Raw genomic sequence first — 57,671 nt, forward strand, 5'->3', positions numbered from 1 at the left:
GGTCATCACTTTATCTACCTGGGCGAATTTCTCATAAAAACTTTGCAGTTTTTCTAGGGCAATACCCGTCCGTTCAGCCACCTCTATCAATACGGCTTCATCTTCACTGGCAAGCAAAGCCTGCTCTAAGCCTTGAGTATGGGTGTCAATAAAATCTTGATCGGCATATCCGTGTTTAAACAGATACTGCAATAGGCCATTAAACAGCCGGACATCTTGACCCGGCAAAATTGGCAGATGCAAATCGGCGGCTTCACAGGTATTGGTAAAGCGTGGGTCAATCACCACCACGAACAAATCACGTTCTGCTTTGGCCTGCATAATGCGCTGATAGAGTACCGGATGACACCACGCAGTATTCGATCCGACCAACACCACCATATCGGTCTGTTCAAAATCCTCATAACTGGCCGGAACAATATCCTCCCCAAAGGCACGTTTATGTGCTGCTACTGCCGAGGACATGCATAAACGTGAATTGGTATCAATATTGGCTGTGCCTAGATAACCTTTTATAAACTTGTTCACAACATAATAGTCTTCGGTCAGTAATTGCCCCGATACGTAAAAGGCAATACTGTCTCTTCCATACTGATCAATGCAGTGCCGAAATTGATCCGAAATCGTGGCAATTGCAGTTTCCCAATCGACAGGTTGGCGATGGGCTTGCCGTCCAAGCATGGGCTGCAATACACGCGTTTCCAGTCCTAGAGTATCTGCTAGATTGCTGCCTTTAATACATAATTTTCCGTAATTAGAAGGATGCTGCGCATCTCCCCGAACATTAATTTTTTCGCCCAAAGCTGTTTGAGTCACCTCTACGGTCACACCACAGCCCACGCCACAATAAGGACAGGTGGTATGTGTAGTTTTACTGGAATTTTCTGTGGAGCTATTGAGATCCACCATGGAAATACTGTTCATTTAAGCTCCTGATTTGGGATAAGGTTCTGCACATGGCAAAAGGTGACTAAAGCACCTATCCTGCATTTTTTAATGCGAAATCCCGGCCAAACAGCAACTTACTGCGGATATTGGCAATCGGCGTTTGATTGGCAATCAGCTCCGCATACCATGTACCATCTTCGGTATCGCCAAACAGTACGGCACCGATGACTTTGTCTTTCTGGATGATAATGCGTTTATAAATTTTCCGTTTTTCATCATTCAGGATAATGTCTTCATAATCTTCCTGCGGTTCAAAGTTCCCTGCGGAAAAGACATCACAGCCACTCACTTTTAATTGGGTCGGTACGGTCGGTGTTTTAAATGTCAGGCTGCCACGTTCGGCCAGATGTGATGCACAAATAAAGGCTTGCCCCCACAAGGGTTCAACCAGACCAAAAGTTTGGCTGCGGTGTTCAATACACTCTCCAACCGCATAAATGCTTGGATCAAAGCTTTGCATGATGTCATTGACCAGTACACCACGCTGACAGCGCAAGCCGGCACGTTGTGCCAGTTCAATATTCGGACGAATCCCCACAGCAAATACCACCAGATCAGCGTCCAGTAAGGTGCCGTCTTTCAGGCGCAGCTGGATGACATGACCATCTTGCCCAATCAGTTCTTCAGTATTGGCCTCAGTTAAGATTTGGATGCCTTTGGCTTCAATACTCTGTTTCAGCAAGTCACTTGCTCGTGCATCCAGTTGGCGATTCATAATGCGATCCAGCAAATGTACAACGGTCACATTCATTCCGCGCTGTTTCAAGCCATAAGCTGCTTCCAGTCCCAACAATCCCGCACCAATCACCACGGCATTTTTCTTGTGCTTGCAGTACTCCAGCATGATGTTGACATCATGAATATCACGGAAACTGATCACACCCTGCAGATCGCTACCCTTAATTGGTGGAATAAAGGGTTTGGAACCTGTCGCCAGAATTAAACGGTCATAAGCCACGACTTCACCATGTTTTGTGTAGACCTGCTTACGTGCACGGTCAATATTTACAGCAGGATCACCAGCGATAAAACGAATGCCTTTATCTGCATACCAGGCATGTGAATGCAGCATGATGTCATCCATGTGCTTTTCTCCGGAGAGTACTGGAGATAGCATGATACGGTTATAGTTCCCCCAAGGTTCCTCTCCAATGACAGTAATGTCATAACGATCGGGTACCATGTCCAGCAAGTCTTCCAGACAGCGCATGCCGGCCAGGCCATTGCCGATCAGCACCAGTTTCATTTTTTCGCTGGAAGTTCCAGGGTTGGTAATATACGTCTTCTGTGGAATTGGACTGATCAGCACCTTGCCATTTTCAATCTTGCTTGGAAACACCAGAAGTCTCTGGTCTTTATCTTCCAGACAGCGCCCTGTAGCCAAACTGAAATGCTGCTTATAAATCGGAGAAGCCACTACCCGTTCGCCCTGCAAATCTCCCAAAATACCGCGCGACATCACAAAGGCTTTGCTGAACGGATCTTGATTACTGAGTGCATAGACCCGTTTTTCATGACCTACCCGGAAAATCGCAATTTGCTGTCCTTGCAGCAGAGCGCCCACGCCAGTATTCGGTGTGATGTCCTCTAGGCTGCACACTTCAATCCAATCCAACTCGTTCATTTTTTTTAAAATTGTCATTTTCATTCTCCTTTATTTTTCAATCTGCTTAGGCTTCGGCCATAGCGATGCGCGTTGCATCACGTTCTACTTCAGTCTTTGGCCGGATTTGTCCGCGAACTTCAGCAAATTGAATATGCGGGTCTTGCTGCTGTTCAGCTTTAGCATTGATAAAGGTTTTAAAGCGCTTACGCACTTCTGGATCTTCCACCGCCGTACGCCATTCATCCTGATAGGTTCCCACTACATGGCTCATACGGCGTTCCAATTCAGCAGCTAGCCCCAGAGAATCATTCACCACGACATCTTTCAGATAATCCAGCCCACCTTCCATGTTGTCACGCCATACCGAGGTACGTTGCAAGCGGTCTGCCGTCTGGATATAGAACATAAAGAAGCGGTCGATATAACGGATCAAGGTGTGGGTATCGAGATCAGAAGCCAGTAATTCGGCATGGCGTGGTTTCATGCCGCCATTGCCACAAACATAAAGATTCCAGCCTTTTTCAGTGGCAATGACGCCGACGTCCTTACTTTGTGCTTCGGCACATTCACGGGTGCAACCTGATACGGCCATTTTCAGCTTATGGGGTGAACGCAGACCTTTGTAACGGTTTTCCAGGAAGATGGCCAAACCGACGGAATCATCTACTCCATAACGGCACCACGTGCTGCCGACACAGGATTTCACCGTACGCAGCGATTTACCATAAGCATGGCCGGATTCGAAACCGGCTTTGATGAGTTTTTCCCAGATTTCAGGCAACTGATGCACTTGCGCACCAAACATATCGACACGCTGACCACCAGTTAATTTGGTATACAAACCATATTCTTTTGCAATCTGACCAACCGCAATTAAGCCATCGGGTGTCACTTCACCACCGGCCATACGTGGTACGACTGAATACGAACCATCTTTTTGAATATTACCGAGATAATAGTCATTACTGTCTTGCAGTCCGGCATGACTTGGCTTCAATACGAAGTCATTCCAGCAGGAAGCCAAGATATTTGCCACCGTCGGTTTACAGATATCACAGCCCAAACCGTGGCCATGCTGCTGAATCAGATCATCAAAGGTTTTGATTTCATTCACACGTACCAGGTGATACAGCTCTTGGCGTGAATAGGCAAAGTGTTCGCATAGATGGTTATTCACCATAACACCTTGACGTTGTAGTTCAGCCTTCAACACCTGAGTCACTAACGGTGTACAGCCGCCACAAGCAGTTGCAGCTTTTGTGCATTTTTTTAGTGCGCCCAGCGAGGTTGAACCCTCCGCAATTGCACTGCAGAGATCTGCTTTAGAAACATTGTTACATGAACAGATAGTTGCACTGTCTGGCAGCAAATCAACCCCGCTTCCCCCAGTTTTTGCCGTGGATTGCGCATAACCCGGCATGATGAGACTTTCCGGATTTTCCGGCAGCGACAACCCATTCAGCATCATTTGCAGTAAGTCATTATATTCTTTGGCACATCCGACCAGCACTGCACCCAGCAATTTCGTTTTCTCAGCATTGACCACAATCTTTTTATAGATTTGCGCAGCTTCATCGGCATAGAAATAGCTCAGTGCATTCGGTGTCACGGCATGTGCATCTCCGACAGAAGCCACATCCACGCCCATCAGTTTCAGCTTGGTGCTCATATCTGCACCAGCAAACGGGCTGCATGCCTGTTCCATTACATGCTTGGCGGCAATCCGGGCCATGTCATAACCGGGGGCTACCAACCCGTAAATTTTGTTATTCCAAAGTGCACATTCACCAATGGCATAAATATCGGGGTTGGATGTTTGGCAATAATCATTAATCATGATTCCGCCGCGCTCCCCAATAGCAAGCCCGCTCTGACGCGCCAATTCATCCCGTGGACGGATACCCGCAGAGAATAGAATAATGTCCGTTTCCAGTTCCGAACCATCCGCAAACTTCATTACGTGAGTACTAGAAATTCCGGCTTCAATTGATGATGTTGCCTTTTGGGTATGAACACTCACTCCCAAATTCTCGATTTTTGCCCGTAAAACTTTACCGCCCAGATCATCAATTTGTACTGTCATAAGGCGCGGAGCAAATTCCACCACATGGGTGTCCAGATTCAAATCACACAGTGCCTTCGCCGCCTCCAAGCCGAGTAAGCCACCGCCAATGACCGCACCGGTTTTTGCAGTTAAGCTGGCAGCACGAATCGCATCCAGATCTTCAATGGTGCGGTAAACAAAGCAGTTCTCACGGTCATTGCCCGGAATAGGAGGAACAAAAGCGTATGAACCGGTTGCCAACACCAATTTATCAAAACTCAGAACATCTCCATGATGAGTGGTGACCGTTTTATGCAAGGGGTCAATCGCCACAGCTTTGGTGTCCAAGCGTAAATCGATGCCATACGCATCGGCAAAATCCGCACGGCACAAGGTCAAATCTTTGGCAGATTTTCCGCTGAAATATTCAGTCAAATGCACCCGGTCATACGCCAAACGTGATTCTTCGGCCAAAATGGTGATTTCCACTTCGTCACCGGCATGTTCCAAAACAGATTCGATAAATTTGTGGCCAACCATGCCATGACCGATCATAATAATTTTCATATGTTTTCTCCGGATTCTTACAATTTCTTAGATTTAATTTTGAGCTTCAGCCATGTTGCGTTCATGCACAGCTTGTTCAAATAAACGCTGTTCTTTTTCTTTATGCTCAACCGAGAAACGGATCATCAGGACACAGCTGGCAGCAATCACCACCAAACCGCCAAGCACCATTAAGGTCGTTTGAATGTCTAACATGCCCTTGAGTAAGAAACCTGCTGCTACAGCTCCGACATTACCACCTGCACCAATAATGCCTGCTACGCCGCCCAAAGCATCACGGTCAATAAAGGGCACCAAAGCATAGGTTGCACCACACGCCATATGGGTGAATAGAGCGAACACCGTCATAGTTAAAATCGCCAGCATCGCACTGTTCATTTGCGAGAACACGATCAGAAACAGACCTTCCATGAGAATCATGCTGAACAGTACCTTGGTACGGCCATCCAGACCTTTTTTCAGCGCGACTTTGTCTGAAACAATTCCGCCTAGCGCACGGGCAAACAGCGCCAGCAAACCAAAAATACCTGCAGCTAAACCCGCTTCTTTCAAACCGAAGCTAAAGTGTTCGACGTAGTACATCGCGACGATGTTATGAATAAAGATTTCGATGCCAAAACACGCTGCATAGGCACCAAAAAGAATCCAGACGCGATAGTTACGTGCCGCATGCATCAGAATAGCCATGCCGCCTTTTTTATCACTGCCGACCTGGATGCCTTGTGCACGTAATTCTTTAAAATTCCCTTGTGGGCAGTCTTGGGTCAGTTTCCAGTACATGACGCCTACGATCAGCATCAACACACCTGGAACAATCAAAGCAACTCTCCAGCCCATAGCCTGTTCAACACCAAACATAACCAAGGCGGAAAGTAGTAAAGGCATTATTGCTTGTGTTGCGCCACCACCTGCATTGCCCCATCCTGCTGAAGCTGCATTGGCAGTTCCGACCACATTAGAGGCAAACATGATGCTAGTGTGATATTGGGTGATCACAAAACTTGCACCGATTGCACCAATTAATAACCGGAAAAACAGGAAGGATTCATAACTGTTGGCAGCAGCTACGCCAAACACAGGAATACTGCCGATAATGAGCAAAGCCGTATAGGTTTTACGTGGGCCGTATTTATCACATAATGGACCAACAATCAGTCGAACCAAAATCGTGATGGCGACTGCAGCAATGTTGATATTGGCAATTTGATCTTTGGTTAAATCGAATTCACCGGCAATCACCGGCATTAACGGCGCACAGGCAAACCAGGCAAAGAAACAGACAAAAAAAGCCAGCCAACTCATATGGAAGGCTCTCATCGCTGCGCTGCTGAAGTTCAATAAACTTATTTTTGTCGCTTTTTTAGCATTGATATTGAAAGACATAGCCATCTCTCCAGAACTGAACCTATTGAGTGATCTGTCATACAGATTGCTGTAGAACAGACTCCATCAGAGCGGACGTCATTGGCCGTCTTACAAAATTATATGAGTCATCTTTGACTCAACTGAGATAATGCAAAGCCTGTGCCAAAGTAATATAAGTCGATCTAAGCTACTATTTTTATTTGTTTTAACGATGGGATTTTGAAGGATATCTAGCTTTTTTCCAGTTTGAGAAACTGAGAGATCAGGACAAATCTGAGTTGCGTGCGCTGTTGTAATACGCCGTGCCTTAACAAGGTGCAACCCTGAACATTCGGTATGCTTTTTCAGGATTCAAGAGCCGATGAAAATGTGCTGCTCGAATTTGGCATTTTAATTGCTTCTGATTGGAAACGACGTTTCTTTCAGGTTATTCCTGATGATAGTAGCCTTATGCCAAAACTCAAAATCGCACTGATTGATGATGATCAAGCACGTGCCAACCACATCAAAGCTTCGTTAATCCAGCATGATTTCGAGGTGGTGGCCTGTCTCATCTTTGATCATTTAAACCTGCTGCGTCTGGAGCAGTTACAGGCGGACATCATTTTACTGGACATGGATCACCCACAGCGTGACCTGATTGAAAGTTGTGTCAGCCAGTTTAATCTTCCCACCGTTTTGTTCACCAAAAACAGCCAGAAAGACATGATCAAAAATGCCATAGAGGCAGGTGTCACTGCCTATATTGTGGATGGCATTGATCCCAGCAGGCTTGAAAGTATTCTGCACATTTCCATTGAGCAATTTAAAAAACATAAAAAATTGCTCTCGGACCTTGAAAGCGCCAAAAATAAATTGGCGGATCGAAAAGATATCGAAAAAGCCAAAGCCTTAATGATGCAATTACATGGCCTGACTGAAGATCAGGCCTTCCAGCTGCTACGTAAAAATGCCATGAGCCACCGCATGACCATTGGAGAAATGGCTCGCCGTTTACTGGATGCACAACAACTTTTACAGAACCATTTGAAGGATTAAACGATGTATGATTTAGAAAAAACACAAATCCAGATCGGTTATCTTCCTTTACTGGATACTGTAGCAATTCTTTGGGCGAAACAGCGTGGGTTTTTTGCAGAACTAGGTTTGGATGTCAGCCTGGTACAAGAAGCATCCTGGGCCAGCCTGCGAGACCGGCTGGCTTTTGGTTTTATCGATGCCGCACACTGCCTATCTGCAATGCTCCCTGCCGCTGCATTAGGTGAAGATCCGCTGGGTATTCCCTTACAAACCGCACTGATTTTAAGTTATAACAGGGCATTCATCAGTCTGCATCAGGAGTTATGCTATGAACTCGGGATTACTGCAGATGATAGCGCACAAGCATCGGCAGAAAAAATCGTGGCAGCCCTACGGCAACAACGCTCCATTCACTTGGCACATGTCTTTAAGCAATCCATTCATCATTACTGCTTAAGAGAATGGTTAGCCCTTGCTAACCCAAAGGTAGCACGAGAAATTCAACTGTTAACCCTTCCTCCAGCTTATATGGTAGAAGCCTTAACAAAACATCATATTAATGGTTGTTGTGTTGGAGAACCCTGGAATACTCAAGGGGAAATGTTAAGTATTAGTCAAATCGTCGCTTCGAGTCAGGAGATTATGCCTAAAGTGGCAGATAAAGTTCTGGCAGTGACTGCCGATTGGGCAATGCAACATCCAAACACTCATCAGGCAATGATTATCGCCATTCAGAAAGCACAGCAAGAGTTAAAAAATCTGGAAAATTACACGGCAGTTTGGCAAATGCTGACTGATTTCAATATCATTCAGTTTCAATCTCTGGTCACACTGCATAGCCAGAGGTTTCATGCCATTGAACAAATGATTCGCAATTTGGTGGAGGGCTCTTCACAACCGAAGGTAAAAGATTTTGAGTGGTTGATTTCACAAATGGCCAAATGGGATCAAATAAAAATTGATGAAAACTTAAAAGCAAAAATCATACGCTCATGTATTTTAAATTAGCCAATAACTTAGAACGTATAGGGTCAGAAATCTTTATCTTTTCACCAGACTGAATTAAAAATAAGGATGTATTATGGTAAAAAATCTGATTGATATTTAAATGAATCAATCAAAGGGATATATTGGCTCTGATTTAAATTATCATTTAATCAATAACATAGCTTTATTTAATTATGTGACATCAACACCTAGCTTTAAAGCAACGTGAAATGGAAACTAGTATTTTAGAGGTGCTTATGCTTATTTCTGACATGGAAATACCCCATCTTGCCGTACTAAAAAACGTTCTAGATCAAGATATTCCAGAATAAAAAGCGAGTCATACTGACTCGCTTTTTTAACCTAAATGCTGAATAAAGCTTCATTCTATTCAGATTGCAGGAATGTAAACGTTTCCTTCCATTAACACCCGTGCACTACGGCTCATAATGGCTTTTTTGACTATCCATTGGCCATTACTCAATTCAGCCTGAGCACCGACACGTAATGTTCCCGAAGGATGTCCAAAACGCACAGCTTCACGCTCTCCACCACCGGCAGCCAAGTTCACCAAAGTCCCTGGAATCGCTGCAGCTGTACCAATGGCGACTGCGGCTGTCCCCATCATGGCATGGTGCAGTTTACCCATCGATAATGCACGTACCAGCAAGTCAACATCACTGTCTTTAACTGTCTTGCCACTCGATGCCGAATAGGTTTTTGGCTTAGACACAAAGGCAATTTTTGGCGTATGCTGGCGTGCCGCTGCTTCCGAAATATCCTGAATCAAACCCATCTGTACGGCGCCATAGGCACGGATTTTTTCAAAACGTGCCAAAGCCGCTGCATCATTATTGATATGGTCTTGCAGTTCAGTGCCTTCATAGCCTAGATCTTCCGCATTCAGGAAAATGGTTGGGATACCGGCATTAATAAAAGTTGCCTGAAAACTCCCAATCTCCGGTACCTTAAGCTGATCGACCACATTTCCGGTTGGGAACATGGCACCACCGTCTTCCCCATCATCAGCCGGATCTAAAAACTCGATCTGAACTTCAGCTGCAGGAAAAGTTACCCCATCCAGCTCAAAATCACCAATTTCTTGAACTTGACCATTGCTCATCGGAACATGCGCAATAATGGTTTTTTGAATGTTTTTTTGCCAGATCCTCACAGTACAAATACCATTTTCTGGAATCCGATCTGCATCAACCAAACCATTTGAAATGGCAAAGGATCCAACAGCTGCGGTTAAATTGCCGCAGTTGCCACTCCAGTCCACAAAAGGCTGATCAATTGCAACCTGACCAAACAAATAGTCAACATCATGTTCCGGCTGATTGCTTTTAGCCAGAATGACGGTTTTGCTGGTACTGGATGTGGCACCGCCCATACCATCAATTTGTTTTCCATAAGGATCTGGACTGCCCATCACACGCAGCAAGATTTGATCTCTTGCTGAACCTGCGACTTGGGCTTGCTCCGGCAAATCATCCAGTTTAAAGAACACGCCTTTACTGGTTCCACCACGCATGTAGGTTGCAGGAATTTTTACTTGTGGTTCATAAGACATTCAGTATTGTCCTCAAAATGATTTTGCTCATTCATTACTACAGATTTCTTAGCTCGCTTTCGCGGCCAAAAAGTCCTGAGCAAAACGTTGTAATACCCCACCAGCTTCATAGACAGACACTTCTTCTTCAGTGTCCAGACGGCAAGTCACAGGCACTTCAAGGATTTCTTCTTTGCCTTCAGCCGTTGCACGTTCAATCACCAGAACCAGGTCAGAACGTGGTGCAATATTGCCGATCACGCTATACAGCTCGGTACCATCCAGTTTTAAGGTATTACGGTTGACACCCGGTTTAAACTCCAGCGGCAACACGCCCATACCAACCAGATTGGTGCGGTGAATACGCTCAAAGCCTTCCGCTACAATCGCTTCTACACCTGCTAAACGTACACCTTTCGCCGCCCAGTCACGGCTTGAGCCTTGGCCATAATCCGCACCGGCAATAATAATCAGCGGCTGTTTGCGGTTCATGTAGGTTTCAATCGCTTCCCACATACGCATCACTTCACCTTCTGGCTCCACACGCGCTTTTGAACCTTGCTTAACCGTACCGTCAGAACGGCGAACCATTTCGTTAAACAGTTTCGGGTTGGCAAAAGTGGCACGTTGCGCAGTCAAGTGGTCACCACGGTGCGTTGCGTAGGAGTTGAAGTCTTCTTCAGGCACGCCCATTTTGTGCAAGTATTCACCCGCTGCAGAGTCCATCAAAATCGCATTGGACGGCGACAAGTGGTCGGTGGTGATATTGTCACCCAAAATCGCCAGAGGACGCATATTGCTTAAGGTGCGAGGTGCTGCCAAAGCCCCTTCCCAATATGGCGGACGGCGAATATAGGTACTTTGCGGACGCCAGTGATACAGTGGACTTTCAGCTTGTTCCACTTCGCCCAAATCAAACATTGGAATGTAAACTTTACGGAACTGTTCAGGCTTCACGGCTTCTTTAACTAAAGCATCAATTTCTGCATCAGATGGCCAGATATCTTTGAGATAAATCGGGTTGCCGTCTTTATCGTGGCCTAAGGCATCTTTCTCAATGTCGAAACGGATAGTTCCGGCAATCGCATAGGCTACAACCAACGGTGGAGATGCCAAGAATGCCTGTTTTGCGTATGGATGGATACGGCCATCGAAGTTACGGTTACCGGAAAGTACCGCCGTCGCGTATAAATCACGGTCGATGATTTCTTGCTGAATCTTCGGATCCAAAGCACCCGACATCCCGTTACAGGTGGTGCAGGCATAAGCCACGATACCAAAGCCCAGTTTTTCTAAATCATGCAATACGCCGGCTTCTTCCAAATACAACGCAGCAGCTTTTGAACCGGGTGCAAATGATGATTTCACCCAAGGTTTACGGGTTAAACCCAGTTCATTCGCCTTACGTGCCAATAAACCTGCTGCTACGGTGTTACGTGGGTTCGAAGTGTTGGTACAAGAAGTAATCGCCGCGATGATGATGGCACCATCTGGCATTAAACCATCGGTACGCTGCTCAACAACACCTGCAATGCCTTTCGCTTTCAGGTCACTTGTTGATACACGTGCATGCGGGTTTGATGGACCAGCAATGTTGCGGGTCACAGTGGACAAGTCAAAACGAAGTACACGTGGATACTCCGCTTTGCTCATATCGGATGCCCAAAGACCAATTTCTTTGGCATATTGTTCCACCAGTGCCACTTGGGCATCTTCACGGCCTGTTAGGCGCAGGTAATCAAGGGTGTTATGGTCGATGTAGAACATCGCAGCCGTTGCACCATACTCCGGTGTCATGTTCGAGATGGTTGCACGGTCACCGACCGACATAGAGTCTGCACCTTCACCGAAGAACTCAAGATATGCGCCCACCACACGTTCTTTACGCAAGAATTCAGTTAACGCCAGTACAATATCCGTTGCAGTAATGCCGGCTTGACGCTGCCCGACCAGCTCTACGCCAATAATGTCGGGTAAACGCATCCAGGAGGCACGGCCCAACATCACATTTTCGGCTTCCAGACCACCTACACCGACAGAAATGACGCCTAAAGCATCGGTATGTGGAGTGTGTGAGTCTGTCCCCACACACGTGTCTGGGAAGGCGACCCCATCACGCACCTGAATCACCGGAGACATTTTTTCCAGGTTAATCTGATGCATGATGCCGTTTCCGGCTGGAATCACATCGACATTTTTAAAGGCAGTTTTGGTCCATTCAATAAAGTGGAAGCGGTCTTCATTACGACGGTCTTCAACTGCACGGTTTTTTTCAAAAGCATCCGGATCAAAGCCACCGTATTCCACGGCCAAAGAGTGATCGACAATCAGCTGGGTTGGCACCACAGGATTGACTTGAGAAGGGTCACCACCCTTTTCAGCAATCGCATCACGCAAACCAGCCAGATCAACCAAAGCGGTTTGACCTAAAATATCGTGACATACGACACGGGCTGGATACCACGGAAAGTCCATGTCCTGACGGCGTTCAATGAGCTGTTTTAAATATTCAGTCAGATTTCCTGCATCGGCACGGCGTACCAATTGCTCGGCCAAGACTTTAGATGTGTATGGCAGCTTTTCGTATGCACCAGGCTGAATATCTTCCACGGCTTGACGCACGTCATAATATTCCAGCTGAGTGCCTGCTAATGGTTTACGGTATTGGGTATTCATTAACCACGCTCCGCCAATGGTTTAAATTCAAGGTTTTCAGGACCGGTGTAGTTCGCGCTTGGACGAATGATTTTGCCATCTTGACGCTGTTCAATGACGTGCGCTGACCATCCTGCGGTACGTGCAATCACGAACAATGGCGTAAACATGGCTGTTGGAACGCCCATCAAGTGGTAGCTCACTGCACTGAACCAATCAAGGTTCGGGAACATGTTCTTCACTTCTTTCATCACTGCTTCTAAACGCTCAGCGATTAAGTACATTTTTGTGTTCTCTTGTGCATTCGCCAAGTCACGTGCCACTTTCTTGATCACTTCATTACGTGGATCTGCAATGGTATAGACCGGGTGACCAAAGCCAATCACCACTTCTTTATTTTCGACACGTTTGCGAATGTCAGCTTCAGCCTCATCGGCATTGTCATAACGTTGTTGAATCACAAAGGCAACTTCGTTAGCACCACCGTGTTTAGGTCCACGAAGTGCACCAATACCACCGGTAATGGCTGAGTACATGTCCGAACCTGTACCTGCCACCACACGTGAGGTAAAGGTAGAAGCGTTAAATTCATGCTCAGCATACAAAATTAATGAAGTATGCATGGCTTGAACCCATTCTTCAGATGGCGCTTCACCATGCAGTAAATGCAAGAAATGCGCTGCGATGGATTCATCGTCGGTTTCAACTTCAATACGGCGGCCGTTGTTGCTGAAGTGATACCAGTACAGCAGCATTGAGCCTAAGCTCGCCATCAATTTATCCGCAATGTCTTTTGCACCAGCTTCGTTGTGATCTTCATGTTCTGGCGTTAAGCAGCCTAAAACAGAAACCCCGGTACGCATCACATCCATCGGGTGTGCAGAAGGCGGTAACTGCTCTAGTGCAGTTTTCAGTGCTGCTGGTAAACCGCGGAGTGCTTTTAATTTGGCTTTATAAGCTTTGAGTTCTGCTTTATTCGGTAATTTACCATGGACCAGCAAGTGAGCCACTTCTTCAAACTCGCTGCCGATGGCAAGATCAAGAATGTCATAACCACGGTAGTGCAAGTCGTTACCGCTACGGCCTACGGTACACAATGCGGTATTGCCTGCTACTTGTCCACTCAATGCAACTGATTTTTTTGGCTTGAAGCCTGTTGTTGTTTCATTTGTGCTCATAAGATTGTCCTTTCCTATTGATTTAAATTATTTAGGGAACACGGCGGCCTTCGCCGTGTTGACGTATTATTTCTTTTTGGCAAATGCATTGTCTAAATAGTCTTCAAACGCATAGTAGTTGATGCGTTCATATAACTCTTTACGCGTTTGCATCATATCGATCACATTTTTTTGTGTGCCTTCTTTGCGCAAGGTTTCATACACTGTTTCTGCAGCTTTGTTCATCGCACGGAAAGCAGACAGTGGGTAAAGCGCGAGGCTGACATCAGCAGAGGCCAATTCTTCAGTGGTAAAGAGTGGCGTAGAACCGAACTCGGTGATATTCGCCAGAATTGGAACGCCAGTGGTCTGAGCAAACTGCTTATACATTGCAAGCTCGGTGATGGCTTCCGGGAAGAGCATGTCTGCACCGGCTTCAATATAGGCGCCAGCACGGTCAATCGCGGCCTGCAAGCCTTCAACCGCCAAGGCATCGGTACGTGCCATAATCACAAAGCTGTCGTCAGTACGGGCATCTACTGCGGCTTTAATACGATCGACCATTTCTTCTTGAGTCACAATGGCTTTGTTTGGACGGTGGCCGCAACGTTTGGCACCGACCTGATCTTCAATATGCATGGCGCCTGCACCAAACTTGATTAAAGATTTCACGGTACGTGCGATGTTAAATGCTGAAGCACCAAAACCCGTGTCAGCATCAACCAATAATGGAAGATCACATACATCAGTAATACGGCGTACATCGGTCAACACATCATCCAGGTTACTGATCCCTAAATCCGGTAAACCTAAAGAACCCGCTGCTACACCACCACCGGATAAGTAAATCGCTTTGTAACCAGCACGTTTGGCTAAAAGTGCATGATTGGCATTGATGGTTCCAACCACTTGTAATGGTTTTTCCTGGGCCACGGCATCGCGAAATAGCTGACCTGCGGATTGATTAGACATTGTTTATTCTCCTTGTGCTTGTAGCAGAGCCTGCTCAATAATTTTGTAAGACGCATTGATATGTCGAAGCATTAGCAGTTCGGCGAGTTCACCATCACCTTCTGCAATTGCATCCAAGATACGAATATGTTCATCGAACGCTTTATGCGGACGATCTGGTGTGTTGGAAAACTGAATTCGGTACATACGGATGAGGTGATACAACTCATCACACAGCATTTTTTCTAAGGTTTTATTGCCACTGCTTTTGATAATGCAGTAATGAAAGTCGTCTTGGCCTTCTTGCAGGTAATAGCCCTTGCCTGCTTTAAAATTTTCATCTTCCGCATGCACACGCAAGACATCACGCAGCGCCAGAATCTGCTTTTTATCAATATGCTGTGCAGCAAGCTTGCAGGCTAGACCCTCCAAGGAAGCACGAATCTGATATAGCTCTTTAAACTGTTGCAATGACAGTGAAACCACACGTGCACCCACATGAGCCGTCCGATCAACCAGCTTTTGTCCTTCCAGACGGTGGATCGCTTCACGTAACGGGCCTCGGCTAATGCCATAGGTTCGCGCTAGCTCAGGTTCAGATATTTTGCTTCCTGCCGGAATTTGACCTAAAACGATGGCTGTCTGTATTTGTTTGAATACATGGTCGGTTAGCGTTCTACCCTGACTTTCAGACAGCTCTGTTTTAAAGCTCACATCTTGCATATTGTTGACAATCTTTGATGGTTTATCGATTTTATAGCCATATTCCGGCATTAAATCAATTTTATTGTTAACAATAATAAATAGTCTTTAGTCTAATATTTGTAATTATTTTTTATATTCAATAACTTAGTTATTAAAAACTGAAGACTGAAATAAGCAGTTAGAGTTCATACGCTTTTTCATTAAAAAATGCTGTAAAAAGAAAATCCGCCAAGTGCAAACTTTTTTCCCATACAGATCAACAGGTAAGGATTTAGATAGAGAGATGAAGTTTAGGAAAGCATTCCCTCTTTTAATTGAGTTAAAATCATTCATCTGATTTGCAATTCTTTTTATTACCACTCGTGAATCTTCAGCAAAAATTAAATCGACCTTTGCAGTTTATCCAGACAGCTTTAGCCTTAATGTGGATTTATCAGGGGCTTGTTCCCAAACTGTTACTACGTTCGCCTTCTGAACTTCAAATCTGGCAATTCGTTGGTTTTGATTTAGCGAGCGCGCAAATTGGAGTCATGGTGTCTGGCGTATTGGAAATTTTATTTGGCTGTGTATTCTTGATGTGGAGGAAAGCGATTCTTCCACATCAGCTTAATATTCTCGGGTTGGGCACCCTCTTGTTGTTGGTGATGGTTGTGGATCCCTTACAGTTAACCAATGCTTTCAACCCGGTCATCATGAATGTTGCCATGATGGTGTTGTCAATCGTGGCGATCCAGCTTTTACAAAGAATTAAAAATCGCCATTCAGCTTAAGATTTTCAAAAAGTTCACAATAAAATTATGAAATTACTTATTCAATCTTTGTTTATAGAACCGCACATGCAAAGAGAATTTGGGAAATGCTGAGTTTTTATGGCAATTCACTAAATAAATCAAAAATGACTTTTCTCAGCCACTGGTTACTGCTTTGGTGATGGCAAGAGGTATGCCAATACTGACGAACCGGATAGGTTGGGAAATCTAACGGTGCCTGTAATATTTTCAGATTACCCCGTGAAAGTAAAACCTCACTGAGATAATAAGGAATTGTTGCAATCGCATCGGTTTCTTGTACCACCAGACCGACGCCGAGATAACTCGGTAAAGTCATCAGGATATTACGTTTCAGTCCCCTTTTGATCAGTTCATTTTCAATATGGTAATGACCGATACTGGTATCCACATCGACATGAGACTCTTGAATGTAGGTTTCAATATCCAGATATTCGGACTGAATCCGCGGATGATCCTTACGGCTAATCACGACATAATATTGAGAAAAGAGTTGCTGCTGGTAAAAACCCTGCTCGAATTCAGGTAAAAATCCCACCGCCAGATCAATCTCACCATTTGACATCTGATAGCTGGTTTCCCGGCTGATCGGACGCACTTTCAAACGAATAGACGGCGCATGCTGTTTGAGGTATTTGGTAAGCTTCGGTAGTAAAACCAGATGCGAAACATCGGTCATCGCGATGGTAAACAGCTGCTCTGAATGACTCGGATCAAAATCCACCTTGAAATTATTGACGATTTCCAGTTTACCAATGATCTCACTGATGGGTGAAAACAACTGTTTGGCCAACTCAGTAGGCACCATTTCATTGCCGACCCGCAAAAACAGCGGGTCATTAAAATGCGTTCTGATTTTATTTAGACAGTTACTCACCGCCGGCTGACTCATCCCCAAAGTTTCAGCCGCTGCCGAGACATTCTTATATTTGTAAATATAATAAAAAATCTCAAGGAGTTTACTGTCTAGTTTAAACATCGCAATCATTCCCTAATTACAATATGTTTGATGCAAAGTTCACGATACAAGCCAAGATAATGGGCTTGTATCCATAAGAATGTTGGGTCAAGGCCAAGGAATGAACTGGTCTTTCTAACTCCTCTTATTTAAACATAATTCCATTGTTTATGGAGCAAGTTTCAAGCGTTGATTGCGGTAATCTGGCTATTTCCAGTATTTCAGTTTCGAGGTTTGGCCAATCCCGACATTGAAACTGTTGGTGGGATCAAGTTTCTGGTAATGCTGCTTGAGCGCGGGTTTAGCCACATATAAATGTCCTACATTATGCTCAGCCGGATATTCTGCACCCCGATCATCCAGCAAATGCCACATCTGATGTTCCATTTCCAAAGGGTCTACCCCTTTTTTCACGATATAGTCTTGATGGAACACATGACAGAGGAAATGACCATAATACAGTTTGTGAATGATCTGCTGGTTCATCTCAGGCGGTAGACACTCCACCCACTGGCGGTCATTACGGCGTAGCGCAATGTCCAAAGCCACGATATCTTCCACTTCACCGCGGTGGGTATCACGATAACGAATCGCTGCGCCAGCCACCGCAAAGCGGTGCAAAAAGGCCTTGCGTCCTTCATCTTCACTGCACAGGAAGTGTTGACCCGTCGGATGCTGCTTAAAATAACTCGCCAAGAACTGATTCACCTGCTCAACATCCTGATGTTCGATTCGCAGAATAAGGTGATGCTCATATAAATCCCGAAATTCATTCATGCGTTTCGGTAAATGGTTCGGTAGCAGTTTGGTGACAATTTGCAGAAGCTTGTCAGACAGGCCTTTCATGCCAAATTTTTCCAGGTAACCATCGACCTTGTCTTTCATGGCAAAGGCCGCGGGAACCCGTGCCGTACCGAATTTTTCAATAAACATGAAGGTGTCTTTGCCATATTCGGCACCAATGTCATAGGCTACACGATGGATATACTCTCCAGCGATCGGCAATCGTGGTAAATCGGCGAGCAAAAAACGGCGGATTTCAGTGAGATCATCCTGCGCGTTGGTACCAATGTAAAAGACCTGGCTCGGGATTTTTTCAAAAGTATCCAGACGCACGGCAAAGACACAGATTTTTCCAGCGGAACCGGATGCTTCATACAGACGTGATGGATCAGCATTAAAGCGGGCGGGTGTGTTGGCATCGACCTGTTTTACATCCTGGGCATAACGCTGATCGGATGCACAACAGTTGTGGTCAAAGCGGATATCCGTCGCCTGATACTGCTGCTGCTCCAATCTGGATAGAATCTCTTCTGGCGAATTGCCCAAATCAATACCGAGATGGTTGACCAGTTCAAGCTGTCCTTGATCATTCACCCGTGCATACAGTGCCAGTTCGGTATAGGCGGGACCACGACGGACCAGAGCGCCACCCGAGTTGTTGCACACGCCACCCAATACTGAAGCGCCGATACAGGATGAACCAATCACCGAATGCGGTTCACGCTGATACGGCGCCAGCTGTTTTTCCAGAGTATCGAGTGTTGCACCGGGCAAGCAGATCACCTGTCTGGCCTCATCAATCAGTTGAATGCCTGCCAACCGGCGTGTACTGATTAAAATCACCGGACGGTCGTAATCCTCCCCATACGGTGTTGAGCCACCGGTGAGGCCGGTATTGGCAGCCTGCATAATCACGATACAGTCCGCATCAACCGCCACCTGCAAGACCTGCCATTGTTCAAGTAAAGAACCCGGTGCAACCACGGCCAGTACCTTGCCTTCACCAAAACGACGTCCCTGACGGTACAGGCGTGTATCGGCATCCTCCGTCAGGACATGGGTTTTACCCACAATCTCTGTTAGCTGTTTTAAAACTTTTTGCTCATCAAATGCAGCGGGCGTTTGAGAATAGTCCTGCATGGCACTTCACTCCTAGTCTCGCAATTCACGATCAAGCTTGACCAGACAGTCGGAAGTAATGTCTGCAATGGTTTTCGCGCCGGTCAGGGTCATGGCCACACGCATTTCCTTATCGATCAGGTTCAGCAAGTTACTCACACCCTCACCACCCGCAGCACCCAAGGCATAGACAAAAGCGCGTCCCAGCATACAGGTGTCTGCACCCATCGCCAGCATACGCACCACGTCCAGACCATTACGGATACCGGAATCCACCAGAATTTTCAGATCACCTTTCACCGCATCGGCAATCGGGGGCAAGGCACGTGTCGTCGAAAGCACCCCATCCAGCTGACGACCGCCGTGATTGGAGACCACAATGCCATCGGCACCAAAACGTACTGCATCTTTGGCATCTTCAGGATCCAAAATACCTTTGATGACCATCGGGCCATCCCAGAATTCACGGATCCATTCCAGATCTTTCCATGAAATGGAGGGGTCAAAGTTGCTTCCCAACCAGCCAATATAATCTTCCAGCCCGGTCGGTTTACCCAGATATTTCGAGATATTGCCCAAGTCATGTGGACGCCCCATCAGCCCGACATTCCAGGCCCAGTGCGGGTGCATGCAGGACTGTAAATAACGGCGCATGGCGGCATTTGGACCACTCATGCCGGAATGGGCATCGCGGTAACGTGCACCCGGCACCGGCATATCCACGGTAAACACCAGGGTTGAACAACCCGCAGCTTTAGCACGCTCAAGGGCATTTTTCATAAAGCCGCGATCACGCAATACGTAGAGCTGAAACCACATCGGACGTTGAATAGCCGGCGCGACTTCTTCAATCGGGCAGACTGAAACCGTCGATAAAGTAAATGGAATACCTTTCTTGTCGGCAGCCACGGCAGCCTGTACCTCGCCACGGCGGGCATACATGCCGGTCAAACCGACCGGCGAAAGTGCGACCGGCATCGACAGAGTTTCATCAAATAACTTGGTTTCCAGACTTAATTCAGACATGTCATTGAGCACACGCTGTCTTAACGCGATTTTGGATAGATCTTCTACATTACGCTTCAGGGTATATTCGGCATAAGCACCGCCATCGATATAGTGAAACAAGAATGGGGGTAAACGGCGTTTTGCCGCTTCGCGATAGTCATTCGCAGAAGAAATAATCATGCTTATATCCTGTTTAATCGACTCGCACGCTGACGACGGGCATCTTCCTCATCAATCATACGTACTTGTTGAACGACAAATTCAATATGACCACAAACGGCTGCACGTGCCGCCTCCGGGTCCTGCTGTTCAATCGCCTCCATCACCTGCTGGTGCTGGTCACGCAATTGATCATAACGGTGTGCTTCCGAGTAGACTTTGCGTCGACCGAGAACCACGTTGTATTGCAACAGATCAAACAGCCCGCGCATCATCTGGATCAGCACCAGATTGTGCGAAGCCTCGGCAATCGCCAGATGAAATTTGGCATCGGCAATCGCGGCCTGATCATCATCACCCATCGACTGAAAATGCGAGATCTGTTGATAATAATGACGAATCTTGCTCACATCCTCCGGTGTCGCGCGTTGCGCGGCATACCAGGCAGTTCCACCTTCCAGAATGATACGGGCTTCCTGTACATCAAAACGGTAGGCTGGATCTTCATCAATCAGGTTGCTCAGCGGCTGTACAATCTGATGCTGCGACCAGTTGGTCGGCAATTGCTGTAAATAAGTTCCCGCTCCAACTTTACTGACCAGCATGCCCTGACTGGTCAATTGTTGAATGGCCTCACGTAAAGAAGAGCGGGAAACACCGAGTTGTTCAGCGAGTTTGCGTTCGGCAGGCAAACGGTCTCCGACCTGCATATTGCTTTGTTCAATTAACATGCGAAGGTTTTGTACTACTTTGTCGGAAACTTTCATCCTGCCGTCCTCAATTGCGTGTTATGGAATCATCCACGGGAACACATAAGCCTGTAAGGTAATCATAATACCCATCATAATCGTGAACGTTATACTGTGTTTAACAGTGAAACGGAACAGATCAGATTCTTTACCCACCAGACCCACCGCCGCACAGGCAATCGCAATTGACTGTGGAGAAATCATCTTGCCGGTGACACCACCACTGGTATTGGCTGCCACCAGAAGTACCTCCGGCACCCCAATCTGCTGAGCCGTGGTGGCTTGTAACGCGGCAAACAAGGCATTCGCGGATGTATCCGATCCGGTCAGGAATACCCCGATCCAGCCCAGAAATGGCGAGAAGAAGGTAAAAGCATCGCCAGTATGTGCCAAGGCTAGCGCCAAGGTCGCCGACATGCCTGAATAGTTTGCGATAAAGGCAAAAGCCAATACCATGCCGATGGAATAAATCGGGGTTTTTAACTCATTCAGGGTTTCACCGAAGGTTTTCACCGCCTCAAGCGGCTTCATTTTCAGGAAAATAATGGTGATGATCGCCGCAATAATGATCGCCGTACCGGTGGCAGAGAACCAGTCAAACTTATAGATCGCGTCATAATCTTTCACTTGTGGCACGACCGGTGGCATTTTCTGAACCAGTTGATGCAGATAAGGCACCTTGATCGCAATCACCATGTCATGCAGTGCTCCATCTTTGGCGAATAGATCTTTAAACGGCTTGATACTCCAGATGGTGACCATCACGGTTAAGATCATGAATGGAGACCAGGCTTTGGCAATTTGAGCCAAGCTATATTTGGTCTGCTTTTGCGCTGCAAGGTTGGCATCGACATTGGCATCTTGATCACTGAAGCGGAAGATGTGTTTTGGCTGCCAGAATTTAAACAGGATGGTTAAGCTCACTAGTGAAGCAATCGCGGCAGTAATATCTGGTAGTTCAGGCCCTACAAAGTTAGAGGTGAGATATTGTGCAATCGCGAAAGCACCACCACCGACCAGCACCGCAGGCCAGGTTTCTTTCACCCCACGCCAGCCATCCATGATCGCCATAATCCAGAACAAGACAATTGGCACCATAAACGGTAACTGACGGCCGACCATCTGGCTGATTTCCATGGTCTCCACACCGGACACCTGCCCCGCCACAATAATCGGAATCCCCATGGCACCAAAGGCCACCGGTGCGGTATTCACAATCAGGCATAGACCTGCTGCATACAGCGGTTTAAAGCCTAAACCAACCAACAATGCGGCGGTAATCGCCACCGGTGCACCAAAACCCGCCGCGCCTTCCAAAAATGTTCCGAAAGCAAAACCCACCAACAGCATTTGCAAACGTTGGTCTTCGGTAATCGATAAAATCGAGGAACGGATAATGTCAAACTGTCCGGTTTTTACCGAAATCTTGTAGAGAAATACCGCACCGATAATGATCCAGGCGATTGGCCATAGCCCATAAAAGAAGCCATAGATCAGGGAAGCAAAGGCCATCATGGATGGCATCTGGTAAGCAAAGAGTGAAACCAGTAAGGCCAGTACCACGGTAATCGTCCCTGCCACGCTGCCTTTTAAGCGAAAAACGGCCAGCGCCAGAAAGAAAAAGATAATCGGAATCAGGGCGACCAAACTGGAAATCCAGATATTGCCCATCGGATCATAAATCTGCTGCCAATGTTGAAGCATTGTCATCTCCTTGAAATGCTCACTAAGACGTTGATAGTGGTCTGCGCCTTCATAGAAATCGCAATTTTGGTCAGACCAATATAAGTTTTAATTTGAATTAAACTTGTTAAAAACGTTTTTATAGTAGGATTAGCCAAATAAAAGATCAATATTGGTCTGATTAATTTATTATTGGTCGTACCAATTATCAAGAAATTACTCATATAAAATCTTGCAGCAGTCGAAAAACCTTGAAAATTAATTCTTGTTTTTATTTGTTTTTTTCGCTGATCAATCTTCATAGATCGATAAACTACAACTTTAGTCGAATAAACCTCAGTATTCGATCTTTTCAGATCAACCTTTGTGAAATTAAGTCCTAAACATTCCTTCTAGCAATTGTGCTTATGTGAGTGAATTCTCATTTCGAGTGACTGGTTTTCTTCTTTTTATTTGAGTTTCATAAGCCGATCTGGATTTCAGCGTATACTTGGCACCCCCACAAATCGTGCCTTTGAATGGCACACTATCCTTTGTGGCTTCGACTGTTCGTTTGCTTGAGAATTACTATGCTCATCCGTTTTGCACTTAAACTCAGCCTGGCTACGCTGATTTGTCTCTCCGCTGAACTATTTGCAAATACGACGGTCAATCAGGCAACACTCAGCAGTTATGACTATGACAATGAGATTTTCCATCCGGTTCGGGCGCAAAATGGCATGGTGGCCTCCGAACATGCTATTGCCAGCCAGGTCGGTCTGGACATTCTGAAACGCGGTGGCAATGCAGTCGATGCCGCCGTTGCCGTTGGATTTGCCCTGGCAGTGGTCTTACCGCATGCCGGTAATCTGGGCGGTGGCGGTTTTCTGGTGCTGCATGATAGCCAGTCGGGTCAAAATATTGCGCTGGATTTTCGTGAAATGGCTCCGCGTCATGCGTCACGGAATATGTTTCTCGATGAAAATGGCAACATTATTGCCGGAAAATCGCTGTATTCACATGATGCCATTGGTGTACCTGGTACAGTCGCGGGTCTGGAATATGCCCTGAAAAAATGGGGCAGCCTGCCCCTCTCGGAAGTGATCGCCCCCGCAATTCAACTGGCAGAACATGGCATTCCGGTCAGCCATTCTTTGGCCAAAATGCTGAATGCAGCTCAAGAGAAATTAGGCAAATGGCCTAGTTCACGCGCTATTTTCTTTCAAGAGGATCGGCCTTTACGCTATGGCGAGCGTTTGGTTCAGCAGGATTTGGCGCATTCACTGCGTTTAATCAGTCAACAGGGTAGCCGCATGTTTTATCGCGGAGAAATTGGCGGAAAAATCATTGGACAAATCCAAGACCATCAGGGCATCATGCAAAAAAGTGATCTGCGCGCCTATAAAGTTGTCGAACGTCAGCCCATCATGGGCAATTATAAAGGCTATCAGATTGTCACCATGCCGCCGCCAAGTTCCGGCGGTGTACATCTGGTGCAGATGCTGAACATTCTGGAACAGTTTCCGCTACAGCAATGGGGAGCAAATAGTGCCCAGACCCTGCATTATCTGACCGAAAGCATGAAACTGGCCTATGCCGACCGGTCTCAATATCTGGGAGACCCTGATTTTGTGCATGTGCCTGTGAAGGGCCTCAGTTCAAAGCGCTATGCCCAGACTTTAGCGAAACGCATTTCAGCTGAACATGCCACACCATCGAGTCACATTCACCCGGCCAATCCTCTGCCTTATGAAAGTGACCAAACCACACATTATTCTGTGGTCGATCAACACGGCAATGCGGTTTCAGTGACTTATACCCTGAATTTTAATTTTGGCAGTGGCATTGTTGCGGCCGGTACCGGCATTTTACTCAACAATGAAATGGATGATTTTTCAGCCAAAAATGGTGAGCCAAATGCCTTTGGCCTGATTGGTGGAGATGCCAATGCGATTGTCCCCAGAAAACGTCCACTATCCTCAATGACCCCCACCATCGTGTTAAAAGACCAGAAAGCCTGGCTGGTCACCGGCAGTCCGGGAGGCTCCCGAATTATCAGTACCGTGCTACTAACCCTGATCAATACCATCGATTTTCAGATGAATCCGGCTGAAGCGGCGGCGGCACCACGGATTCATCACCAGTGGTTACCGGATGAAACTCGTGTAGAAAAAGGCATCAGTGCCGACACCCTCGAATTATTAAAACAAAAAGGTCATAAGATTGTGCAGAAGTCCACCATGGGCAGAACCCAGACCATCCAAATTCTGCCAGATGGCATCTATGGCTATTCTGATCCGCGTAATCCGGATGGAGCAACGGTCGGATATTAAGGCTGAACAGTAACAAACCTCATTGGTTTGTTCTGAGCCAAAAATATATTCACAGAAATTTGACTGCTCCCTTTCTAAGATGCAAACCTGCATAAAAAATGGAAGGGTTAGATCATCATGCGCTTTGGTTTAATTCTCGGTGATCAACTCAGTCATCAACTGGCGACTTTAAAACATCTGGACCGCAGTCAGGATGTGATTTTAATGGCCGAGGTGCTGGAAGAAGCGAGTTACGTGCCACACCATCCGCAAAAAATCGCGCTGATTTTTAGTGCCATGCGCCATTTTGCCAAGGAACTCAGAGCACAAGGCTGGAAAATCCGTTATCAGGTCTTTAACCGAGAAAGTCCTATCCAAAGCCTGCTGGATTTTGTCCAGCATCAACAGCAACGCTATGCCGCTGATGCCTTGCTGATCACCCAGAGCGGAGAATACCGTTTACAACAACAGATCGAACAGCACTGGAGCAAGACTTTAGGCATTCCGGTGCACTGCCTAGAAGATGATCGTTTCTTTTGCAGCTTGCAACAATTCCGAATTTGGGCCAGCAAATATAAAAGCCTGCGCATGGAATACTTTTACCGTGAGATGCGCAAGCAGAGCGGCTATCTGATGCAGGATGGCCAGCCGATCGGAGGAAAATGGAACTATGATAGTGAAAATCGCAAACGCTGGTCGGGTCAACCCGCTCTCCCACCATCACTGACCTTTATACAAGACCAGATTGATCGTGACGTGATGAAGCTGGTCAAGACAGAATTTGCCCATCATCCGGGGCAGATCGAAACCTTTCGTTGGGCCACCACGCGTGAACAGGCGTTGCAGGCACTGGCGCATTTTATTCAACATGCTTTACCTTCTTTTGGTGATCATCAGGATGCCATGGTTTACGGTGAGGATGATCTGTTCCATAGTCGCCTTTCGCCTTATCTGAATTGTGGTCTGCTCACCCCACGTGAAGTCTGTGATGCTGCTGAGACAGCGTATTTGCAGGGGCATGCACCGTTAAATGCGGTTGAAGGTTTTATCCGGCAAATTTTAGGTTGGCGTGAATATGTGCGTGGCATTTACTGGCTGAAAATGCCGGAATACGCCCAGCTCAACGCTTTACAGTCTTTGCGGCCTTTGCCTGGCTATTATTGGACTGGAAAAACCAAAATGGCCTGCATGGCAGAGGCTATACGCAATACCTTGCAGCATGCCTATGCTCACCATATCCAGCGGCTGATGGTGACAGGTAATTTTGCCTTGCTCAGTGGATTGGATCCCGAAGAAGTCTGTCAATGGTATCTGTCTGTGTATGCCGATGCTTATGAATGGGTCGAGCTACCGAATACTTTAGGCATGGTGCTCTATGCTGATGCAGGCTTGATGGCCAGTAAACCTTATGCTGCTTCTGGCAATTACATTCATAAAATGTCGGATTATTGCCGACATTGTCATTACAATGTGAAGACAAAGACAGCACAAGACAGTTGTCCTTTTAACAGCTTGTACTGGCATTTTCTGAACCCCCATGCCGCACAACTGAATTCAAATCCGCGCATGCGCATGATTTACCAAGGTTTCGAGCGAATGCCACCCGAGGAAAAACAGGCCATTTTGCAGCATGCCGAACAGCTTTTAGCAAATATTGAAGATTTATAGGCGACCACATTGCTTCCGGCATAAAAATGCCACCCAAAAAGGTGGCATATGATCTATTCTTTACCCATACGGTGCGCTAGGCTTTCACCGCCATAAAACCCTGATAGTTCATCACCTGCATATACGGCTGCACCCGATCAAATCCGGCTTCACTAAGCTGCGCAGCATATTCTGCTGAAGAGACCAGCGCAAAATCATCTTCCAGACGTTCCAGCATTTTGCTGGTTTGTGCACTGGTTAAACCATTATGCTGACACAGTAACTGCAAGGCACGTAACTGGTCTTGATGCTCTACCTCAGTCAGATCATAGGTCATCAGCAGCGCATTTTTTTTCAGAGTTTTGGCAATATCCTGAAAAAATTTCGGCTTTTCTTGATGCGGAACAAAATGTGCGACCAGAATGGCAATCGCGGCGTCAAACTGCATGCCTTCGTGTAGCACGGAGGTATCGCCATGCAGAAAACGCACATGCTTCAGTTCATGCTGTTTGGCGATATCGTGTTTGGCTTTTTCCAGCATAGTGAGCGAAGGATCAATCGCAGTGAAACGCCAGCAAGGATGCTTTTGCAGCAAATACTGCAATTCATAACCGGTCCCACAGCCCACCACTAAAATATGCGGATGCATTTTATCTTCAAGGCGACTTTCCAAAATCGCGTTGACCTGCTGGTGAATCAGTTCATAGCCTGGGATCAGTTTACGGATATGCTCATCATAGCTGTCCACCACTTTAGGATTCACAAAATCTTTTGCCATTTTTTATTGCTCTATTGCCTAGATATTTTTAGATAAGTGATTAAAAAATAATATCTTGTATCTAAGCCATGGCGTCAACAGCAAGCTGAGAAATGGTCGTTCTAGCTTTTTCTACTTGCAATCCTAATTTTTTGAATAATTGCTGGTCCTGGCCTGCACCACTATTCGGTGTGGTCAGAAGCTTTTCACCCGAAAACAGCGAATTGGCACCGGCCATAAATGCCAGGGCCTGATCTGAATCACTCAATGATTCACGCCCAGCAGAGAGGCGGATATAACTTTGTGGCATCAGGATGCGTGCCACTGCAATGGTGCGGATCCATTCTGTAACATCGAGTTTCTCTACCTCGGCCAGTGGTGTACCTTCAATCGGCACCAACATGTTAATCGGCACAGATTCCGGATGAATCGGCAGTGTGGCTAGTTCATGTAACAGACCAATGCGGTCCTGACGGTTTTCACCCAAGCCGACAATGCCGCCACTACAAACTTTCAGTCCAGCCTGACGCACATGATCTAAAGTATTGAGGCGGTCATCAAAACTGCGGGTACTGATGATATGAGAATAATACTCACGCGAAGTATCCAGATTATGGTTGTAATAATCCAGTCCGGCATCTTTCAGGCGTTCCGCCTGTGACGCATTCAACATGCCCAAAGTCATACAGGTTTCCAGTCCGAGGGCTTTGACTTCTTTCACCATTTCCAGCACATACGGCATATCGCGTTCATGCGGATTACGCCAGGCTGCACCCATACAAAAGCGTGATGAACCGGAAGCTTTGGCGGCCAGGGCTTCCTGAATGACTTTTTCTACCGCAATGCGTTTTTCAGCTTCTAGCTTGGAATCATAATGCGCAGATTGCGAACAGTACTTGCAATCTTCCGGGCATTTTCCGGTTTTAATAGAAAGCAAGGTGCTGACCTGAATCTGATTCGGCTGGAAATGTTCTCGATGCACCTGTTGTGCCTGAAACAGCAGATCCAGAAAAGGCTGTTCATAAAGCTGTTGGATTTCTTCACGTGTCCAGTCGTTACGTGTTCCGTTATTTTGGCGCTGCATATTCATTCCTTGAATCTCTATTGTTATCTATACTTGGACTCCCCCTTTATTCCCCGTAGCGGTGACTACAGAAATAAAGGGATCGTTCAAGAACGCTGGAGGCTGAGTTATGCCACCTCTTCCAGGTTCAGTTCCTTGCGCATCAATTCACGTAACTTGAATTTTTGTGCCTTGCCGGAAGTGGTCATTGGAAACTCGGTAAAGAAGCGTACATAACGTGGTACCTTATTGTGTGAGATATGCTCGGCACAATAACGGCGGATGCTTTCTTCAGTGCAGTTATGATGTTCATGCAAGATAATGCAGGCACAGAGTTCTTCTCCATAACGTGCATCTGGTACACCGATGACCTGTACATCACTGACATCCGGATGGGTATAGAGGAAATCTTCAATTTCTTTCGGGAACAGGTTTTCACCGCCACGAATCACAATATCCTTGATCCGGCCCTTGATTTTGACAAAACCCTGTTCATCCATTTCGGCGATATCACCGGTATGCATCCATTTCGCCACGTCGATAACTTCTTTGGTTTTGTCTTCGTCTTCCCAGTAACCCAGCATCACCGAATAGCCACGTACACAGAGTTCACCGAGTGTGCCACGTGGCACCACTTTACCCTGCTCATCCACAATCTTGATTTCCAGATGCGGATGCACGCGTCCGACCGTACCGACACGACATTCTACTGAATCATCGATATGTGTCTGTGCACTCACTGGCGCGGTTTCAGTCATGCCATAGCAGATAGTAATTTCTGACATATGCATGCGTTCCATCACGCGTTGCATGATTTCACGTGGGCATGGGCTACCGGCCATAATACCGGTACGCAAGCTGGACAGATCGAACTCGTCAAAGCGTTCCTGCTCCAAAATGGCAATAAACATGGTCGGAACGCCATAGGCCGCCGTACATTTTTCTTGCTGAATAGTTTTCAGGGTTTCCAGCGGATTAAACACTGCCGCCGGATAAACCATGGTGGAACCATGCGTCAAACAGGCCAGGTTGCCCATCACCATACCAAAGCAATGGAATAGCGGCACAGAAATACAGACACGATCCTGTGGGCTAAGATGAATGGCTTCACCGACAAAATAACCATTATTCAAAATGTTATTGTGGGTGAGCATGGTACCTTTCGGGTTGCCCGTGGTGCCGGAAGTGAACTGGATATTGATGGTTTCATCAAATTGTAGTTCATTGGCAATACTGGCCAGCTCATCAAGCTGCTTCTGGTTTGGGGTGACCAGCAGGTCATCAAAGCGATGGATACCTGGATGTTCCTGCTGGTCAATCTTGATCACATGTTTGAGATGCGGAAGGCGTTCTGAAAACAGTACTTTATTAGCTGCATGTGGCAACTCGGGTGCCAGTTTGGTCAGAATCGCCTGGTAATCGGTGCTTTTAAATTGCGAATCAATGACCAGTCCTTTACACGACACTTTGTTCAGCACATATTCCAGCTCATTGCTTTTATAAGCAGGATTTAAGTTGACCAAAATAATACCGGCTTTGAAAGCCGCAAACTGGGTAATTGTCCATTCCACACAATTGGGAGACCAAATCGCCAGACGGTCTCCTTTACGTAGTCCTAATTTGAGCAGACTACAAGCAAAGGCATTCACCTGTGCCTGCAACTCCTGATAGGTCAAACGCTTATTCTGGTGCACACTGACCACTGCATCGTTTTGCGCGTACTGCTGACAAGCCTGATCGAACTTCTCACCAATGGTCATACCCAATAAAGGCTGACTGCTTGCACCGTAGGCGTAACTTAAGCGTAATTGTGTCATTGAATCACTCTCCTTGATTCTTTGTAATTCTGTTTTTTTACTGCACTTTAATTTTTTTGTTGTCGTGACTATCTTCCAAACAGTCGCAAATCCCTTTTGTGCTGGTTAAATCGAATTTTCCTCCTGTACGCTGACTGCATTTACACAAAAATCGGCGATCTGTTTTACAAAATAATCCCTGTAAGACGGATCAAACATGACATTACGAGAAGGATTCAAAGGTTCAATCACCACAAAAGTCATGGCACCGACCACGCATAAAGCTGCGGTGTTTAAATCCTCAAATCCGAACTCACCGGTCACTTTCCCTTCGGCAAGAATCTCTTTAATGCTCTGCTTAATGATCTGCTTACTACGAAAACGCTCATGCTCAATTGCCGGATCAACTGGCTCGAACATGAGTGAATACGATAGTTGAGGGCTATTCAATGCACGTTTCACAAACGCCGTTACTGCCTTGTGCAATTTTTGTTTCGGTGCCAGCGGCCCCGTCGCGATGGCATTAATAATCTGCACCTCGAGGGTAATCGCATCCGATAACACTTCAATCAGCACTTGGCTTTTGTTTTCAAAGTAACGGTATACCAAACCACTGGAGACACCAGCACGTTCAGCAATCGCTTGGATCTGTGCATCCTTGAATCCTCCTTGAGCAATCAATTCACGCGCAGACTGCAAAATAGCTTTGCGATTCTGCTCCATTCTTTCTTGCATCAATGACGATCGTTTATAGCTGCTCATAGCTTATTCTCAACTAGCTAAAATGAATTGTAAATCATTTTGTGAATTTTAGTTCACTTTTTCAAAAAAAATATGTATTGTAAAAATCAAGCACAACAAAAATGCTTATGGACAACAAATATAACCCCCAGGATGAATCAAGAAATGAATCTAAAAAGCTTAAATTTCGGTCTCGATGAAACATTAATCGCGCTTCGTGATTCGGTTTCTGCTTTCTGCGCAAAGGAAATTGCACCGATCGCCCGCCAAGTGGATCATGACAACCTGTTCCCGGCTCACCTCTGGAAAAAATTTGGCGACATGGGATTACTCGGTATGACCGTCAGCGAAGAGTATGGCGGCACCAACCTTGGTTATTTGGCCCATATTATTGTGATGCAGGAAATTTCCCGTGCATCTGCTGCGATTGCCTTGTCTTACGGTGCGCATTCTAACCTATGTGTGAACCAAATTAACCGAAATGGTAATGAAGAACAGAAACAACGTTTCCTGCCGAAACTGGTTTCTGGTGAATACGTGGGTGCACTTGCGATGTCTGAACCGAATGCCGGTTCAGATGTGGTCAGCATGAAACTGCGTGCCGAGCAAAAAGGCGACAAATTTATCCTCAATGGCTCAAAAATGTGGATCACCAATGGTGGTGATGCCGATGTGCTGGTGGTGTATGCCAAAACCGACATCAATGCGGGTCCGAAAGGCATTACCGCGTTCCTGATTGAAAAAGACATGCCGGGCTTTAGTCATGGTTCACACCTCGACAAACTTGGCATGCGTGGTTCGAATACCTATCCCCTGTTCTTCGATAATGTTGAAGTGCCAATGGAAAATGTCCTTGGTGGCATCGGCAATGGCGTTAAAGTCCTGATGAGTGGCCTGGATTATGAACGTGCCGTATTAAGTGCAGGTCCACTGGGCATCATGGATGCCTGTATGGATGAAGTGATTCCGTACATTCACGACCGCAAACAGTTTGGTCAAGCCCTCGGTGAATTCCAGTTAATGCAAGGCAAGATTGCCGACATGTACTCGACCTGGTTGGCCTGTAAAGCTTTGGTTTATGCGGTGGGTGCAGCCTGTGACCAGGTCGATCATGACCGTGGTCTGCGTAAAGATGCGGCCAGTGCCATCTTGTATGCAGCTGAAAAAGCTACCTGGATGGCAGGTGAAGCGATTCAGACCTTGGGCGGTAATGGGTATATCAATGAATACAATACCGGCCGTCTCTGGCGTGATGCCAAACTGTACGAAATTGGCGCCGGTACTTCCGAGATTCGTCGTATGCTGATTGGCCGTGAAATTTTCAATGAAACTGCTTAATTCCAGATAACAACGAACATAACAAGGAAGTTTCTCTATGAATCAATTACAAAGCAAAATCAATATTCGAAGCGAAGACTTCAAAACCAACCAGCAGGCCATGCAGATGCTGGTGGATGACCTGAAAAATGTCGCGCAGAAAGTCGCTTTAGGTGGTGGCGAAGTCGCGCGTGAAAAACATCTGGCACGTGGCAAACTGTTACCGCGTGAGCGTATTGATCATTTGATCGACCCAGGCACGGCATTTCTGGAAATTGGTCAGCTGGCGGCTTATAAAGTGTATCAGGATGATGTGCCTGCTGCTGGCGTAATTGCCGGCGTGGGTCAGGTGCATGGCATCACCTGCATGATCGTAGCCAATGATGCTACGGTCAAAGGCGGTACTTACTATCCAATGACCGTGAAAAAACATTTACGTGCGCAGGAAATTGCCGAACAAAACCATCTGCCATGTATTTATCTGGTCGATTCAGGCGGTGCTTACCTGCCGCTGCAGGATGAAGTGTTCCCGGATCGTGATCATTTCGGCCGCATTTTCTACAATCAGGCGCGCATGTCAAGCCAGGGCATCGCCCAGATCGCCGTGGTGATGGGCAGCTGTACCGCGGGTGGCGCTTATGTACCTGCCATGTCGGACGAAACCATTATTGTGCGCAATCAGGGCACCATTTTCCTCGGTGGCCCGCCTTTGGTAAAAGCCGCGACCGGTGAAGTGGTCAGCAGTGAAGATCTCGGTGGTGGTGATGTGCACACCCGTCTCTCCGGTGTAGCGGATTATCTGGCGGAAAATGACCAGCATGCGATTGCGATTGCGCGTAATGTGGTGGCCAATCTGAATAAGAAACGTCAGCAGCTGGATGAAAACATCGAAGCACCACTCTACGATGCCAAAGAATTGTATGGTGTGGTGCCAAGCGATGCCCGTAAACCGTTTGATGTACGTGAAGTGATTGCACGCATTGTGGATGGTTCACGTTTTGACGAATTCAAGGCACGCTTTGGCTCAACCCTAGTGACTGGCTTTGCCTCTTTATATGGCATGCCGGTGGGGATTATTGCCAACAATGGCATCCTGTTTGCGGAATCGGCACTAAAAGGCGCGCATTTTATTGAACTGTGTACCCAGCGCAATATTCCATTGCTGTTCATTCAGAACATTACCGGCTTTATGGTTGGTCGTCAGTATGAAAATGAAGGCATTGCCAAGCATGGTGCCAAACTGGTGATGGCCGTCGCTAATGCTAATGTGCCAAAGCTGACCCTGATCATTGGTGGTTCGTTTGGTGCCGGAAACTATGGCATGTGCGGTCGCGCCTACTCGCCACGTTTCTTGTGGACCTGGCCAAACTCGCGTATTTCGGTGATGGGGGGCGAACAGGCGGCGAGCGTACTGTCCACCTTAAAACGCGATCAGATCGAACAGCGCGGTGAAAGCTGGTCAGCAGAACAGGAAGACCAGTTTAAACAACCGTTCCGTGACCAGTTTGAAAAACAAGGCCATCCGTATTATGCCTCTGCCCGCCTGTGGGATGACGGCGTGATCGACCCGGCACAAACCCGTCAGGTACTCGGTTTAAGTCTGGCAGCAGCCTTGAATGCGCCAATCCAGCCAACCAAATTCGGCGTGTTCCGCATGTAAGAGGTGCAAGATGAGCTATCAATTTTTACAACTCGAACAGCGCGACCAAGTGGTCTATGTCTGGCTGAACCGTCCGGAACTGCACAATGCCTTCAATACTCAGGTGATTGAAGAACTGTATGACTGTTTTACCCAGTTGAATGAGCGTGAGGATGTGCGTGTGGTGATTCTGGCGGGTCGTGGTAAAAGTTTCTCTGCTGGCGCTGATCTAAACTGGATGAAACAAGCCGGCCAAGCCTCACAGGCAGAAAATGAAGCGGATGCCTTGAAACTGGCCAATATGCTGCATAGTTTGGCGACCCTGAAACAACCAACCATCGCCCGCGTACAAGGCATCGCGTTTGGTGGGGGCATGGGCTTGGCATCTGCCTGTGATATCTGTATCGCCAGCACCGATGCCAAATTTGCCACTTCCGAGGTACGTTTAGGTTTGGCGCCTTCAACCATCAGCCCGTATGTAATTCGTGCCATTGGTGCCCGTCAGGCATCGCGTTACTTCCTGACTGCGGAACACATTTCAGCACAACAGGCGCTGAATATCGGTTTAGCCCACGAAATCGCAGCAGCGGAAGAACTGGATCTAAAAGTTGATGAAATGGTACAAGCTCTCCTGCTGGGTGGTCCGGATGCTCAGGCGGCCTCGAAACAGCTGATTCAATTGGTCGATCAGAAAGCGCTGACGCCAGAACTGCGGTTACAGACAGCACAGCATATTGCCCATGTACGCCAAGGATCTGAGGCGAAAGATGGCTTGAATGCCTTTTTAAACAAACACAGCCCGGCGTGGATTCGCCCATCGGCATAACAACAATAAGGAATAAGGATATGTTTGAGAAAATTTTAATTGCCAACCGTGGTGAAATCGCCTGCCGTGTCATCCGTACCGCGAAAAAGCTCGGCATTGCTACGGTGGCCGTCTATTCTGATGCCGATGCGCAATCACAACATGTCAAACTGGCCGATGAAGCCGTGCATATTGGACAGGCACCGGCTGCACAAAGTTACCTGCAAATGGAGCGCATCATTCAGGCCGCACTGGATACCGGTGCCCAAGCGATCCATCCGGGTTACGGCTTTCTGTCTGAAAATGACCAGTTCGCTTTGGCTTGTGAAAAGAACAACATTGTCTTTATTGGCCCACCTGTAGAAGCCATTTTGGCGATGGGCCTGAAAGCCACCTCCAAAGCCTTGATGGAAAAAGCCGGTGTACCTTTAACACCCGGCTATCACGGGGAAAATCAGGATACCGCTTTCCTGAAAGAACAGGCAGATCGTATCGGCTATCCGGTACTGATCAAAGCCAGTGCCGGTGGTGGTGGTAAAGGCATGCGTCTGGTGGAACGTGCTGAAGATTTTCTCAGTTCCCTGTCCTCTTGTAAGAGTGAAGCAAAATCCAGCTTTGGTAATGATGACGTATTAATTGAACGTTATGTGATTCAGCCACGCCATATTGAAGTACAGGTGTTTGGCGACATCCACGGCAACTATGTGCATCTGTTTGAACGTGATTGTTCTGTGCAGCGCCGTCACCAGAAAGTGCTGGAAGAAGCCCCTGCACCACAAATGCCCGCGCATAAACTAGACGCCATGCGTCAGGCCGCGATTGATGCTGCGCGTGCGGTGAATTATGTCGGTGCCGGTACGGTCGAATTTATTGTCGAGCAAGATGGCACTGCTTATTTCATGGAAATGAATACCCGCTTGCAAGTCGAGCATCCAGTGACTGAAATGATCACTGGTGAGGATTTGGTAGAGTGGCAATTGCGTGTGGCCTTTGGTGAACCACTACCAAAACAGCAGGATGAATTGCAAATTCACGGCCATGCTATTGAAGCACGTGTTTATGCCGAAGAACCGGAAAAAGGTTTCTTGCCTGCGATTGGCAAAATCAGTTATCTGCACTATCCGGCTCAGAATGCTGCGGTACGTGTCGATAGCGGCATTGTCGAAGGTGATGAAATCAGCACCTATTATGACCCGATGATTGCCAAGCTGATTGTCTGGGGCAAAAACCGTGAAGCTGCACTGGTTCAGATGCACCATGCGCTAGGCCAGTTCCATGTCGAAGGTTTGGGCAATAACATTGCGTTTCTGGATCGTCTGGTGCTTTGCGATTCATTCAAGCAAGCCAAATTGGATACCAATCTGATCCAGCGTGAACATGATTTCCTGTTCCAGAGCGAACAGCAGCTGGATGCCAAACTGGTGGTGTCTGCGGCGTTTATCGAACTGTTAACCCTGCTTGAGAAAAATACCCAGCAAGTTTCCGCGGTCTGGCAAGCACAGCCGTTATGGCGCCTGAATATTCGCAGCCAGTACAGCATCGAGCTGAAATATGGCACTGAACTGCTGAAGGTACAGTTCACCGCTGAAGAACACGGGTTTACTGCCCAGTATCAGGAAAAGACCTATCGTGTTGCAGGCGAGTTGCTGGATCAAAATACCGCACATGTCCATCTGGATGTGCAGCAGCAGAAACTGGCCTTCAGCCAGCAGCAACAGCGCATTACCCTGTTCCAATCCGGTCAGAGCTACAAGTTTGACTATATCGATCCAGACTACGCGCAGGAAGACAGCAGCGCTGCCGACAGCAACCTGAAAGCGCCAATGCCGGGCGTGATTACCCAGGTGCTATTTGCGCCAAACGCCCAAGTGAAAAAAGATGAAGTCTTGATGACCCTGGAAGCGATGAAAATCGAATACTCGATTCGTGCACCGAGTGACGGCATCATCGCTTCTTCTTACTTCCAGGCCGGTGACCAGGTCAAAGCCGGTGATGAACTGGTGGAATTCCAGCCTTTTGAGGAGGCGGTGGCATGAGTGAATTTGTCAAAATTGTCGAAGTCGGGCCACGTGATGGCCTGCAAAATGAAAAACAGCCGTTGACCATCGGCCAGCGCCGTGACCTGATTCTGGACTTGATGAAAACCGGTCTGCGTTCCATTGAAGTCGGCTCCTGTGTCTCTGCAAAATGGGTACCACAGATGGCACACAGTGACGAACTGTATGCCATGCTGCCGAAAGATCCAGAGATCAGCTTTAGCCTGCTCACACCGAATATCAAGGGATTTGAAGCAGCCAAGGCTGTTGGCTGTCAGGAAGTTGCAGTATTTACCGCAGCTTCCGAAAGCTTTACCCGGAAAAACATCAACTGTTCGATTGCGGAAAGTTTTGACAAGTTTGCCGATGTGTTACAGGAAGCCAAAGCCAGCAATATCCGCGTACGTGGCTATGTGTCCTGTATTGTCGACTGCCCTTATGAAGGTGCGATCGATCCTCGTCAGGTTGCACAGGTGGTGAAAAAACTCTATGAGATGGGCTGCTCTGAAGTCTCTCTCGGAGAAACCATTGGCACAGCCACCCCAGACCGGGTGAAAAAGGTCTGGCAGGCTTGTCTGGCTGAACTCGATGCGTCTGTGTTGGCCGGACATTTCCATAATACCTATGGCATGGCCATCGCCAACATTTATGAATCCTTGCAGCATGGCATCCGAGTGTTTGATTCCTCGATTGCCGGCCTGGGTGGTTGTCCATACGCCAAAGGCGCATCAGGCAATGTGTCTACCGAAGACCTGTATTACCTGCTCTCACATATGGGCTTTTCAACCGGACTGAATCTTGATGCGCTGATGCAGGCCAGCCAGAACATTAGCCAGATCCTGCAACGTGACAATCCGTCGAATTATGCGAACGTATACTGGCAAACCCGCTGTGCCTAAGCCTGATGGCTCGCTGATCAGCTCAGCTGACTCAGCAGCCGTCATAAAACATGACCAGCCTCCTGATGGAACGACAGAATAAATAGAGAGAACAGCATGTCCAATAAAGTATTTAAAAGTGCAGCCGATGCACTGCAAGACATTGTGAAAGATGGCCAAACCCTCGCCGTGGGAGGATTTGGACTCTGCGGTATTCCTGAAGCCCTGATTGCCGCCTTAAAAGACACCGGCGTCAAACAACTGACCTGTATTTCCAACAATGCCGGTGTCGATGGTTTTGGATTGGGACTGTTGCTGGAAACCAAACAGATCAAAAAAATGATCTCGTCTTATGTCGGTGAGAACAAAGAGTTTGAACGTCAATATTTAAGTGGCGAACTTGAAGTCGAACTGACACCACAAGGCACCTTGGCAGAAAAACTGCGTGCCGGCGGTGCGGGCATCCCGGCCTTTTTTACCCAAACCGGTGTAGGCACATTGATTGCCGAAGGCAAAGAAGTGCGTGAATTCGACGGCAAAGAATACATTCTGGAAAATTCTCTGACCGCTGATGTGGCATTGGTCAAAGCTTATAAAGCCGACAAGGCGGGCAATCTAGTGTTCCGTAAAACCGCACAGAATTTTAACCCGATGTGCGCGATGGCCGGCAAAGTCACGGTGGCCGAAGTCGAGCAGCTGGTCGAAATTGGTGAACTGGATCCGGATGAAATCCATTTACCGGGCATTTATGTCAATCGCATTATCGTGAATGCGCATCCTGAAAAACGTATCGAACAAATGACTTTAAAAGCGGAGGTTGTGTAATTATGGCTTGGACTCGTAATGAAATGGCGCAACGTGCCGCACAAGAACTGCAAGACGGTTTCTATGTCAATCTGGGCATTGGCCTGCCAACGCTGGTCGCGAACTATATCCCGGAAAATATCAATGTCTGGTTGCAGTCTGAAAATGGACTGCTCGGTATTGGCGAGTTCCCGACTGCGGAAACCGTGGATGCTGACCTGATCAATGCCGGCAAACAAACTGTGACGGCACGCCCGGGCGCTGCATTTTTTTCCAGTGCTGAGTCCTTCGCCATGATTCGTGGTGGCCATGTCAATATTGCTATTTTGGGTGCAATGGAAGTCTCTGAAACCGGTGATCTGGCCAACTGGATGATTCCGGGTAAAAAGGTCAAAGGCATGGGTGGCGCGATGGATCTGGTGGCTGGCGTGCAAAAAGTGGTGGTACTGATGGAGCACTGTGCCAAAGACGGTACACCAAAGATCGTCCCGCAATGCAGCCTGCCACTCACGGGTAAGGCTGTAGTGAATCGAATCATTACCGACTTGGGTGTGATGGATATTACGCCTCAAGGTGTGGAGCTGATTGAGCTGGCGGATGGTGTCAGCTTTGAACAGATTCAGCAGGTGACTGGCGTACCATTGATCAATAAATGTCATGTACAGCAAGCACATGCACAGGCTGTCTGTGTTTAAATGATTGCTGTAACAAAACATTATAAAATGCTGGAAAGTCATCTTCAGATGGCTTTTTACAGCACAACAAACAACTAAAATAATTAGGGACAGAAAATGCAGAATATTGTGATCGTTGCCGGTAGCCGTACCCCGATGGGCGGTTTTCAAGGCAGTTTATCCGACCTAACCGCCCCTGAATTGGGTGCAGTGGTGATCCGTGAAACTGTCAAACGTGCAGGTGTAGCACCTGAACAGGTCGATGAAGTGATTATGGGCTGTGTTTTACCTGCCGGCCTGAAGCAGGGCCCGGCACGCCAGGCCATGCGCCAGGCGGGTTTGCCAGATTCTACTGGGGCCGTCACCATCAACAAACTCTGCGGTTCTGCCATGAAAGCGGTGTTGCAGGCATCGGATGCCCTCAAAGCCGGCAGTGCCAAAATCGTCGTAGCCGGTGGCATGGAATCCATGAGCAATGTCCCTTACCTGTTGCCAAAAGCACGCGGTGGCTACCGCATGGGACATGGTGACATCAAGGATCATATGTTCCTCGATGGCTTGGAGGATGCAGAAACCGGCCGTCTGATGGGCAGCTTCGCGCAGGATGCAGCTAATCAGAAAGGTTTTAGCCGTGAACAGATGGACAATTTTGCCATCAATTCGCTGAAAAAAGCCCAAACCGCCATTACCGAAGGCTATTTTATTGATGAAATCGCACCGGTTGAAATTCAGGGACGCAAAGGCACCGAAATAGTCAGTCAAGACGAACAGCCCCTAAAGGCCAATCTGGACAAGATTGCCACCCTGCGCCCTGCTTTTGCTAAAGATGGTACGATTACCGCGGCAAACTCGAGTTCAATTTCGGATGGTGCTGCCGCCTTATTACTTACCACTGAACAGCATGCACAGCAGATGGGCTTGCCGGTTCTAGCTAAAATTGTCGCGACTTCTTGCCATTCCCAGCATCCAAGCGAATTTACCATTGCACCGATTGGGGCAATTAAAAAAGTGTTAAATCGAGCTGGCTGGCTGGTCGAGGAAGTCGATTTGTGGGAAATCAATGAAGCTTTCGCTATGGTGGCGATGGCTCCGATCCATGATTTGGGTATTGATGAAGCCAAAGTTAATATTCACGGCGGCGCTTGTGCCCTCGGTCATCCGATTGGCGCCACGGGAGCACGGATTATTCTGTCTTTGATTTATGCCCTAAAACGTCTTGGAAAAACCAAAGGAGTTGCCACCTTGTGTATAGGCGGTGGTGAAGCAACTGCGGTGGCGATTGAAATATAGTCTGGATTAGACAGCGATTGCTTTGGGTAAAACCGTGATCGACTCACGGTTTTTTTTATTGGCTTTAGTTCACTAATATTGCCATTTTCAACTCACATACTTTTATGAACGATAGGTAAAAAAGACGTATTTAGATTCTCATTCAATGATGAAATTTTCATAACCTTATGAAATAAAATGCTAAGGAAAAATTACTTACAAAAAACATCGAAAAATCATAAGGATACTTGATTATTCAACTATTTAGTTTTTCTTGAGTGAATTCATCAGATTACAGAAGCATTTCAATGCCCGGATGCTGAATCTCTTATAATGGCGCGGTGAAAAATAAAGGGGGCCAGAATGAATAAACCAAGCGAAATTCTCGAAATGAGAGCAGCCGCCGACCAGGTTGTTGGGGTGTTAAAGGCAATGGCGAATACGGATCGTTTGCTTATTCTTTGTCATCTGGCACTCGAAGAACTGAATGTTTCCGAGATCGAACAAAAAACCGGAATTTTGCAACCGACCTTATCCCAGCAACTGATGATGCTGCGTAAAAGTGATGTGGTAAATACCCGTCGTGATGGAAAACAGATTTTTTATTCAATTAAAGACCCCCATCTGACTTCAGTACTCAGCTTGATGTACGAACTCTATTGCCCGAAGACGTCTAACTGAACTTCTCTTAAATCGAGACAACCTGACTGGATTCAGGCCATTTGCACAGGAATTAACTTCGCATTTTCTGCATAATAGATCAAAAATGATTTAGAACATGTGATGCCTGTGTCCCGCATAAACCTGAAACAGCTGATCCCCGCCAGCCAATGGTTGCGTTATTATGATGCGCAAAGCTTTAGGGCTGACTTACTTTCGGCCCTGATCGTGATCGCCATGCTGGTGCCGCAAGGCATGGCTTATGCCATGTTGGCGGGACTTCCTCCGGTCATGGGTTTATATGCCAGTGTTTTCCCAATGCTAGTTTATGCCTTGTTTGGTGGTAGCCCGACCTTGTCGATTGGTCCGGTTGCCCTGATTTCCATGATGACCTATGCAGCGCTGAGTCCTTTTTATAGTGTTGGTTCCGCAGCCTATATTGAAGCCGCAATGCTGCTGGCCCTACTGACCGGTGGCATTTCAGTGTTATTGGGTGTATTGCGTTTTGGTTTTCTGATTCAGCTGATCAGCCATCCCGTAATTAAAAGTTTTGTGATCGCCTCAGCCGTACTGATTGCGCTGGGACAGCTCAAGTTTCTGTTTGATATCCCCTTACAGGGTGACAATCTGATCAAATTTGTCATGAGTGCTTGGCAACACTGGCCAGCGACGAACATAGAAAGCCTATTATTCGGCTTGGCCGGCCTGACCTTTTTATTGTTTACTCCGCTATTGTTACGGAGTTTTCTACCATTTTCCGGACACACGCTTGACTTCATGATCAAGTCATTGCCCCTCGTTATGGTGTTATTGTCGATTGCGGTGGTTCAGTTCCACTGGATTGACTTGCAACAACTCAAAACCGTCGGTCCTATTCCTCAAGGCTTTCCACCGTTGCACATGCCAGAATGGTCTTTATCCATGCTGCTACAACTGCTGCCAGGTGCATTTATGATTGCCATGATCAGCTTTGTCGAGTCTTTATCGATTGCACAGGCCACGGCTTTACAGAAACGTAGCAACCTGAATAACAATCAGGAGTTAATCGCCTTGGGACTGGCTAATCTCAGTGCGGGGATCAGTTCAGCATTTCCGGTCACTGGCAGTTTGTCACGGACTGTAGTGAATGCTGAAGCAGGTGCCAAAACACCCATGGCCGGTGTTCTGTCTTCGCTGTTTATTGTGATTGTCGGACTGTTTTTCACCAGTATTTTTACTCACTTGCCGCTGGCTATTTTGGCAGCTACCATTCTGGTCTCAATCTGGAAACTGGTGCAATTTCAGACTTTTTTTGATACTTGGCGTTATTCCAAAGCTGATGGTCTGGCCATGTGGATCACTTTTTTTGCAGTCTTGTTGATTGATCTGAGCAGCGGTTTGCTGCTCGGCATCATTTCCACTTTTATCCTTATGCTCTGGCGGATTAGTCGTCCCCACGTCGCTACACTGGGGCTGGTGGAAGGCACCCAGCATTTTCGTAATATTTCCCGTCATGAAGTACGGACGAGCCCCAAAATTTTTTCCATGCGGATTGATGAGAACCTGAATTTTCTGAATGCCAACAGCATTAAAGGCTACATTATTACCGAAGTAAGCCAAAATCCTGAGCTGCAGCATGTGATTATTAACTGTTCCAGTATCTCTGCGATTGATCTGAGCGCTCTTGAAATGCTAGAGGAAGTCAATGATGAACTGGAGAAACTCGGTATTCAACTGCATTTATCCGAGGTTAAAGGACCGGTGATTGACAAGCTCAACAGTGCAGAATTTCCCCAGCATTTATCCGGGCAGATTTTTCTTTCGCATTATTTGGCTGTCCAGGCGCTGGATCCTGACATATATGGACTGCAGCCAAAAGTCCGCTGATTACAGCGATGACATTTCGCTAAAAGCATTTTGACTTTAGACTTCTTGGTATAAAATGCCGCCTTTGTTTTTCTCCCTCAGGGCCTCGTTATGTCTGCTCTCTTCTCCCGATTGGGTCTGGTGCAACGCATTATGCTTGCGATTGTGCTCGGTATTGCGATTGCATGGCTGTTTCCACAATTCACACCTTACCTCAGCTTATTGGGCGACATTTTTATCAAGGCCTTAAAATCGGTCGCACCGATTCTGGTTTTTGTATTGGTGATGTCTTCCATCGCTAATTTTAAAGTTGGTCATGGTACACACATCAGACCCGTGCTCATACTGTATGTGATTGGCATGTTACTGGCCGCCATCAGTGCGGTCTCTGCCAGTATTTTATTTCCAAGTACCCTATTTTTAGACATTCCGGCACAAAGTAACCTGCAACCGCCAGGAAACCTGAGTGAAATCCTGAAGAACTTGTTACTCAGCTTTGTCACTAATCCCATCACCGCGCTTTCTGAAGCAAACTTTATTGGCATTTTGGCTTGGGCTGTGGGTTTAGGTATTGGTTTACGTCATGCCAGTGATCAGACCAAAACGACTTTACAAGATTTTGCTTTGGCGATTAATCAGGTTATCCGTTGGGTGATTGCTTTTGCACCTGTGGGAATTTTTGGTCTGGTAGCCGTGACCTTTGCCGATGCTGGGCTGGCAACCCTGAGTAGCTATGCTCATCTTCTTGCTGTTTTGCTAGGCACCATGCTATTTGTTGCACTGGTGATCAACCCGCTCATTGTCTGGATCACGATCCGTCAAAATCCCTATCCACTGGTTTTCACCTGCTTGCGTGAAAGTGGCCTCACTGCCTTTTTTACCCGTAGTTCGGCAGCCAATATTCCAGTCAATCTGGATTTGGCCAAACGTCTGGGGGTAAATCCATCCCTGTCTGGGATTGCGATTCCACTCGGTGCAACCGTAAATATGGGAGGCGCGGCCGTGACCATTACTGTACTCACCTTGGCTGCTGCACATACTTTAGCTATTGAAGTGAGTCTGGTGAGTATGCTGATCCTTTCAGTAGTGGCGACTATTTCTGCCTGTGGTGCATCAGGGGTAGCTGGGGGTTCCTTGCTGCTGATTCCGGTCGCATGTGGCCTGTTTGGCATTCCGTCTGAAATCGCCATGCAGGTCGTTGCGATTGGTATGGTCATTTCAATTTTACAAGACTCAACAGAAACTGCCATTAACTCCTCAACTGATGTATTATTCACCTGTGCTGTTGATTTGATTAGCAAAAAATAATTTACGCGACATCAGTGAGTTGCTTATGCCATTACAACATTTGCCGAAATGGGTTCAGGCGGGAGCCTTCATGCTTGCTTTAAATGCGGGCATGGTCAATGTAATGGGCTTATTAACGGTATTACATCAGTCCATCTCGCATATGACTGGTAATGTCAGTAATATCGCGATGGCGCTGATCAAGGCCGATTATGCTCATGTGCTCTATCTGGCATTGGTACTGTTCTGTTATGTACTGGGATCTTTCTATAGCGGAGTGATCCTGGGTAATAGCCATTTTCAGTTTGGGCACCGCTACGGAATTCCGTTGACACTGGTGGGGCTGTTCCTGTTGTTCTGCTGGGTTTTTGTGCCGTATTTCCCCGCCTACTCCCTGCTTTGGGCCAGTGCTGCAATGGGGGTACAAAATGCCATGGTCAGCCACTATAAAGGCACCATTATTCGAACCACACATTTATCCGGCGTACTGACCGATTTGGGACTGGCCTTTGGCTATCTGGCGCGTGGTTTACATGTAGATCATCGCAGGATTATTTTACATTTTCTGATTTTACTGGGCTTCTTGGTGGGCGGTATCATTGCGGCAGTGCTCTATCCCCTTCTCGGCCTGGATTCGTTTTTAGTGCCTGTGGCGTTAAGCATGTTGCTGAGTCTGGGCTATTGGGCTGTTTATTATTTCTATTTTCACTATCGTTCGGATGTTTAGAGAGTTGTTATGGTTAAAAATGCGCTTCAGGCTCAACTGTTAAAAGCTGGTTTAGTGGACAATAAAAAAGCAAAAAAACTGAGCAAACAGGCTCAACATGAACAACGCACTGGACAAAGCAATGAAGCCGAACTGAAAGCCGAGCTGGAAAAGGCCCAGCAGGAAAAACTGGCCAAAGATCAGGCTCTCAACCAGGAAAAACAGCGCCAACTTGAAGAAAAAGCGCTCAAGGCATCAATTGTGCAAATGATTAACCAGCACAAAATTCGGGATACCGATGGTGAGATCAGCTATCAGTTTATCGATGAAGATAAAATCAAAAAAGTGTATATCAACCAGCAAATTTACAATGCACTGGTCGCTGGCAGTCTAGTCATTGCAAAAGATCAGGATCGTTATGCCTGCTTGCCTAAAGCATTGGCGGAACGCATCAATGAAAAAATGCAGGGTTTTATTATCGTCGATAATTCGGAAAAGAATGAACAGACCACAGATGAAGAAGATCCATATGCGGCTTATGTCATTCCGGATGATTTGATGTGGTAAAAAGTAGTTGATTATTCTGATGATTTTTTGCTAAGCATTGAAAAGTCGAGAAGACGAACGGTTTGTGTATCTGCTTAAACCGTTTCATTCGCTTTTATACATGAGTTTGGATTGTTCTATACTGAAAAATAGGGCTTTTTAGATCAATCACTTTTTCTATCTGCTATTTTTAGCAGAGAATTGAGTATTGCATGATGGCTAAAAGGTAAGCCATACCGACGTTTACTTGTTGCAAGACTGAGACATTCTCTGATTCAGGATTAGAACATACGCCGTTTCTGATTCGATGCTCAACAGCCCTTTATTCATCCATCAATGATGCCGCATCCGGCGGAATTCTTGAATACTTTTTATATTGTGAGTTTATTATGCTGAAATGGTTCGAAAAGCGAGTTGATGCGTATCCCTCGAAACGTCTTTACGAACCTCTACCTAAGCGATTTTTTGCATTTATCTGGCAAGCCGCCGAGGGGGTTCGCCCGTATCTGCTGGCCTTGGTGATTTGTACTGCGGGTGCGGCAGCCTTTGAAGCCATCCTGTTTTCTCAGATCGGACAACTGGTGGACTGGCTCAATACTTCCAAGCCCGAGCATTTCTATGAGAATCACCGGCTCAATCTGATAATGCTCAGCGTGATTTTGTTTGCCAATATTTTCTTTGCCAGTTTGCAGTCCATCGTCAAGCATCAGATTCTGTACAGTACCTTCCCAATGCGTTTACGCTGGCGCTTTCATAATTTGTTGCTACGTCAGAGCCTGGATTTTTTCCATAATGATTTTGCCGGACGTCTGTCGGCCAAAGTCATGCAAACCGCTCTTGCCGTACGCGAATTCTGGGTCATCTTGGGGGATATCTTTGCCTATGTGATTGTGTATTTCATTACCATTTCTGTGGTCTTGGGTGCAATTTCTACGCAACTGATCTTGCCCCTGCTCATCTGGTTGGCCTTGTTTATTGTGGCCGCGACCTATTTTATTCCACGTTTGGGCAAACTTTCCCAGGAACAGGCTGATGCGCGCGCCGTAATGACAGGGCGTGTAACCGATGCCTATACCAATATCCAAACCGTTAAACTGTTTGCCCACGCTGGCCGTGAAAGCCAATATGCCAAACAATCCATGAAAGAATTCATGGTAACGGTGTACAAGCAAATGCGTCTGGGTACGCAGTTTGACATCAGTATCCACATCCTCAGCGCGGTTTTGTTTATCGGTGTGATTGGCGTGGCGATTCATCTCTGGGTCAATGGACAGGTGGGTGTTGGTGTTATTGCCGCAACTACAGCCATGATTTTAAAACTCAACAGTATGGCTTTTTTCATCATGTGGCAGATTGCAGCCCTGTTTGAAAATATTGGAACCATTCAGGATGGCATGCACACGCTAGCCAAGCCTATTACAATTACGGACAAGCCTGAAGCAAAACCATTACAGGTTTCACATGGTGAGATTGAGTTTCGTAATTTGCAGTTTGCTTACAATACAAAACCTGTCATTGAGAACTTCAACCTGCATATTCGTCCGGGTGAAAAAATTGGCATTGTCGGCCGTTCGGGTGCAGGAAAATCCACGCTGATTCAGTTACTACTGCATTTCTATGAATTGAAACAGGGTGAAATCCTGATTGATGGACAGAATATTGCCGATGTTACGCAAGACAGCTTACGGGCCAACATTGCATTAGTCACTCAGGATACCTCTCTGTTGCATCGTACCGTAGCAGAAAATATTAAATATGGCCGTCCCGATGCAACCGATGAAGAGATGCAAATTGCCGTAGCCAAGGCCAAAGCGGACGAATTTATTCCACAATTGATGGATGGCCGAGGACAGAGCGGTTATGATGCTTATGTGGGAGAACGTGGTGTGAAATTGTCCGGTGGTCAGCGTCAGCGTATCGCAATTGCCCGGGTATTCCTGAAAGATGCACCGATTCTGATTCTGGATGAAGCAACCAGTGCACTGGACTCAGAAGTTGAAGCGGCCATTCAATCCAGTTTAAATGGTTTAATGCAGGACAAAACAGTGATTGCAATTGCTCACCGCTTATCGACGATTGCGCAGATGGACCGATTGATCGTACTCGACCAGGGTCAAATTGCCGAGCAAGGCACACACGAACAACTGATCGCACAAAATGGAATTTATGCCCAGCTTTGGCAACGTCAAACGGGCGGTTTTTTGCTAGAACAATAAACAAGGGAACATAAAATGCTGTATCTGGAAGATTTACAGGTAGGTGATCGCTTTATCAGCCGCAAATATGAAATGAAACTGGACGAAATTCTGAAATTCGCTCAGATGTATGATCCTCAACCTTTCCATCTTGATGAAGAGGAAGCTCAGCAGCACCCTATTTTTCAGGGGCTTGCTGCTAGCGGCTGGCATACATCCGCTGTCGTGATGCGATTATGGACGGAATGTTTTCCTGTCGTGCATGGTCTGATCGGTGCTGAATCCAGCGTGCGCTGGCCTCGACCGACACGCCCGGGCGATCAGATCCACGTAGAAGTGGAAATTAGTGAAATCCAGCCATCGAAAAACAAAGCTGACCGAGGTTTGGTTAGCTATAACAGTCAGGCATTTAACCAGAATGGTGAAGTCCTGATGAATTCGACCACCAAAATTCTGGTGTTCCGACGTAGTTTGGCTGAAACTGTAAATTGATATGCCCTTCGCCATCAAACACTTGCAGGAAAGCAAGTCACTGACAAGGTCAAGTAAAGTCATAATAGAACTTTTGTTTTAAGACAAAACCATGTATAAAACAATGCAAAAATTGTGGAATGCTTTTAAGGAGTCCTCATGCATCATCCTTCAGATTTGAAGTATGCAAATACACATGAATGGGTAAAAATTGAAGGTGATCTTGTGATTACGGGTATCTCAGACCACGCGCAGGATGCTTTAGGTGATCTGGTCTATGTTGAAACCCCGGAAGTCGGTAGCCGTGTGACTGCAGGTGAACAGGCCGGTGTTGTGGAATCTGTTAAAACGGCTTCTGATATTCATGCACCGGTATCTGGTGTCGTGGTTGAGGTCAATACTGCGCTTGAAGATGACCCGGATTTTGTCAATGAAGATCCGTATGGCAAGGGCTGGATTTATAAAATTAAAGCAGACAACCTGGCAGATATTGAACAGCTACTTTCAAACCAGGATTATGAAGCGGGCTTATAATTCAGCTGCAACATAATTCAAAAGGCATATCAATAGATATGCCTTTTTTGTGCTCATGAAATGATTAGCCAAATGATCAGGAAATCAGTGCGGAATGACCACTGTTTGGATCACGGAAATAACGTAGCCAGAACGCTTCACGACAACTTGAGTTAAATTGAATCCGCTTCGGTCGAATGTCAGGTAATGTTTGGTTCTGCTGCATCACCATATACATAATCCAGCCTTCAGCACAATTTTCCAACTCGACAGGTTCATGGTTTTGCTCTACCACCCGCTTGATTACTGCGCCGTTAGTAAAATGATAAGTGGAAATCTCTTGTGTGACTTCCACTTCATCTTCATTCCACTGTTTAACGCGGGTTTTGACATCATCGATCACATAATCACAATTGAGTTCAGGATGCAAAATGGCCTCGACATATTTTGATAAATGCGACATTTCCCGGCGCTCCAGAGAACAAAATCGCATAAATCCTATCATTTTTCTGCATCTTTGCGGAATTTTTATTGTGAACAGATCAACGTCTCACACGATTAATCACGCAGTCTTAGTCCTTGAATATTTTATAAAGTCTAGCTTTTAAACAGATGAATCCACTTAAAACAGCAAAAATAATTTTTTGTAGTGCGTGCTGTTGCAAGCAAATATGCTAGCCTTAAAAATGATAGGAATAACACGCTAGATTCCATAACAATAAGGAGAACATCATGACCTTTCAACATATCCTTGTACCTGTAGATGATTCAGATATTTCTCAGGCAGCAATCAAACAGGCCATTCAGATGGCGAAAGCCTTTAACAGTAAAATTACGGCTGTGTGTGTCATTGCAGTGGATCCATTTGTAGGTGTCGATTTTTATAATGTCACCCCTGTCATTACAGAATATTTTATTCAGGCTGAAGCTCATGCCAAAAAAGTGCTAGCCCGAATTGAAAGTATTTGTGCGCAAGCTGGAATTGCTTCAGAGAACCGAATTATTAAAGGTGAGCCGACTGAAACCGGTATTGTGCATGTTGCGCATGAGATTGGTGCCGATTTGATCGTGATTGGTTCACATGGTCGTACGGGCTTGAAAAAATTAATGTTGGGTAGTGTTGCTCAGGATGTTTTAAATAAAACGCATATTCCGGTTTTAGTTGTTAAATAATTTCTTTTTTTGCTTAGGCTATTTTAATAGTGAAATAAAATATACCGGAAATGACCGTAAAGATCGTTATTTTTTATTAAAAAACCGGATGAAATCATCCGGTTTTTTTCTTTTGCTACGGTTACGCTGACATCTTTCTCAAGGTAAGGATTTGTTCACTGCGTCCAAAGGGTCCATGCACATCATGCAGCACGGCGCTCGTCAGACCAATACCATCTTGTCCATATTGCTGTACAGCTTGAATACCCAGCCATTCACCTTGTGGCCAGCGATAAAGATGAATCTGTAGATCCAAATTCGGGAACATCCATTCAAATTCGTTTTGTTGTCTTGGTACAACCCCATTTGCCGTATCCACCAAGCCCATCAGGCGGACAAAATCACTAGTTTGCTGCCCTTCAATCATTTGGGTTTGAGTATGTAACCATACAATTCCCTTACCCGGCCGGTGCTGGTCAGTTCGCGCTTCAACGCTTTGAATAAAACCGCCTGGCCAGCGTTTAATCCCCTGCCATACTGGCAGGTTTTCCGGATGTTCGACAGGATGGTCTTCCAGACCGGCAATATTGGTCGAGTCCTGAATCAACATGCGCCATGCGCGTGCGATAATGCAGGTTTTTCCATTCGCCTGCATCTCAGCTTCAATCAATTCAATGGTTTTACCGGGGCGAATAATTCGCGTCTGGATGCTAAAATCACCAAAGGCAATCAGACCAAAAATATCCAAACTGATCCGGCCAATTCGCATATCCGAACGTGGCATAAATTGTTCCAGCTCAGCACAAACAATGCCGGTAGCTGGAGCCATATGCTGTTCATGGGTATTCCATGCACCTTGTGCATGAAGAGTGGAACGGTAATGGGCGGTCACTTGACCGTTGCTGTCTTGATCACGTTGGATCAGTTGATAATATGCTGACATAAATTCCCTGGTCTTTTTTTCATTAGCGTGCTGCAAACACTTTTTTAAATTTCCTGATTTAATATTTAATATTCATGCAGGATGAACAATCAATGTCCGATTCTATCTAACCTGTTTAAATTGCGGTTGCATCCGTTGCCGAATCACAACATTTTTAAATCTGTTTTACGTCAGACAAAATCGGAACTCCGATCAAAACTGTTTTCCTTTTTCATAGATTTAGACCCTCTGCGTCAATGAAATTAACTGACTGAATCGTCGCTTTTCTTTGATGATCCCCATCGGTTTTGAAAGGCTTACCTTCAACCAAGGATTAAGTTATTTGATGAATTTTGGTTTTTCTCTTCTGCCGATAAGCACAGCACAACTGATGTATCTTATTGTCATTCAGTTATTTTTTGATATTTGAGCAATCATTTTCATTGATTCAGATGCAAGATATGCTAAGTTAAAATCTCTATGCAATCCTGAGCCTGGATGACTGGATATGGCACATAACTCTATGATTCGCGTGAATGATGATCTGTCAGTAGCAACGATTGTACATGCTCGCCAACAACCATGGATCGATAGTCCAGCACAAGGCGTGAAACGCCGAATTCTCTATCGGGTCGGCAATGAAAAAGCGCGTGCCACCTCGATCGTTGAATATGCAGCAGGCAGCCAATTCCCTCAACATATTCATAGTGGTGGTGAGGAGTTTCTAGTTCTTAAAGGGATTTTTCAGGATGAACATGGAGATTATCCAGCAGGCAGTTATGTACGAAATCCTCCAGGTTCAATGCATACACCACGCTCGGATCAAGGCTGCACTATTTTAGTCAAATTATGGCAATTTCGGCAGGATGATCATCAGCGCATCAGTATCCTCCCTTCAAATGACATGATTTTCTCCACGCAACACGACCACTCCATGGTTCTTTTCGATCAGTTTGATGAAGAAGTTCGTCTGGAAAGCTGGTGTGCGAATACCACACGGACAATTCTCAATCCATCGGGGTTGGAAGTGTTTGTAGTCTCTGGCTCATTTCAGTCCGGTCCGGAAATCATGGAAACCTGGTCATGGATCCGTCTACCCGCAGGAATGCCACTGGAATTAAAAGTCGGTGCACAAGGGGCCTGTGTCTGGATTAAAAGCGCACCTTTAGAACATATCAATGTATGCCGCTTTGAAATTGAATAATGCAATAGTTTTAAATCATTCTTCGATCTAATCTAAAAAAGAAAATACTATCTAGGAGTCTAAACTCCAATATATCTCATATTGGTAAGCTTTCACTCGTCTAAAGCAGGCTAGCTTAATCATCGAAAAATCATTACATTATTCATATAACAATATGCATCTGTTATTTCTTAACCACTGATGAGAGAGCACTGAACCGATCATGTAAAAAAGTAAATTTATCCGGCTTGGATGCGACCTTGATACCGCCAATAAAATCTTAGATTTCAGAGCAAATATGCTACAAAAGAACAAATCGATTTTCGTCTTTCTTTTTCTTACCGTCGCGATCATGAATATTTTTATGATCGCTCTGTTGGCCTATACCCTTCAGACTTCACGTGAACGCAAAGAAAGTGAGATTCGTACCAGCGTTGAAAATCTAACCTTGCTGCTGGAAAAAAGTGTTAGCAGCAGCGCTAGAGAAATCGATTTATCTTTACATATTTTGCAAACTTTTTTAGATAAAGAATTACGTGAAAAACAACAACTGAATCCTGTAGAGATTAATCAGCTCATTCAAAAACAAGAAAACTGGATTCATTCCATTGCAAACATTCATGTCACAGATGCTCAAGGTCAGATCAGATATGGCAATGGTGGTTTAGCCAATACTTTCAGTTATGCTCACTATCCTTTCTTTAAGAAAGCTCAACAAGCTAAAGACCAGTTATTGGTTACTAAACTGATTCAGGAACCAAATGGTAAAGATTGGGTCAATGTGTTTGCTCGGCCTTATCATGATGCAAATGGAAATTTTGTGGGGATAATAACCGCTACATTGCCTGCCAGTTACTTTAATACCCTTATCTCGGATCTAGATGTCGGCCCTAAAGGTGTAGTTCTGGTTCAGGATCTGGATTTCCGGATTATCGCCCGTCATCCTACTCTGCAAACACCGAATGGCAAGGTCGGTTATGTGGGCGGCCCACCGGAACTGATCCAGCTGGTTCGTGCTGGCGCCCAGTCGGGTACCCTTTACACGCGAAAAACAACCGATAAAATTCCACGAATTGGCAACTTTCGCCGGCTCAGCAGTATGCCGGTTTTTGTCATTGTGGGGTTGGGTGAAGATGACTATCTTGCTCAATGGTACGATGACATTACCAAAGCCATATTGCTTGAATTACTCTTTCTGATCGTGACCAGCGTTGCCGCTTGGCAACTCTGGCGGCAGATCCAGGCGAGTGTCTTGGCCAACCGTCGCAGCCAGATGTTGTTACGCAATGCAAAAGACGGTATTCATGTACTTGATATGCAAGGTAAGCTTCTAGAAGCGAGCGACTCATTTTTTCAGATGATTGGTCACCCTCCCGAAGATGTCATTGGGAAAACCCCATGTTATTGGGACGTCTGTTATAATAAACAAGAAATTCAGGACCTGATCAAGGAAAACATTCACAAACCTGAAGGTATCCGTTTTGAAACGCTTTATCAAAATGCTCAAGGTGAACGCTATCCGGTAGAAGTCAGTTCTGTGATGGTTCATCTTGATGACTATCAAGTTTTCTTCGGTTCAGCACGTGATATTACGGAACGAAAAAAGGCTGAAGAGAACCAGCGGATTGCAGCGACAGCATTTGAATCTCAGGTCGGGATGTTAATTACTGATCCCAATCTGGTGATTTTACGTATCAACAAAGCATTTTCCGAAATCACCGGTTATAGCCAGCAAGAACTGATTGGACATACGCCTCACATCCTGCAATCCGGCATGCACGATAAAAATTTTTATGCCACCATGTGGGACCACATTCGTACCACAGGCTCCTGGCAAGGAGAAATCTGGAATAAACGCAAAAATGGAGATCTCTACCCGCAACACATCTCAATTGCCAGTGTTCGCGATGAAAATGGTCAAATCACCCATTATGTTGCCTCGATTACAGATCTCTCTGCCTATAAAGCCTCGGAAGAAAAAGTCCGTTTGCTTGCCTTTTATGATTCTTTAACTAAATTACCTAATCGCCGCTTATTTTTAGAACGTCTTGAACAGAGCATACGCGATGCAGAATCTAACAAGCAAACTGGCGTAATTCTGTGTATTGATCTAGATAACTTCAAGGCTTTGAACGATACAGAAGGTCACGAAACTGGTGATCGTTTACTTCAGCAAGTAGCCACTCGCCTATTAGAATGTGTTGGCACAAATCATATGATTGCCCGTCTCGGCAGTGATGAATTTGTTGTATTACTGGATCCGCTAAGCACGTCCGAAGCCAGCGCAATCCAGCAGGCTGAGAGTACGGCGAAGCGTATTCTACAAGCTCTAACTCAACCCTATTTCTTTGGAAATTCGGAATATCGTAGTTCAGCGAGTATTGGGATTAGCCTGTTCGGCTTACAAGCCGATGAGAATGTACAAGATCCGATTAAAAGAGCGGATATCGCCATGAGTGATGCCAAAACTTATGGTCGTAATACCTATCGTTTTTTTGATCCGCAAATCCAATCCCAGGTGCAACAGCGTGCTGATATTGATGCGGGCTTACGTCAAGCACTGGAAAAAAATCAGTTCATCCTGTACTACCAACCTCAAGTGAACGGAGCAAAACAGGTCACGGGTGTGGAAGCACTGTTACGTTGGCAGCATCCAACGCAAGGGATGATTTCACCGGCCCGCTTTATCCCGGTAGCAGAAGAAAATGGTCTGATTATTTCATTGGGGCGTTGGGTATTGGAAACGGCCTGTCGCCAGTTAACGGTATGGTCCAAACAGCCACAAACAGCCAATCTTAGTATTGCTGTAAATGTGAGTGCCAGTCAGTTTGCACGTGATGAGTTTGTACAAGACGTCCTTGATATTCTAGAACGTACTCAAGCTCCAGCACATCTCTTGAAATTGGAACTCACTGAAAGTGCATTGGTGATGAAGATTGAAGACATCATAGAAAAAATGACGATACTGAAACGTTATGGTGTCATGTTTTCGCTGGATGATTTTGGTACGGGATATTCTTCACTTACCTATCTCAAACGGATTCCGATTGATCAGCTCAAAATTGACCAAGGCTTTGTCCGCGATATTGAGGTGAGTACGAATGATGCGGAAATCGCAAAAATGATTATTGTACTGGCAAAAACTCTCGGTATTTCCGTTTTGGCAGAAGGTGTAGAAACTGAAGCTCAACGCGATATATTAGAAAAACAGGGTTGTTATCATTATCAAGGTTATTTATTTGCCAAGCCGATGCCGATTGATGAATTGGAGCATTATTTATTGCTGCAACAAACCCGTCGCAAGGTATTGAAAACTCATTTATGAGTTTGATGAATGATTTTAACTTAGCTACTTTTATTTAAATAATTTTTTAATCACTTAGGCTATTTATATCCAATACACTTCCGAAATAAAAAGCCCACTACGAAACTCAGTGGTGAACCGTACCGGGTTTGTGGGAGACTTTTTATTTAAGTTAGGCCACCTGACCTAATGGGTTAATTTTATCATAGTACATTGCTTCAAAATCAAAAGGTGACACATAACCTAGTGCACTATGTACACGCTCTTTATTGAACCAATCTACCCAGTTTAGTGTCGCAAGTTGTACATCCGCTAAACCTTGCCAATCCGCTTTTAAATATTCAATCACCTCTGTTTTGTATAAGCCATTCACCGTTTCAGCCAAAGCATTATCGTATGAATCACCGGTCGTACCGACTGATGCTCGTAAATTTGCTGCTTCTAAACGATTGGTATAACGAATGGAAAGATATTGCACACCTCTGTCACTATGATGAATCACGTTCTTTGGCATGCCTCGATCATGCAATGCTTGCTCCAGTGCATCGAGCACCATGTCTGTATTCATCCGTGTTGATACTTTCCATCCAACAATTGCTCGCGAGAACACATCAATAATAAAGGCGGTATAGACCCAGCCTGAATTTGTTTGAATATACGTAAAGTCAGCGACCCACAGCTGGTCAGGGTGATCAGCACTAAAATTGCGTTTCACCAAGTCATCTGCTCGTTTTTGATCATCTCGGCTATGGGTAGTTTGTTTATTCTTACCTCGCCAAACACCTTGTATACCTAGCTTTTGCATCAATCGAGCAACTGTACAGCGTGCAATAATATAGCCTTCACGTTTCAATTTTTGCCAAACTTTACGTACACCATATCGACCTGAACTTTCCTTCCAAATTCGTTTAATTTGTTCAGCATGATGCAAGTCATGTAAATCTCGCTTCGCTCGATGTTCTGGATTGTCCGCGAGATCTAAAGTTCGGTAATAGGTTGAAGCTGCGATCGGTAAAATCCTACAAATCGCATCAACACCATATAAGTCTTTATTGTTATGGATGAAATCCACCATTATTTGTGTGGGCGGTCGAGCTCCGCCTGGGCGAAAAAAGCAGCTGCTTTACGTAGAATTTCATTGGCACGCTTTAATTCTTTGATTTCACGTTCCATCTGCTTCATTTTTTCTTGATCTGATGCCTGTTGTACTTTGATAGGATTTTGTTGATCGAGATGTTTTAAATACCAAACACGCAGTGTTTCAGGAGTACAACCTATCTTGGGAGCAATAGCAGTGATTGCAGCCCAATTCGATGGATAATCTTTTTCGGATTCAATCAATAATTGAACCGCTCTATCTCGGATTTCAGGGGTATATTTTGGTTTTGTCATCGGGACATTCTCTCAAGAAAGTTGGTCTCCGACAAACCCGGTACGGTTCAAAGCGTATTGAATAGGGTTCACAACAGGTCATTCACAGCATTTAAAAGTTTATCTCAGCAAGCATCCTAATAAGGTATTGATCTGTCTTTTATTTTACCTGATTTTTGGTCTTTTCTGAAGTTGAGTTTCAGATAAGAGCAATTTGAAAAAGTAGAAATTTAAGTCGGTGATGTTCCCTTTAAAAAGTGTTTAGAGGCCGAAAATTTTCTTCACTAAATATACTTCACCCTGATGCTGTGACCACAATAAAATGACGAAGCTTGCCCTTTATGTAGTACACACATGGCTTCAATTCCTATGCTAATACCAGCGTACATCTCAAAGAATAGTTTCACCCTAAAAACGCCGACTATGGAAGAGATTTATATACTCGACCTTTAGCTAAAAACCATTTTGCTTATCATCAATGGCTATTTGCAATAGTGCCTTAAATATATTCATCATCAAGTTCAAAAGTGCCTAATGATGTGCTCCTATTTAATTATCATTTAAGAAGAAATTATCCGGTATTTTGTGAACTTATCTGCTTGATTGAGTGCTTCATTCACTCATTTTACTGATCTGTGCCCTTATTTTTATGTTTCTCGATTCTTTAATTTAGTACCATCAATATAACTTACGCTGACGAGCTGGATTTATTGAATGAAATATATGGAAATCAGAGATTTGATTGAAGCTGAATTGAAAAATTATAGTTCTAATCAAATGATTCCATCAGAACGTTACTTGGCATTAAAGTTTGAGTGCTCAAGGGAAACCGTGCGTAAAGCCTATGAACAGCTTCGTGCTGAAGATAAAATTTACAAACGTCAGAATGTTGGCTGGTTCGTAAGTAATAAGAAAATTCAATATTGTCCAACCTCAATTGATAATTTTGCGTCCTACATGCAGACACAGGGCTTTCAGGCACGAACAGATCTGAT

General features: G+C 45.9%; 46 protein-coding genes and 1 other annotated feature (2 of these 47 running past the window's edge). Of the genes, 25 read left to right on the forward strand and 21 right to left on the reverse strand.

Going from position 1 to position 57,671, the window contains the following annotated elements; translation table 11 throughout:
* The 4 genes in view from PGW99_RS05570 to PGW99_RS05585 are tightly spaced (at most 55 nt apart) and all read right to left on the reverse strand, a layout consistent with a single transcriptional unit that may run on beyond the window.
* A protein-coding gene (locus tag PGW99_RS05570; protein WP_273779223.1) for a nitrate reductase crosses the window boundary here: on the reverse strand, positions 1 to 924 show its start. Its footprint begins 1,857 nt before the window's first position; only the first 924 of its 2,781 coding nucleotides appear in the window; its start codon is at positions 922 to 924; the stop codon falls past the left edge of the window.
* Between the two features lie 55 nt (positions 925 to 979).
* On the reverse strand, positions 980 to 2,590 hold the full coding sequence (nirD, locus tag PGW99_RS05575) for a nitrite reductase small subunit NirD (protein ID WP_273779224.1): 1,611 nt from the start codon (positions 2,588 to 2,590) through the stop codon (positions 980 to 982).
* Between the two features lie 28 nt (positions 2,591 to 2,618).
* Complete coding sequence (gene nirB, locus PGW99_RS05580) at positions 2,619 to 5,165, reverse strand: nitrite reductase large subunit NirB (protein WP_273779225.1); 2,547 nt, start codon at positions 5,163 to 5,165, stop codon at positions 2,619 to 2,621.
* A 33-nt stretch (positions 5,166 to 5,198) separates the two neighbouring features.
* Positions 5,199 to 6,548: an MFS transporter gene (locus PGW99_RS05585; protein WP_442784379.1), complete on the reverse strand. Its 1,350-nt coding sequence runs from the start codon at positions 6,546 to 6,548 to the stop codon at positions 5,199 to 5,201.
* 432 nt (positions 6,549 to 6,980) lie between these two features.
* Here PGW99_RS05585 and PGW99_RS05590 point away from each other — a divergent pair, with 432 nt between their 5' ends.
* Positions 6,981 to 7,568: an ANTAR domain-containing response regulator gene (locus PGW99_RS05590; protein WP_273779227.1), complete on the forward strand. Its 588-nt coding sequence runs from the start codon at positions 6,981 to 6,983 to the stop codon at positions 7,566 to 7,568.
* Positions 7,569 to 7,571: 3 nt separating this feature from the next.
* Positions 7,572 to 8,558, forward strand: coding sequence for an ABC transporter substrate-binding protein (locus PGW99_RS05595; RefSeq protein ID WP_273779228.1), 987 nt, complete (start codon positions 7,572 to 7,574; stop codon positions 8,556 to 8,558).
* 370 nt (positions 8,559 to 8,928) lie between these two features.
* On the opposite strand, the gene prpF is transcribed toward PGW99_RS05595, so the two are convergent.
* The 5 genes from prpF to PGW99_RS05620 all read right to left on the reverse strand — a co-directional run bounded on the left by prpF (position 8,929) and on the right by PGW99_RS05620 (position 15,575).
* The gene (gene prpF / locus PGW99_RS05600; RefSeq protein ID WP_273779229.1) at positions 8,929 to 10,110 is read right to left on the reverse strand and encodes a 2-methylaconitate cis-trans isomerase PrpF; all 1,182 of its coding nucleotides are present in this window, start codon (positions 10,108 to 10,110) and stop codon (positions 8,929 to 8,931) included.
* A 48-nt stretch (positions 10,111 to 10,158) separates the two neighbouring features.
* Complete coding sequence (gene acnD, locus PGW99_RS05605; RefSeq protein WP_273779231.1) at positions 10,159 to 12,765, reverse strand: Fe/S-dependent 2-methylisocitrate dehydratase AcnD; 2,607 nt, start codon at positions 12,763 to 12,765, stop codon at positions 10,159 to 10,161.
* On the reverse strand, positions 12,765 to 13,922 hold the full coding sequence (gene prpC, locus PGW99_RS05610; protein WP_273779233.1) for a bifunctional 2-methylcitrate synthase/citrate synthase: 1,158 nt from the start codon (positions 13,920 to 13,922) through the stop codon (positions 12,765 to 12,767). The genes acnD and prpC overlap by 1 nt, the downstream gene beginning before the upstream one ends.
* A 66-nt stretch (positions 13,923 to 13,988) precedes the next feature.
* On the reverse strand, positions 13,989 to 14,873 hold the full coding sequence (gene prpB, locus PGW99_RS05615) for a methylisocitrate lyase (RefSeq protein ID WP_273779234.1): 885 nt from the start codon (positions 14,871 to 14,873) through the stop codon (positions 13,989 to 13,991).
* A 3-nt stretch (positions 14,874 to 14,876) separates the two neighbouring features.
* Entirely contained in the window at positions 14,877 to 15,575 is a 699-nt protein-coding gene (locus PGW99_RS05620; protein WP_273779235.1) for a GntR family transcriptional regulator, read from the reverse strand.
* Positions 15,576 to 15,919: 344 nt separating this feature from the next.
* On the opposite strand from PGW99_RS05620, the gene PGW99_RS05625 reads away from it, so the two are divergent.
* The gene (locus tag PGW99_RS05625) at positions 15,920 to 16,327 is read left to right on the forward strand and encodes a DoxX-like family protein (protein WP_443098212.1); all 408 of its coding nucleotides are present in this window, start codon (positions 15,920 to 15,922) and stop codon (positions 16,325 to 16,327) included.
* Positions 16,328 to 16,424: 97 nt separating this feature from the next.
* On the opposite strand, the gene PGW99_RS05630 is transcribed toward PGW99_RS05625, so the two are convergent.
* From PGW99_RS05630 to lldP, 5 genes are all read right to left on the reverse strand, one after another.
* Positions 16,425 to 17,324, reverse strand: coding sequence for a LysR family transcriptional regulator (locus tag PGW99_RS05630; RefSeq protein WP_273779236.1), 900 nt, complete (start codon positions 17,322 to 17,324; stop codon positions 16,425 to 16,427).
* Between the two features lie 186 nt (positions 17,325 to 17,510).
* Positions 17,511 to 19,226, reverse strand: a complete 1,716-nt coding sequence (gene dld / locus PGW99_RS05635) for a D-lactate dehydrogenase (RefSeq protein WP_273779237.1) — start codon at positions 19,224 to 19,226, stop codon at positions 17,511 to 17,513.
* Positions 19,227 to 19,238: 12 nt separating this feature from the next.
* Positions 19,239 to 20,393, reverse strand: a complete 1,155-nt coding sequence (gene lldD / locus PGW99_RS05640) for an FMN-dependent L-lactate dehydrogenase LldD (protein WP_273779238.1) — start codon at positions 20,391 to 20,393, stop codon at positions 19,239 to 19,241.
* 2 nt (positions 20,394 to 20,395) lie between these two features.
* Positions 20,396 to 21,139 carry a transcriptional regulator LldR gene (lldR, locus tag PGW99_RS05645; RefSeq protein WP_273779239.1) on the reverse strand — a complete coding sequence of 248 codons (744 nt, stop codon included), beginning with the start codon at positions 21,137 to 21,139 and terminating at the stop codon, positions 20,396 to 20,398.
* Positions 21,140 to 21,160: 21 nt separating this feature from the next.
* Complete coding sequence (lldP, locus tag PGW99_RS05650) at positions 21,161 to 22,831, reverse strand: L-lactate permease (protein ID WP_273779240.1); 1,671 nt, start codon at positions 22,829 to 22,831, stop codon at positions 21,161 to 21,163.
* A 542-nt stretch (positions 22,832 to 23,373) separates the two neighbouring features.
* On the opposite strand from lldP, the gene ggt reads away from it, so the two are divergent.
* Both ggt and PGW99_RS05660 read left to right on the forward strand, forming a co-directional pair.
* The gene (gene ggt / locus PGW99_RS05655; RefSeq protein ID WP_273779241.1) at positions 23,374 to 25,116 is read left to right on the forward strand and encodes a gamma-glutamyltransferase; all 1,743 of its coding nucleotides are present in this window, start codon (positions 23,374 to 23,376) and stop codon (positions 25,114 to 25,116) included.
* Between the two features lie 117 nt (positions 25,117 to 25,233).
* The gene (locus PGW99_RS05660) at positions 25,234 to 26,763 is read left to right on the forward strand and encodes a cryptochrome/photolyase family protein (RefSeq protein ID WP_273779242.1); all 1,530 of its coding nucleotides are present in this window, start codon (positions 25,234 to 25,236) and stop codon (positions 26,761 to 26,763) included.
* Between the two features lie 76 nt (positions 26,764 to 26,839).
* On the opposite strand, the gene PGW99_RS05665 is transcribed toward PGW99_RS05660, so the two are convergent.
* From PGW99_RS05665 to PGW99_RS05680, 4 genes are all read right to left on the reverse strand, one after another.
* Positions 26,840 to 27,520 (reverse strand): class I SAM-dependent methyltransferase, encoded by a 681-nt coding sequence (locus tag PGW99_RS05665; protein WP_273779243.1) that lies wholly within the window; start codon positions 27,518 to 27,520, stop codon positions 26,840 to 26,842.
* A 61-nt stretch (positions 27,521 to 27,581) separates the two neighbouring features.
* Complete coding sequence (gene bioB / locus PGW99_RS05670; protein WP_273779244.1) at positions 27,582 to 28,583, reverse strand: biotin synthase BioB; 1,002 nt, start codon at positions 28,581 to 28,583, stop codon at positions 27,582 to 27,584.
* Between the two features lie 107 nt (positions 28,584 to 28,690).
* Positions 28,691 to 30,379, reverse strand: a complete 1,689-nt coding sequence (locus PGW99_RS05675) for an AMP-binding protein (RefSeq protein ID WP_273779246.1) — start codon at positions 30,377 to 30,379, stop codon at positions 28,691 to 28,693.
* A 105-nt stretch (positions 30,380 to 30,484) separates the two neighbouring features.
* On the reverse strand, positions 30,485 to 31,120 hold the full coding sequence (locus PGW99_RS05680) for a TetR/AcrR family transcriptional regulator (RefSeq protein ID WP_273779247.1): 636 nt from the start codon (positions 31,118 to 31,120) through the stop codon (positions 30,485 to 30,487).
* Between the two features lie 144 nt (positions 31,121 to 31,264).
* Between PGW99_RS05680 and PGW99_RS05685 the strand changes: the two genes are divergently transcribed.
* The 16 genes from PGW99_RS05685 (at position 31,265) to gcvH (ending at position 48,765) form a co-directional block, all read left to right on the forward strand.
* A complete protein-coding gene (locus PGW99_RS05685) occupies positions 31,265 to 32,437 on the forward strand; it encodes an isovaleryl-CoA dehydrogenase (RefSeq protein WP_273779248.1) in 1,173 nt (390 codons plus the stop codon).
* Positions 32,438 to 32,474: 37 nt separating this feature from the next.
* Positions 32,475 to 34,076 carry a carboxyl transferase domain-containing protein gene (locus PGW99_RS05690; RefSeq protein WP_273779249.1) on the forward strand — a complete coding sequence of 534 codons (1,602 nt, stop codon included), beginning with the start codon at positions 32,475 to 32,477 and terminating at the stop codon, positions 34,074 to 34,076.
* Between the two features lie 10 nt (positions 34,077 to 34,086).
* Positions 34,087 to 34,881: an enoyl-CoA hydratase/isomerase family protein gene (locus tag PGW99_RS05695; RefSeq protein ID WP_273779250.1), complete on the forward strand. Its 795-nt coding sequence runs from the start codon at positions 34,087 to 34,089 to the stop codon at positions 34,879 to 34,881.
* Between the two features lie 20 nt (positions 34,882 to 34,901).
* Positions 34,902 to 36,896, forward strand: a complete 1,995-nt coding sequence (locus PGW99_RS05700; RefSeq protein WP_273779251.1) for an acetyl/propionyl/methylcrotonyl-CoA carboxylase subunit alpha — start codon at positions 34,902 to 34,904, stop codon at positions 36,894 to 36,896.
* Positions 36,893 to 37,795, forward strand: coding sequence for a hydroxymethylglutaryl-CoA lyase (locus PGW99_RS05705; RefSeq protein ID WP_273779252.1), 903 nt, complete (start codon positions 36,893 to 36,895; stop codon positions 37,793 to 37,795). The genes PGW99_RS05700 and PGW99_RS05705 overlap by 4 nt, the downstream gene beginning before the upstream one ends.
* A 96-nt stretch (positions 37,796 to 37,891) precedes the next feature.
* On the forward strand, positions 37,892 to 38,599 hold the full coding sequence (locus tag PGW99_RS05710; RefSeq protein WP_273779253.1) for a CoA transferase subunit A: 708 nt from the start codon (positions 37,892 to 37,894) through the stop codon (positions 38,597 to 38,599).
* Between the two features lie 2 nt (positions 38,600 to 38,601).
* Positions 38,602 to 39,273 carry a CoA transferase subunit B gene (locus tag PGW99_RS05715; protein WP_273779255.1) on the forward strand — a complete coding sequence of 224 codons (672 nt, stop codon included), beginning with the start codon at positions 38,602 to 38,604 and terminating at the stop codon, positions 39,271 to 39,273.
* 96 nt (positions 39,274 to 39,369) lie between these two features.
* Positions 39,370 to 40,542 carry a thiolase family protein gene (locus tag PGW99_RS05720; protein WP_273779256.1) on the forward strand — a complete coding sequence of 391 codons (1,173 nt, stop codon included), beginning with the start codon at positions 39,370 to 39,372 and terminating at the stop codon, positions 40,540 to 40,542.
* Between the two features lie 342 nt (positions 40,543 to 40,884).
* Positions 40,885 to 41,202: an ArsR/SmtB family transcription factor gene (locus tag PGW99_RS05725; protein ID WP_273779257.1), complete on the forward strand. Its 318-nt coding sequence runs from the start codon at positions 40,885 to 40,887 to the stop codon at positions 41,200 to 41,202.
* Positions 41,203 to 41,304: 102 nt separating this feature from the next.
* Positions 41,305 to 43,047 (forward strand): SulP family inorganic anion transporter, encoded by a 1,743-nt coding sequence (locus PGW99_RS05730; RefSeq protein ID WP_273779258.1) that lies wholly within the window; start codon positions 41,305 to 41,307, stop codon positions 43,045 to 43,047.
* Positions 43,048 to 43,137: 90 nt separating this feature from the next.
* Entirely contained in the window at positions 43,138 to 44,334 is a 1,197-nt protein-coding gene (gene sstT / locus PGW99_RS05735; protein ID WP_273779260.1) for a serine/threonine transporter SstT, read from the forward strand.
* Between the two features lie 25 nt (positions 44,335 to 44,359).
* Positions 44,360 to 45,040, forward strand: a complete 681-nt coding sequence (locus PGW99_RS05740; RefSeq protein ID WP_273779261.1) for a YoaK family protein — start codon at positions 44,360 to 44,362, stop codon at positions 45,038 to 45,040.
* 9 nt (positions 45,041 to 45,049) lie between these two features.
* Positions 45,050 to 45,586: a DUF2058 domain-containing protein gene (locus PGW99_RS05745; protein ID WP_273779263.1), complete on the forward strand. Its 537-nt coding sequence runs from the start codon at positions 45,050 to 45,052 to the stop codon at positions 45,584 to 45,586.
* Positions 45,587 to 45,954: 368 nt separating this feature from the next.
* Positions 45,955 to 47,781, forward strand: coding sequence for an ABC transporter ATP-binding protein (locus PGW99_RS05750; protein WP_273779264.1), 1,827 nt, complete (start codon positions 45,955 to 45,957; stop codon positions 47,779 to 47,781).
* 15 nt (positions 47,782 to 47,796) lie between these two features.
* Positions 47,797 to 48,252 carry a MaoC family dehydratase gene (locus PGW99_RS05755; protein ID WP_273779266.1) on the forward strand — a complete coding sequence of 152 codons (456 nt, stop codon included), beginning with the start codon at positions 47,797 to 47,799 and terminating at the stop codon, positions 48,250 to 48,252.
* Between the two features lie 138 nt (positions 48,253 to 48,390).
* A complete protein-coding gene (gcvH, locus tag PGW99_RS05760) occupies positions 48,391 to 48,765 on the forward strand; it encodes a glycine cleavage system protein GcvH (RefSeq protein WP_273779267.1) in 375 nt (124 codons plus the stop codon).
* 76 nt (positions 48,766 to 48,841) lie between these two features.
* Here gcvH and PGW99_RS05765 read toward each other — a convergent pair whose 3' ends face one another.
* Positions 48,842 to 49,207, reverse strand: a complete 366-nt coding sequence (locus tag PGW99_RS05765) for a hypothetical protein (protein ID WP_273779268.1) — start codon at positions 49,205 to 49,207, stop codon at positions 48,842 to 48,844.
* Between the two features lie 269 nt (positions 49,208 to 49,476).
* Between PGW99_RS05765 and PGW99_RS05770 the strand changes: the two genes are divergently transcribed.
* Positions 49,477 to 49,917, forward strand: a complete 441-nt coding sequence (locus PGW99_RS05770; RefSeq protein WP_273779270.1) for a universal stress protein — start codon at positions 49,477 to 49,479, stop codon at positions 49,915 to 49,917.
* 121 nt (positions 49,918 to 50,038) lie between these two features.
* On the opposite strand, the gene PGW99_RS05775 is transcribed toward PGW99_RS05770, so the two are convergent.
* Positions 50,039 to 50,839: a thioesterase family protein gene (locus tag PGW99_RS05775; RefSeq protein ID WP_273779271.1), complete on the reverse strand. Its 801-nt coding sequence runs from the start codon at positions 50,837 to 50,839 to the stop codon at positions 50,039 to 50,041.
* Between the two features lie 487 nt (positions 50,840 to 51,326).
* Here PGW99_RS05775 and PGW99_RS05780 point away from each other — a divergent pair, with 487 nt between their 5' ends.
* Both PGW99_RS05780 and PGW99_RS05785 read left to right on the forward strand, forming a co-directional pair.
* Positions 51,327 to 52,022 (forward strand): cupin domain-containing protein, encoded by a 696-nt coding sequence (locus PGW99_RS05780; protein ID WP_273779272.1) that lies wholly within the window; start codon positions 51,327 to 51,329, stop codon positions 52,020 to 52,022.
* Between the two features lie 343 nt (positions 52,023 to 52,365).
* A complete protein-coding gene (locus PGW99_RS05785) occupies positions 52,366 to 55,326 on the forward strand; it encodes a bifunctional diguanylate cyclase/phosphodiesterase (protein WP_273779273.1) in 2,961 nt (986 codons plus the stop codon).
* A 151-nt stretch (positions 55,327 to 55,477) separates the two neighbouring features.
* Here PGW99_RS05785 and PGW99_RS05790 read toward each other — a convergent pair.
* Positions 55,478 to 56,697 (reverse strand): IS3-like element ISAba2 family transposase gene (locus PGW99_RS05790; protein ID WP_099527933.1). Its coding sequence is split into 2 segments (ribosomal slippage): positions 55,478 to 56,421 and positions 56,421 to 56,697, totalling 1,221 coding nucleotides; the frame shifts between segments, so codons are not numbered across the junction.
* Positions 56,306 to 56,422 (reverse strand) — a sequence feature (AL1L pseudoknot). It overlaps the preceding gene by 117 nt.
* 693 nt (positions 56,698 to 57,390) lie before the next feature.
* Between PGW99_RS05790 and PGW99_RS05795 the strand changes: the two genes are divergently transcribed.
* Positions 57,391 to 57,671: the beginning of a GntR family transcriptional regulator gene (locus PGW99_RS05795; RefSeq protein ID WP_273779274.1), read on the forward strand. 409 nt of this gene lie beyond the right edge of the window; the window shows 281 of its 690 coding nt (coding positions 1-281); its start codon is at positions 57,391 to 57,393; its stop codon lies off the right edge, out of view.

The organism is Acinetobacter sp. GSS19 (genome assembly GCF_028621895.1).
Classification (GTDB): Bacteria; Pseudomonadota; Gammaproteobacteria; order Pseudomonadales; family Moraxellaceae; genus Acinetobacter.

What these genes read in the sequence shown, in the direction of transcription:
- PGW99_RS05785 (WP_273779273.1), top strand. Translation starts at nt 52,366, where the DNA reads ATGATCGCTCTGTTGGCCTATACCCTTCAGACTTCACGTGAACGCAAA.
- PGW99_RS05710 (WP_273779253.1), top strand. Translation starts at nt 37,892, where the DNA reads ATGTCCAATAAAGTATTTAAAAGTGCAGCCGATGCACTGCAAGACATT.
- prpC (WP_273779233.1), bottom strand. Translation starts at nt 13,922, where the DNA reads ATGAGCACAAATGAAACAACAACAGGCTTCAAGCCAAAAAAATCAGTT.
- PGW99_RS05720 (WP_273779256.1), top strand. Translation starts at nt 39,370, where the DNA reads ATGCAGAATATTGTGATCGTTGCCGGTAGCCGTACCCCGATGGGCGGT.
- PGW99_RS05585 (WP_442784379.1), bottom strand. Translation starts at nt 6,548, where the DNA reads ATGTCTTTCAATATCAATGCTAAAAAAGCGACAAAAATAAGTTTATTG.
- ggt (WP_273779241.1), top strand. Translation starts at nt 23,374, where the DNA reads ATGCTCATCCGTTTTGCACTTAAACTCAGCCTGGCTACGCTGATTTGT.
- PGW99_RS05685 (WP_273779248.1), top strand. Translation starts at nt 31,265, where the DNA reads ATGAATCTAAAAAGCTTAAATTTCGGTCTCGATGAAACATTAATCGCG.
- PGW99_RS05620 (WP_273779235.1), bottom strand. Translation starts at nt 15,575, where the DNA reads ATGCAAGATGTGAGCTTTAAAACAGAGCTGTCTGAAAGTCAGGGTAGA.
- PGW99_RS05695 (WP_273779250.1), top strand. Translation starts at nt 34,087, where the DNA reads ATGAGCTATCAATTTTTACAACTCGAACAGCGCGACCAAGTGGTCTAT.
- PGW99_RS05740 (WP_273779261.1), top strand. Translation starts at nt 44,360, where the DNA reads ATGCCATTACAACATTTGCCGAAATGGGTTCAGGCGGGAGCCTTCATG.
- PGW99_RS05630 (WP_273779236.1), bottom strand. Translation starts at nt 17,324, where the DNA reads ATGTTTAAACTAGACAGTAAACTCCTTGAGATTTTTTATTATATTTAC.
- prpF (WP_273779229.1), bottom strand. Translation starts at nt 10,110, where the DNA reads ATGTCTTATGAACCACAAGTAAAAATTCCTGCAACCTACATGCGTGGT.
- PGW99_RS05745 (WP_273779263.1), top strand. Translation starts at nt 45,050, where the DNA reads ATGGTTAAAAATGCGCTTCAGGCTCAACTGTTAAAAGCTGGTTTAGTG.
- PGW99_RS05730 (WP_273779258.1), top strand. Translation starts at nt 41,305, where the DNA reads ATGCCTGTGTCCCGCATAAACCTGAAACAGCTGATCCCCGCCAGCCAA.
- gcvH (WP_273779267.1), top strand. Translation starts at nt 48,391, where the DNA reads ATGCATCATCCTTCAGATTTGAAGTATGCAAATACACATGAATGGGTA.
- nirB (WP_273779225.1), bottom strand. Translation starts at nt 5,165, where the DNA reads ATGAAAATTATTATGATCGGTCATGGCATGGTTGGCCACAAATTTATC.
- lldP (WP_273779240.1), bottom strand. Translation starts at nt 22,831, where the DNA reads ATGACAATGCTTCAACATTGGCAGCAGATTTATGATCCGATGGGCAAT.
- sstT (WP_273779260.1), top strand. Translation starts at nt 43,138, where the DNA reads ATGTCTGCTCTCTTCTCCCGATTGGGTCTGGTGCAACGCATTATGCTT.
- bioB (WP_273779244.1), bottom strand. Translation starts at nt 28,583, where the DNA reads ATGCAGCGCCAAAATAACGGAACACGTAACGACTGGACACGTGAAGAA.
- lldD (WP_273779238.1), bottom strand. Translation starts at nt 20,393, where the DNA reads ATGATTATTTCTTCTGCGAATGACTATCGCGAAGCGGCAAAACGCCGT.
- PGW99_RS05665 (WP_273779243.1), bottom strand. Translation starts at nt 27,520, where the DNA reads ATGGCAAAAGATTTTGTGAATCCTAAAGTGGTGGACAGCTATGATGAG.
- PGW99_RS05680 (WP_273779247.1), bottom strand. Translation starts at nt 31,120, where the DNA reads ATGAGCAGCTATAAACGATCGTCATTGATGCAAGAAAGAATGGAGCAG.
- PGW99_RS05675 (WP_273779246.1), bottom strand. Translation starts at nt 30,379, where the DNA reads ATGACACAATTACGCTTAAGTTACGCCTACGGTGCAAGCAGTCAGCCT.
- PGW99_RS05660 (WP_273779242.1), top strand. Translation starts at nt 25,234, where the DNA reads ATGCGCTTTGGTTTAATTCTCGGTGATCAACTCAGTCATCAACTGGCG.
- acnD (WP_273779231.1), bottom strand. Translation starts at nt 12,765, where the DNA reads ATGAATACCCAATACCGTAAACCATTAGCAGGCACTCAGCTGGAATAT.
- PGW99_RS05690 (WP_273779249.1), top strand. Translation starts at nt 32,475, where the DNA reads ATGAATCAATTACAAAGCAAAATCAATATTCGAAGCGAAGACTTCAAA.
- PGW99_RS05770 (WP_273779270.1), top strand. Translation starts at nt 49,477, where the DNA reads ATGACCTTTCAACATATCCTTGTACCTGTAGATGATTCAGATATTTCT.
- prpB (WP_273779234.1), bottom strand. Translation starts at nt 14,873, where the DNA reads ATGTCTAATCAATCCGCAGGTCAGCTATTTCGCGATGCCGTGGCCCAG.
- PGW99_RS05595 (WP_273779228.1), top strand. Translation starts at nt 7,572, where the DNA reads ATGTATGATTTAGAAAAAACACAAATCCAGATCGGTTATCTTCCTTTA.
- dld (WP_273779237.1), bottom strand. Translation starts at nt 19,226, where the DNA reads ATGCAGGACTATTCTCAAACGCCCGCTGCATTTGATGAGCAAAAAGTT.
- PGW99_RS05755 (WP_273779266.1), top strand. Translation starts at nt 47,797, where the DNA reads ATGCTGTATCTGGAAGATTTACAGGTAGGTGATCGCTTTATCAGCCGC.
- PGW99_RS05775 (WP_273779271.1), bottom strand. Translation starts at nt 50,839, where the DNA reads ATGTCAGCATATTATCAACTGATCCAACGTGATCAAGACAGCAACGGT.
- PGW99_RS05590 (WP_273779227.1), top strand. Translation starts at nt 6,981, where the DNA reads ATGCCAAAACTCAAAATCGCACTGATTGATGATGATCAAGCACGTGCC.
- PGW99_RS05725 (WP_273779257.1), top strand. Translation starts at nt 40,885, where the DNA reads ATGAATAAACCAAGCGAAATTCTCGAAATGAGAGCAGCCGCCGACCAG.
- nirD (WP_273779224.1), bottom strand. Translation starts at nt 2,590, where the DNA reads ATGACAATTTTAAAAAAAATGAACGAGTTGGATTGGATTGAAGTGTGC.
- PGW99_RS05700 (WP_273779251.1), top strand. Translation starts at nt 34,902, where the DNA reads ATGTTTGAGAAAATTTTAATTGCCAACCGTGGTGAAATCGCCTGCCGT.
- PGW99_RS05780 (WP_273779272.1), top strand. Translation starts at nt 51,327, where the DNA reads ATGGCACATAACTCTATGATTCGCGTGAATGATGATCTGTCAGTAGCA.
- PGW99_RS05705 (WP_273779252.1), top strand. Translation starts at nt 36,893, where the DNA reads ATGAGTGAATTTGTCAAAATTGTCGAAGTCGGGCCACGTGATGGCCTG.
- PGW99_RS05715 (WP_273779255.1), top strand. Translation starts at nt 38,602, where the DNA reads ATGGCTTGGACTCGTAATGAAATGGCGCAACGTGCCGCACAAGAACTG.
- PGW99_RS05765 (WP_273779268.1), bottom strand. Translation starts at nt 49,207, where the DNA reads ATGTCGCATTTATCAAAATATGTCGAGGCCATTTTGCATCCTGAACTC.
- PGW99_RS05750 (WP_273779264.1), top strand. Translation starts at nt 45,955, where the DNA reads ATGCTGAAATGGTTCGAAAAGCGAGTTGATGCGTATCCCTCGAAACGT.
- lldR (WP_273779239.1), bottom strand. Translation starts at nt 21,139, where the DNA reads ATGAAAGTTTCCGACAAAGTAGTACAAAACCTTCGCATGTTAATTGAA.